Source organism: Caulobacter sp. SRI_008, assembly GCF_057586355.1.
Window position 1 is genome coordinate 1 of the sequence record NZ_JBYCZS010000034.1, and the last position, 54,916, is coordinate 54,916.

At 69.4% G+C, this 54,916-nt stretch carries 47 protein-coding genes and 1 pseudogene; 26 read left to right on the top strand and 22 right to left on the bottom strand.

Translation table 11 applies throughout. The annotated features are described in order from the left end of the window. Positions 1-83: 83 nt before the first annotated feature. The 3 genes and pseudogenes from AC2YHT_RS23230 to AC2YHT_RS23240 all read right to left on the bottom strand — a co-directional run. Positions 84-944, bottom strand: a pseudogene (locus AC2YHT_RS23230) (outer membrane protein); the annotation flags it as partial. Between the two features lie 340 nt (positions 945-1,284). Further along, positions 1,285-3,063, bottom strand: coding sequence for a cation:proton antiporter domain-containing protein (locus AC2YHT_RS23235; protein WP_487292211.1), 1,779 nt, complete (start codon positions 3,061-3,063; stop codon positions 1,285-1,287). A gap of 24 nt (positions 3,064-3,087) precedes the next feature. After that, complete coding sequence (locus AC2YHT_RS23240) at positions 3,088-3,363, bottom strand: helix-turn-helix domain-containing protein (protein WP_487292252.1); 276 nt, start codon at positions 3,361-3,363, stop codon at positions 3,088-3,090. Between the two features lie 71 nt (positions 3,364-3,434). Between AC2YHT_RS23240 and ybaL the strand changes: the two genes are divergently transcribed. Further along, positions 3,435-5,084, top strand: a complete 1,650-nt coding sequence (gene ybaL, locus AC2YHT_RS23245; RefSeq protein ID WP_487292212.1) for a YbaL family putative K(+) efflux transporter — start codon at positions 3,435-3,437, stop codon at positions 5,082-5,084. A 211-nt stretch (positions 5,085-5,295) separates the two neighbouring features. On the opposite strand, the gene AC2YHT_RS23250 is transcribed toward ybaL, so the two are convergent. After that, positions 5,296-6,078: a TerC family protein gene (locus AC2YHT_RS23250; RefSeq protein WP_487292213.1), complete on the bottom strand. Its 783-nt coding sequence runs from the start codon at positions 6,076-6,078 to the stop codon at positions 5,296-5,298. Between the two features lie 117 nt (positions 6,079-6,195). Here AC2YHT_RS23250 and AC2YHT_RS23255 point away from each other — a divergent pair, with 117 nt between their 5' ends. From AC2YHT_RS23255 to AC2YHT_RS23290, 8 genes are all read left to right on the top strand, one after another. Next, positions 6,196-7,296, top strand: a complete 1,101-nt coding sequence (locus AC2YHT_RS23255; protein WP_487292214.1) for an acyltransferase family protein — start codon at positions 6,196-6,198, stop codon at positions 7,294-7,296. Between the two features lie 67 nt (positions 7,297-7,363). Next, positions 7,364-8,050: a CHAP domain-containing protein gene (locus tag AC2YHT_RS23260; RefSeq protein WP_487292215.1), complete on the top strand. Its 687-nt coding sequence runs from the start codon at positions 7,364-7,366 to the stop codon at positions 8,048-8,050. Between the two features lie 84 nt (positions 8,051-8,134). Further along, positions 8,135-9,094 (top strand): magnesium transporter CorA family protein, encoded by a 960-nt coding sequence (locus AC2YHT_RS23265; RefSeq protein ID WP_110122176.1) that lies wholly within the window; start codon positions 8,135-8,137, stop codon positions 9,092-9,094. Between the two features lie 79 nt (positions 9,095-9,173). Next, complete coding sequence (locus AC2YHT_RS23270) at positions 9,174-10,421, top strand: pentapeptide repeat-containing protein (RefSeq protein WP_487292216.1); 1,248 nt, start codon at positions 9,174-9,176, stop codon at positions 10,419-10,421. Beyond that, positions 10,405-10,833, top strand: a complete 429-nt coding sequence (locus AC2YHT_RS23275; protein WP_487292217.1) for a hypothetical protein — start codon at positions 10,405-10,407, stop codon at positions 10,831-10,833. The genes AC2YHT_RS23270 and AC2YHT_RS23275 overlap by 17 nt, the downstream gene beginning before the upstream one ends. Positions 10,834-10,921: 88 nt before the next feature. After that, entirely contained in the window at positions 10,922-12,025 is a 1,104-nt protein-coding gene (locus tag AC2YHT_RS23280; RefSeq protein ID WP_487292218.1) for an SGNH/GDSL hydrolase family protein, read from the top strand. Positions 12,026-12,366: 341 nt separating this feature from the next. Next, complete coding sequence (locus AC2YHT_RS23285; protein WP_487292219.1) at positions 12,367-13,785, top strand: serine hydrolase; 1,419 nt, start codon at positions 12,367-12,369, stop codon at positions 13,783-13,785. Between the two features lie 44 nt (positions 13,786-13,829). Further along, complete coding sequence (locus AC2YHT_RS23290; RefSeq protein ID WP_487292220.1) at positions 13,830-14,408, top strand: hypothetical protein; 579 nt, start codon at positions 13,830-13,832, stop codon at positions 14,406-14,408. 205 nt (positions 14,409-14,613) lie between these two features. Here AC2YHT_RS23290 and AC2YHT_RS23295 read toward each other — a convergent pair whose 3' ends face one another. Further along, positions 14,614-15,471, bottom strand: a complete 858-nt coding sequence (locus AC2YHT_RS23295; RefSeq protein WP_487292221.1) for a crotonase/enoyl-CoA hydratase family protein — start codon at positions 15,469-15,471, stop codon at positions 14,614-14,616. 112 nt (positions 15,472-15,583) lie between these two features. Here AC2YHT_RS23295 and AC2YHT_RS23300 point away from each other — a divergent pair, with 112 nt between their 5' ends. Continuing rightward, entirely contained in the window at positions 15,584-16,372 is a 789-nt protein-coding gene (locus tag AC2YHT_RS23300) for an SH3 domain-containing protein (RefSeq protein WP_487292222.1), read from the top strand. A gap of 131 nt (positions 16,373-16,503) precedes the next feature. On the opposite strand, the gene AC2YHT_RS23305 is transcribed toward AC2YHT_RS23300, so the two are convergent. Beyond that, the gene (locus AC2YHT_RS23305; protein ID WP_487292223.1) at positions 16,504-17,109 is read right to left on the bottom strand and encodes a class I SAM-dependent methyltransferase; all 606 of its coding nucleotides are present in this window, start codon (positions 17,107-17,109) and stop codon (positions 16,504-16,506) included. Further along, on the bottom strand, positions 17,106-17,540 hold the full coding sequence (locus tag AC2YHT_RS23310) for a DUF488 domain-containing protein (RefSeq protein WP_487292224.1): 435 nt from the start codon (positions 17,538-17,540) through the stop codon (positions 17,106-17,108). Before AC2YHT_RS23310 ends, AC2YHT_RS23305 begins: the two co-directional genes overlap by 4 nt. A 75-nt stretch (positions 17,541-17,615) precedes the next feature. Here AC2YHT_RS23310 and AC2YHT_RS23315 point away from each other — a divergent pair, with 75 nt between their 5' ends. Continuing rightward, positions 17,616-18,521, top strand: a complete 906-nt coding sequence (locus tag AC2YHT_RS23315) for an alpha/beta fold hydrolase (RefSeq protein WP_487292225.1) — start codon at positions 17,616-17,618, stop codon at positions 18,519-18,521. Positions 18,522-18,714: 193 nt separating this feature from the next. On the opposite strand, the gene AC2YHT_RS23320 is transcribed toward AC2YHT_RS23315, so the two are convergent. After that, positions 18,715-20,829: a M13 family metallopeptidase gene (locus tag AC2YHT_RS23320; protein ID WP_487292226.1), complete on the bottom strand. Its 2,115-nt coding sequence runs from the start codon at positions 20,827-20,829 to the stop codon at positions 18,715-18,717. A gap of 111 nt (positions 20,830-20,940) precedes the next feature. Next, a complete protein-coding gene (locus tag AC2YHT_RS23325) occupies positions 20,941-21,423 on the bottom strand; it encodes a copper chaperone PCu(A)C (RefSeq protein ID WP_487292227.1) in 483 nt (160 codons plus the stop codon). Between the two features lie 313 nt (positions 21,424-21,736). On the opposite strand from AC2YHT_RS23325, the gene AC2YHT_RS23330 reads away from it, so the two are divergent. After that, positions 21,737-23,308: an MDR family MFS transporter gene (locus AC2YHT_RS23330; protein ID WP_487292228.1), complete on the top strand. Its 1,572-nt coding sequence runs from the start codon at positions 21,737-21,739 to the stop codon at positions 23,306-23,308. Between the two features lie 111 nt (positions 23,309-23,419). Here the strand turns inward: AC2YHT_RS23330 and AC2YHT_RS23335 are convergent, their stop codons facing one another. Then, on the bottom strand, positions 23,420-25,582 hold the full coding sequence (locus AC2YHT_RS23335) for a primosomal protein N' (RefSeq protein ID WP_487292229.1): 2,163 nt from the start codon (positions 25,580-25,582) through the stop codon (positions 23,420-23,422). Between the two features lie 136 nt (positions 25,583-25,718). On the opposite strand from AC2YHT_RS23335, the gene AC2YHT_RS23340 reads away from it, so the two are divergent. Both AC2YHT_RS23340 and AC2YHT_RS23345 read left to right on the top strand, forming a co-directional pair. Then, the gene (locus AC2YHT_RS23340; protein ID WP_110120749.1) at positions 25,719-26,399 is read left to right on the top strand and encodes a DUF484 family protein; all 681 of its coding nucleotides are present in this window, start codon (positions 25,719-25,721) and stop codon (positions 26,397-26,399) included. Positions 26,400-26,539: 140 nt separating this feature from the next. Then, positions 26,540-27,457, top strand: a complete 918-nt coding sequence (locus AC2YHT_RS23345) for a tyrosine recombinase XerC (protein WP_487292230.1) — start codon at positions 26,540-26,542, stop codon at positions 27,455-27,457. A 198-nt stretch (positions 27,458-27,655) separates the two neighbouring features. Here AC2YHT_RS23345 and AC2YHT_RS23350 read toward each other — a convergent pair whose 3' ends face one another. Next, complete coding sequence (locus AC2YHT_RS23350) at positions 27,656-29,611, bottom strand: sulfatase-like hydrolase/transferase (RefSeq protein WP_487292231.1); 1,956 nt, start codon at positions 29,609-29,611, stop codon at positions 27,656-27,658. 251 nt (positions 29,612-29,862) lie between these two features. On the opposite strand from AC2YHT_RS23350, the gene AC2YHT_RS23355 reads away from it, so the two are divergent. Further along, positions 29,863-31,872: a methyl-accepting chemotaxis protein gene (locus AC2YHT_RS23355; protein WP_487292232.1), complete on the top strand. Its 2,010-nt coding sequence runs from the start codon at positions 29,863-29,865 to the stop codon at positions 31,870-31,872. A gap of 177 nt (positions 31,873-32,049) precedes the next feature. Here AC2YHT_RS23355 and AC2YHT_RS23360 read toward each other — a convergent pair whose 3' ends face one another. Continuing rightward, the gene (locus AC2YHT_RS23360) at positions 32,050-32,352 is read right to left on the bottom strand and encodes a hypothetical protein (RefSeq protein ID WP_487292233.1); all 303 of its coding nucleotides are present in this window, start codon (positions 32,350-32,352) and stop codon (positions 32,050-32,052) included. Positions 32,353-32,593: 241 nt separating this feature from the next. Here AC2YHT_RS23360 and AC2YHT_RS23365 point away from each other — a divergent pair, with 241 nt between their 5' ends. Further along, positions 32,594-33,406 (top strand): hypothetical protein, encoded by an 813-nt coding sequence (locus AC2YHT_RS23365; RefSeq protein ID WP_487292234.1) that lies wholly within the window; start codon positions 32,594-32,596, stop codon positions 33,404-33,406. A 94-nt stretch (positions 33,407-33,500) separates the two neighbouring features. Here the strand turns inward: AC2YHT_RS23365 and lpdA are convergent, their stop codons facing one another. Then, complete coding sequence (gene lpdA / locus AC2YHT_RS23370) at positions 33,501-34,904, bottom strand: dihydrolipoyl dehydrogenase (protein WP_487292235.1); 1,404 nt, start codon at positions 34,902-34,904, stop codon at positions 33,501-33,503. Positions 34,905-35,315: 411 nt separating this feature from the next. On the opposite strand from lpdA, the gene AC2YHT_RS23375 reads away from it, so the two are divergent. Both AC2YHT_RS23375 and AC2YHT_RS23380 read left to right on the top strand, forming a co-directional pair. Continuing rightward, positions 35,316-36,755: a S10 family peptidase gene (locus tag AC2YHT_RS23375; protein WP_487292236.1), complete on the top strand. Its 1,440-nt coding sequence runs from the start codon at positions 35,316-35,318 to the stop codon at positions 36,753-36,755. 493 nt (positions 36,756-37,248) lie between these two features. Then, positions 37,249-37,413, top strand: a complete 165-nt coding sequence (locus AC2YHT_RS23380; protein ID WP_487292237.1) for a hypothetical protein — start codon at positions 37,249-37,251, stop codon at positions 37,411-37,413. Positions 37,414-37,459: 46 nt separating this feature from the next. Here the strand turns inward: AC2YHT_RS23380 and AC2YHT_RS23385 are convergent, their stop codons facing one another. The 3 genes from AC2YHT_RS23385 to ppk2 form a co-directional block, all read right to left on the bottom strand. Then, positions 37,460-37,609 carry a hypothetical protein gene (locus AC2YHT_RS23385; protein WP_487292238.1) on the bottom strand — a complete coding sequence of 50 codons (150 nt, stop codon included), beginning with the start codon at positions 37,607-37,609 and terminating at the stop codon, positions 37,460-37,462. Continuing rightward, on the bottom strand, positions 37,602-38,351 hold the full coding sequence (locus AC2YHT_RS23390) for a hypothetical protein (protein WP_487292239.1): 750 nt from the start codon (positions 38,349-38,351) through the stop codon (positions 37,602-37,604). Before AC2YHT_RS23390 ends, AC2YHT_RS23385 begins: the two co-directional genes overlap by 8 nt. Positions 38,352-38,584: 233 nt before the next feature. Further along, positions 38,585-39,361: a polyphosphate kinase 2 gene (ppk2, locus tag AC2YHT_RS23395; RefSeq protein ID WP_487292240.1), complete on the bottom strand. Its 777-nt coding sequence runs from the start codon at positions 39,359-39,361 to the stop codon at positions 38,585-38,587. A 46-nt stretch (positions 39,362-39,407) separates the two neighbouring features. On the opposite strand from ppk2, the gene AC2YHT_RS23400 reads away from it, so the two are divergent. The 3 genes from AC2YHT_RS23400 (at position 39,408) to AC2YHT_RS23410 (ending at position 41,910) form a co-directional block, all read left to right on the top strand. After that, a complete protein-coding gene (locus AC2YHT_RS23400) occupies positions 39,408-40,124 on the top strand; it encodes a 16S rRNA (uracil(1498)-N(3))-methyltransferase (RefSeq protein ID WP_487292241.1) in 717 nt (238 codons plus the stop codon). A 132-nt stretch (positions 40,125-40,256) separates the two neighbouring features. Then, positions 40,257-40,409, top strand: coding sequence for a hypothetical protein (locus AC2YHT_RS23405; protein ID WP_487292253.1), 153 nt, complete (start codon positions 40,257-40,259; stop codon positions 40,407-40,409). A gap of 139 nt (positions 40,410-40,548) precedes the next feature. Further along, positions 40,549-41,910, top strand: coding sequence for a glutamate--cysteine ligase (locus tag AC2YHT_RS23410; protein WP_487292242.1), 1,362 nt, complete (start codon positions 40,549-40,551; stop codon positions 41,908-41,910). A 136-nt stretch (positions 41,911-42,046) separates the two neighbouring features. On the opposite strand, the gene AC2YHT_RS23415 is transcribed toward AC2YHT_RS23410, so the two are convergent. Together AC2YHT_RS23415 and AC2YHT_RS23420 are read right to left on the bottom strand one after the other, a co-directional pair. Next, positions 42,047-42,679 (bottom strand): lysoplasmalogenase, encoded by a 633-nt coding sequence (locus tag AC2YHT_RS23415; protein WP_487292243.1) that lies wholly within the window; start codon positions 42,677-42,679, stop codon positions 42,047-42,049. After that, positions 42,672-43,094: a YkvA family protein gene (locus AC2YHT_RS23420; RefSeq protein WP_487292244.1), complete on the bottom strand. Its 423-nt coding sequence runs from the start codon at positions 43,092-43,094 to the stop codon at positions 42,672-42,674. The genes AC2YHT_RS23415 and AC2YHT_RS23420 overlap by 8 nt, the downstream gene beginning before the upstream one ends. A gap of 55 nt (positions 43,095-43,149) precedes the next feature. Here AC2YHT_RS23420 and AC2YHT_RS23425 point away from each other — a divergent pair, with 55 nt between their 5' ends. Next, positions 43,150-43,932 carry an SDR family NAD(P)-dependent oxidoreductase gene (locus tag AC2YHT_RS23425; protein ID WP_110120766.1) on the top strand — a complete coding sequence of 261 codons (783 nt, stop codon included), beginning with the start codon at positions 43,150-43,152 and terminating at the stop codon, positions 43,930-43,932. A gap of 178 nt (positions 43,933-44,110) precedes the next feature. Here AC2YHT_RS23425 and AC2YHT_RS23430 read toward each other — a convergent pair whose 3' ends face one another. Genes AC2YHT_RS23430 through AC2YHT_RS23440 form a run of 3 tightly spaced genes read right to left on the bottom strand, consistent with a single transcriptional unit; the run spans position 44,111 to position 47,972 of the window. Beyond that, the gene (locus AC2YHT_RS23430) at positions 44,111-44,464 is read right to left on the bottom strand and encodes a YdbL family probable chaperone protein (protein WP_487292245.1); all 354 of its coding nucleotides are present in this window, start codon (positions 44,462-44,464) and stop codon (positions 44,111-44,113) included. Positions 44,465-44,478: 14 nt separating this feature from the next. Further along, positions 44,479-44,658, bottom strand: coding sequence for a YnbE family lipoprotein (locus AC2YHT_RS23435; protein ID WP_058349385.1), 180 nt, complete (start codon positions 44,656-44,658; stop codon positions 44,479-44,481). Positions 44,659-44,693: 35 nt separating this feature from the next. Then, entirely contained in the window at positions 44,694-47,972 is a 3,279-nt protein-coding gene (locus AC2YHT_RS23440) for an intermembrane phospholipid transport protein YdbH family protein (RefSeq protein ID WP_487292246.1), read from the bottom strand. A gap of 241 nt (positions 47,973-48,213) precedes the next feature. Between AC2YHT_RS23440 and AC2YHT_RS23445 the strand changes: the two genes are divergently transcribed. Continuing rightward, the gene (locus tag AC2YHT_RS23445) at positions 48,214-48,681 is read left to right on the top strand and encodes a GatB/YqeY domain-containing protein (RefSeq protein ID WP_487292247.1); all 468 of its coding nucleotides are present in this window, start codon (positions 48,214-48,216) and stop codon (positions 48,679-48,681) included. Between the two features lie 78 nt (positions 48,682-48,759). Here the strand turns inward: AC2YHT_RS23445 and dapB are convergent, their stop codons facing one another. Further along, entirely contained in the window at positions 48,760-49,542 is a 783-nt protein-coding gene (gene dapB / locus AC2YHT_RS23450) for a 4-hydroxy-tetrahydrodipicolinate reductase (RefSeq protein WP_487292248.1), read from the bottom strand. A 271-nt stretch (positions 49,543-49,813) separates the two neighbouring features. Between dapB and AC2YHT_RS23455 the strand changes: the two genes are divergently transcribed. The 3 genes from AC2YHT_RS23455 to AC2YHT_RS23465 all read left to right on the top strand — a co-directional run bounded on the left by AC2YHT_RS23455 (position 49,814) and on the right by AC2YHT_RS23465 (position 54,896). After that, positions 49,814-52,099 carry an NADP-dependent malic enzyme gene (locus AC2YHT_RS23455; protein WP_487292249.1) on the top strand — a complete coding sequence of 762 codons (2,286 nt, stop codon included), beginning with the start codon at positions 49,814-49,816 and terminating at the stop codon, positions 52,097-52,099. Positions 52,100-52,584: 485 nt separating this feature from the next. Continuing rightward, entirely contained in the window at positions 52,585-54,021 is a 1,437-nt protein-coding gene (locus AC2YHT_RS23460) for a sensor histidine kinase (RefSeq protein WP_487292250.1), read from the top strand. A 110-nt stretch (positions 54,022-54,131) separates the two neighbouring features. Next, on the top strand, positions 54,132-54,896 hold the full coding sequence (locus AC2YHT_RS23465) for a 3-oxoacyl-ACP reductase (RefSeq protein ID WP_487292251.1): 765 nt from the start codon (positions 54,132-54,134) through the stop codon (positions 54,894-54,896). The last annotated feature ends 20 nt before the right edge of the window (positions 54,897-54,916 follow it).

A 54,916-nucleotide genomic window follows, 5' to 3' on the forward strand; every position in this document is an offset into this window, starting at 1 on the left:
ATCCTTGGGGGTCTCGGTGGGCGTGACCTCGCCCAGCGCGCAGCCCTTCTTCAGCGGAAGGATCACCCGGCCGTCCTCGATGCGGGCCGGCGGCGCGGCGTCGGGGGCGGGGGCGGGGGCGGAGGCGGCGGGGGAGGCGGCGGCGGCGGGGGCGGCGGCGGCGGCGGCGGAGCCGCGAACGAGTACCGCAGGCCGACCGTCAGCGACTGGTCGCTGTACTGACCTTCGAACGTGCCCGGCTGCAGAGCGGCCGAACCCTTCGACTGCCAGCTGTGGTCGTCGGTGGCGAAGTAGCGGTAGGTGACGTCGAGCTTCAGCTTGTCGGTCGCCTTCCAGGCCAGACCGGCGATGCCCTGCCAGGCGATCGCGATGTCGTCGTCGTCGACGGTCAGGTTCTGGACCGCCGGGTTGGCGGTCGTGATGGCGCCCGAAACGCCGCTGAACTGGCCAACGGTCTGGACGTCCAGACGGTTGACGCCGAGGCCGGCGCCCAGGAACGGGTTGATCTTGGCGTCCGGCGCGAAGTCGTACAGGACGTTGAACATCAGCGACCAGGACTCGATCGAGCCTTCCGGACCGCCGCAGCGCGGAGCCGCGGTCGTGCGGGTCACGCCGGGGGTGCAGAGACCGATCGGCTGCTGACGGACGGGGTTGCCGCGGACGCTCTTCAGATCGCCCGGACGATAGCCGCCTTCGAGTTCAGCGCGCCAGTTCGGGGTGAACTGGTAGCCCAGACGCACGAAACCGGTCCAATCGGAGTCGGTGTTCCAGGTCCAGTGATAGTGAGCGCCGTCCGGAGCGTTGCCGTCCGACTCGCTGGTGACTTCGTTCGGCCAGTGGTAGCCGAGGTCGACCGCGCCGTACCAGCCGGTCTCTTGGGCCGAAGCGCCCGACGCGGCGAACACCGCGGCCAGGGCGGCTCCCGCCAGGAGTTTGAGTTTCATATCAAGAGCCCTCTATTGCCCTGCTCGGCCCAACGGCCGAGCATCGTTATACCAAGGCGCACGTTCCGCGAAAGTGTCGGCTCGGCAACACCGTCCAAAGTTTCACCGAGGCGGAAAGCCCCCCGCGACACCTCACGGTCGCCCTGTGAAACCCGCTCGCCGAATCTGGCGACCGGGGTTTCCCGAAGGCGTCCGCTCCCCTCTCGGTTCGCACGCAAAGCGCGTCCGCGCAAGGCCTTCCGTAGCGTCGGGCAGGTTCTAACGGCGGAAAAATGGCCGTAACGGCCAAGTTTTCCACATGGTGTCCGGCTACCTGCGACCCCGATGAGCGCCCCCGGGCTCATCCGGCGTCGCGCAGCCGCTTGCGCTTTCCGCCCAGGGCCTCCGGCCGGTTGAGCACCTTGCGGTATTCGTCGCGGCGCTCGTGGATCGAGGCGATGACCAGCCCCATGGGCACGCCGATATCGACCAGCACCGCCTCGGAAAGCTGCAGCGAGGCCTCGATGGTCTCCGGAACGGCGTCCGTGGCCCCCAGTTCATAGAGCCGCGCGGCGTGGCGGGCGTCGCGGGCGCGGGCGACGATGGTCAGGTCGGGACGATGGCCCCGGGCGGCGGCCACCACCGCCTCGGCGGCCTCGGGCGCGTCCATGGTGACGACCACCGCGCGGGCGTGGTCGAGGCCGCAGCGCTCGAGCAGCTCGATCCGGGCGGCGTCGCCGAAATAGACGCGGTGGCCGGCGCGGCGGCCCTGCTGCACCAGACCAGGGTCGCGATCGATGGCGATCCACGGCAGGTCGTGGCGGTCGAGCATGTCGCCGACCAGCCGCCCCACGCGTCCGAAACCGACCACCAGCACCCGCCCCTTGGGCTCCTCGGTCGACAGGTCCACGCCCTCCGGCGTCTCGGTGGTCTCGGCCGGGGTCTTGCGCCCCAACCGCGCGCCGATGCCGGTCAGGGCCGGGATCAGGAACATGGTCAGGGTGGCGGCCACCAGCACGGCCTGGCCGACCGAGGGGCTGACCACCTCGGCGTCCATGGCGTTGGCCAAAAGCACGAAGGCGAATTCGCCGCCGGCCGCCAGGGCGAGAGCGCTCTCGGCCGAGGCCCGGTTGGACAGGCCGAACAGCTTGCCCAGCCCGAACACCATGGCCGCCTTCACCACCACCAGGCCGACGGCCGTGCCCAGCACCAGGACCGGCGAGGCGACCAGCAGCGACAGGTCCAGGCGAATGCCCAGCGACACGAAGAACAGCGACAGCAACAGGCCCTTGAAGGGCTCGATCTTGACCTCGACCTCGTGGCGATACTCGGTTTCGGCCAGCAGCACGCCGGCGACGAAGGCGCCGAGAGCCATCGACAGGCCCGACAGCGCGCTGACCAGGCCAGCCCCGATGATCACCAGCAGGCAGGCGGCCATGAACATCTCTTCGCTCTTGGCCTTGGCGACCGAGCGCATCATCGGCCGCAGGGCCAAGCGGCCGACCAGCACGATGCCCCCCAGGCCGAGGGCCGCTGGCAGCAGGGCCAGCAGGCCGCGGGCGTCGAACTCGCCATGTCCGCGACCCAGGATCGCCAGGGTGATCAGGATCGGGGCCACCGCCAGGTCCTGGAACAGCAGCACCGAGAAGGTCGCGCGACCTCCCTCCGCGTGCAGCCGCTTGCGCTCGGCCAGCACCGGCACGGCGATGGCGGTCGACGACAGGGTCAGGGCCGAGCCGATGGCCAGGGCCGCCACCGGCGACTGGCCCAGCAGCATGGCCACCGCCCCCAGGGCCAGCGAGCAGCCGACCACCTGGGCCGCGCCCAGGCCGAAGACGTATTTGCGTAAGAGCCGCAGGCGCTCCCACGACAGCTCCAGCCCGATCATGAACAGCAGGAAGACGACGCCGAACTCGGCCAGCTGGCCGATCTCGTCGGGATTGTCGACGGTGACGTAGTCGAGCCAGGGAGCGATGCCGATCAGCCGGCCCAGGCCGAACGGCCCCAGGATCACGCCGGCCAGCAGGAAGCCGAGGATGGGATTGATCTTCAGGCGCTTGAACAGCGGCGCGACGATCCCGGCCGTGGCCAGGAACAGGACCAGATCCTTGTAGTCCGCCGGTGAAACCTCGTGGTTCAAGCGCCCTGCCCTCCTTGGTCGATCCTAATCAGTCGCCGCCTTCAGCCGCACGCCGGGTCCCCACGCGCTCGCTTCGGGCTCGCCGCCCTCGACCGCCGCGATCAGTACGGCGCCGCCCTCTTCGAGCGCATCGATGAGAAGCCGCTCGGTGCTATGGTGCAAGGCGTGGCGCTCGGTCTCGAAGTCCTTGACCGTGCTGCGCGACACCCCCGCCTTGTCCGCGAGCTCGCCTTGCGACCAGTTGAGCAGGCCGCGGGCGCCCCGGCATTGGGCCGGAAGGAGAATTTTTGCGTGAGGCATCTGGAAACTCGCGGGCTTGTCACCCATATTGGTTGAGTACGCCCGAAAAAGATGACCGTCAAGGAGGCTTCATGCACCACACCTCGCTGATCGCAACCATCGTCGCGGGGCTTGGCCTGGCCTTCGTCTTCGGCGCGCTCGCCAACCGGTTGAAGCTTCCCGTGCTGGTCGGATACCTGCTGGCCGGGGTGCTCGTAGGGCCCTTCACGCCGGGCTATGTCGCCGACCAGGAACTGGCCCCGCAGCTGGCCGAGATCGGCGTCATCCTGCTGATGTTCGGGGTCGGCCTGCACTTCTCGGTCAAGGACCTGATGGCGGTGCGCAAGATCGCCATCCCCGGCGCCGTCGTGCAGATCGCCGCCGCCACCGTCATGGGCGTGGGCTTGGCCGTGGCGCTGGGCTGGGGCTGGGGCGCGGGCGTGGTCTTCGGCCTGGCTTTGTCGGTCGCCTCGACCGTGGTGCTGCTGCGGGCCCTGCAGGAGCGCCGGCTGATCGAGACTGACCGGGGACGCATCGCCGTCGGCTGGCTGATCGTCGAGGACCTGGCCATGGTGCTGGCCCTGGTGCTGCTGCCGGCCCTGTCGGGCCTGATGGGCGGCACCCCGCCGGCCAACGCCTCGGGCGGCCTGCTGATGACCTTCGCCATCACCATCGGCAAGGTCGTCGCCTTCGTCGCCTTCATGCTGATCGTCGGCCGCCGGGTCATTCCCTGGATCCTGCACCGCATCGCCCACACCGGCTCGCGCGAGCTCTTCCGCCTGGCGGTGCTGGCCATCTGCCTGGGCGTGGCGTTCGGCTCGGCGGCGCTGTTCGGCGTCTCCTTCGCGCTCGGCGCCTTCTTCGCCGGCATGATCATGGCCGAGAGCGAGCTGTCGCATCAGGCCGCCAACGAGACCCTGCCCCTGCGCGACGCCTTCGCCGTGCTGTTCTTCGTCTCGATCGGCATGCTGTTCGACCCGATGGTGCTGCTGCGCGAGCCGCTGGCGGTGCTGGCCACCGTGCTGATCATCGTGGTGGGCAAGTCGCTGGTGGCCTACGCCCTGGTGCTGGCCTTCAAGCGTCCGCAGAGCGTGGCCCTGACCATCTCCGCCAGCCTGGCCCAGATCGGCGAGTTCTCGTTCATCCTGGCCGGCCTGGGCGTTTCGCTGAAGCTGCTGCCGGCGGAAGGCCGCGACCTGATCCTGGCCGGCGCCATCCTGTCGATCCTGATCAACCCGCTGCTGTTCGCCTGGCTGGACAAGGCCATGGTCAAGGTCAGCGTCAAGGAGGCGGTCGAGCCGGTGGCCGCCGCGGCCCAGCCGCACGCGGTGCTGGTCGGCTACGGCCGGGTCGGCAAGGCGGTCGCCGAAGGCCTGAAGAACCGCACGCCGCTGGTCGTCATCGAGGACGAGGTCGACAGGGCGACCGAGCTGCGCGAGGCCGGCTATGAAGTCGTCCAGGGCAACGCCGTGCGCCCGGAAGTGCTGCAGCAGGCGGGCCTGGACAAGGCCACCCACGTCTTCGTCGCCGTGCCCAGCCCCTTCGAGGCCGCGCGGATCATCGAGCAGGCCCGCGCCGCCAACCCCGACGCCCGCATCGTCGCCCGCGCCTACACCGACGCCGACGTCGACCTGCTCACCCAGATGGGCGCCACCGACGCCCTGATCGGCGAGCAGGAGATCGCGCGGGGGATGCTGCAGCGGGCGCCGCGCAGGGCTCCGCCGCCGGCGACAGCGCACTGAAGTCGGTGAGAGCCAGATATAAAGAAACGCCGCGACAGCCCAGGGCCGTCGCGGCGTTTTCATTTCTCCTCCCCCGCCTGCGGGGGAGGGGGACCGCGAAGCGGTGGAGGGGGCGGCGGCGCGCGCGGCGCTTTGTCACTCGCCCCCTCCGTCACGCTGCGTATCCGCAGCGCGCCACCTCCCCCGCTAAAGCGAGGGAGGAGCAGGTCCGCTACTTCTTCTTCGCAGCCGACCTGCGCGAGAGCATGTTCAGACCCTCGACGCCGGCCGAGAAGGCCATGGCGGTGTAGATGTAGCCCTTGGGAACGTGCACCCCGAAGCCCTCGGCGATCAGCACGGTGCCGATCATCAGCAGGAAGCCCAGGGCCAGCATCACCACGGTCGGGTTGTTGTTGATGAAGTTGCCCAGCGGGTCGGCGGCCAGCAGCATCACGGTCACGGCCGCGATCACCGCGATGACCATGATCGCCAGGTGCTCGGTCATGCCGACGGCGGTCAGGATCGAGTCGATCGAGAACACCAGGTCCAGCAGGATGATCTGGAAGATCGCCGCGCCGACGTTGGAGATCGCAGCCCCGGTCTTGTCGAGCACGTCGTGGCTTTCCTCCTTGGGATCGACCGTGTGGTGGATCTCCTTGGTGGCCTTCCAGATCAGGAACAGGCCGCCGGCGATCAGGATCAGGTCGCGCCAGGAGAAGGCGGTCTCGAAGGCCGGCTCGCCGTGGCTGCCCACCGGGCCGACGATGCCGAGGTCGAAGACCGGGGCGGTCAGGCCGACGATGAAGGCGATGGTCGACAGCAGGACGAGGCGCATGATCAGCGCCAGCGAGATGCCGATGCGGCGCACGCGCTGGCGATGCTCGGGCGGCAGCTTGTTCGACAGGATGGAAATGAAGACCAGGTTGTCGATCCCGAGGACGACTTCCATGACCACCAGGGTGACGAGGGCCGCCCATGCGGCCGGGTCTGCGGCGAGGTGAAGGAGTTCGTTCATGGGTCCTGGCTAGGCTGTGGACAAGTTGATCACGCCCCAACCCGCCGCGAGCCCCGCCGCGGCCGCCAAAACGGCGGTCGGCGAAATGCGGCGAAACTGGGACTTGGAAATGCAGATATGACCGACGCCGCCCATATCAAGCCCCTGACCGCGCTTCGTTTCTTCGCCGCCTTCTGGGTGGTGATGTATCACTACTGGCCAAACCTCGCCGTCAGCGGCGCGGTTCCGGGCGTGGTGGCCAAGGGCTACCTGGGCGTCGAGGCCTTTTTCGTGCTGTCCGGCTTCATCCTCTGCCACGTCTATCTGACGGCTTTCGGCGAGGGCCGGTTCGGCTATGGCGGCTTCCTGTGGAACCGGCTGGCGCGGGTCTATCCGCTGCACCTCTTCACCATGGCCGGCGTCGGGCTGATGGCCATCGCCGCCGGGATCGCCGGCATCGCCGTCGACAAGAACATGATGGCCTGGGACGCCCTGCCGGCCAATCTGCTGATGGTCCAGGCCTGGGGCTTCGCGCCGGTGTCGGGGTGGAACCACCCCTCGTGGTCGATCTCGGCCGAGTGGTTCGCCTATCTCAGCTTCCCCGCCTTCGCCTTCGTGGCCTGGAAGCTGCGCGAGCGGCCGCTGGTGCTGCTGGGCGCGGCCCTGGCGGTGATCGCGGCGCTCTATCCGGCCTTCGAAAAGCTGGCCGGATTCCCGCTGACCGAGGCGACGATCCGCTGGGGCGCCCTGCGCATCGTGCCCTGCTTCTTCTATGGCTGCGCGCTCTACACCCTGTGGAAGAGCCAGACCCTGAGCCTGCGCGGAGCGGGAATCGGCGCCGGCGTGGCGGGGGTGCTTCTGCTCGCTACAGTGCAGCTCCAGGCGCCAGATGCGTTGATCGTGGCCATTTTGGGCGGTTTTATTCTATCGCTGGCGCGCCGGGCCAAGGCCGGTTCGACCTTCGCCACCCAAAGCATCTTCGTGTATCTGGGCGAGATCAGCTACTCGACCTACATGATCTGCATTCCGTGGAAGATCCTGGCGGTCAACGGCGCGGCCAAGCTCTTGAATATCGAGGGCGACAAACTGCCGCTTCTGGTCTGGGCGTTAATCGTCGCAGCCTTGATTCCGCTGTCCGCGGCCTCGTACCACCTGGTGGAAAAGCCGGCCCGGGACTTGATGAAGTCTTTGGCCAAGCGCCGCAGTGGCGCCGCCACAACCGTCACTGTGGCTCAATAAACACTCTTTTCATATTTTTCCCCCAGGGTTATCGACTTACCCAGTGACGCGGGGGAGTACCCACAGCATGACGAAACGGAAGAGAGCCCTCTGGGGTTCCCTGGCCGCTGCGGCCATGGTCAGCCTCGCGCCGATCTCGAGCGCCGTGGCCGACGGGTACTGGCAGTGCGTCCCCTTCGCCCGCCTTATGTCGGGCATCCAGATCTTCGGCGACGCCCGCACCTGGTGGGGCCAGGCGGTCGGCAAGTACGACACCGGCTTCACGCCGAAGGCCGGCGCCGTCCTCTGCTTCAAGCCCACCGCCCGCATGAACCTCGGCCACGTGGCCTTCGTTTCGCAGGTTCTGACCGACCGGGTGATCCAGGTCACCCACGCCAACTGGTCCGTCATGAACGGCGCCCGCGGCCAGGTCGAACAGGACGTCACCGTCGTCGACGTGTCGGCTGCCGGCGACTGGAGCCAGGTCAAGGTCTGGTACGACCCGATCCGCGATCTGGGCACCACGGTCTATCCGACCCACGGCTTCATCTACCAGAACCAGCAGGCGGTCACGATCGCCGCCGCCACCAGCAAGCTGGCGCTCGCCCAGAACGCCGCCGTGTCGCTGGCCAAGCAGGCCGCCAACCAGGTCGCCTCGTCGGTCCGCGCCAACCCGCTGGACATGATCAACCAGGCCGCCGACTCGACCGACCGTATCGCCGCCCTGATCGCCGCCGCCCAAGGCGACGACAAGCCCGCTCAGCAACAGCGCTGATCCCCGGTCCATCGCGTCGCGCTGGTGCGTTGACGCGACCCTTCGCCTGGGCCACACCCGCAGGGTGAAGGTCCGGGTCGATCCATGCTGAGAGTTCTCCGACAAGGCGCCCCGGGCTTCGAGCCGGGCGGCCATACGCCCGACTGGCGCCTGCCGTCCGACGCCGTCTGGATCGAGCTCGTGGACCCCACCCGCGCCGAGGAAGTGGCCGTCGAGCAGTCGATCGGCCTGCTGCTGCCCACCCGCGAGGAGATGGCCGAGATCGAGGCCTCCTCGCGCCTCTACCAGGAGGACGGCGGCACCTTCATGACCGCCACCATCCTGGTCAACGCCGAGGGCGAGCTGCCCACGGCAGCCCCGGTGACCTTCGTGCTGACCGGCGATAAGCTGGTGACCATCCGCTACGTCGAGCCGCGCGCCTTCTCGGTGTTCACCGCCCAGGCCGAGCGCCAGCCCAGCCTGTGCCCCGGCGGCCCGCAGACCTTCCTTGGCCTGCTCGACGCCGTCATCGACCGCACCGCCGACATCCTCGAGCGCACCGCCAGCGAGGTCGAGACCCAGTCGCGGATGATCTTCGGCCGCCCGCGCGGCGCGGCCTTCGAGAAGATCCTCGAGCGCCTGGGCCGGGCCCAGATCGTCAACGCCAAGGCCCGCGACAGCCTGGTCAGCCTGGCCCGCCTGCTCAGCTTCGCCAGCCTGGCCGAGCAGTTCGAGGGCGACCGCGAACTGCGCGATCACCTGAAATCGCTGCAGCGCGACGTGACCTCGATCACCGACCATTCCAGCTACCTGTCGGGCAACATCACCTTCCTGCTCGACGCGGCGCTCGGCTTCATCAACATCGAGCAGAACCAGATCTTCAAGATCTTCTCGGTGTTCTCGGCCGTCTTCCTGCCGCCCACCCTGATCGCGGGGATCTACGGCATGAACTTCGAGCACATGCCCGAACTGCGCTGGCTGGAGGGCTATCCGATAGCGCTGGGCCTGATGCTAGCGGCGGCGCTGATTCCCTTGATGTGGTTCCGCCGAAAAGGCTGGCTGTGATTTGTTGCACAGCTGAAAAACAAACCGTTCCTTAAATGGAGCGGCGTCATAAGTTGCGGGAACCCTTGATAAAAAGCCTATGTCGCCCCTTCCCGCCACAGCGCCGCAAAGCCTGATCCGCAGGCCCCAGGCCGCCGCCGTCAAGGCCGCGGTCGAGGCGCATGGCCGCTATCTGAAGGGCCTGCCCGGCGGCCGCCGCGCGTCCCTGGCCTATATCGACCTCTCGCATTTCGAGCTCGACGGCGTCGACCTGTCCGAGGCCGACCTGACCGGCGCGCTGCTGGCCGGGGCCTCGCTGCGCGGGGCGATCCTCGACCGCGCGGTGCTCTATGGCGCCGACCTGCGCGACGCCGACATGCGCGGCGCCCGCCTGGTGCGGGTGGACATGCGCGGGGCCTATCTGCGCGGCGCCAACCTGTCGGGAGCCGACCTGTCGGGCTGCGACCTGCGCGAGGGCCTCACCGCCGTGCAGGACGGGGCCGATGGCTTCCGCCTGCTGCGCCACGCCGAAGACCGCGCCGGGCTCGACTACGCCATGCTGAAGGGCGCCAGCCTGGCCGGCGCCCAGATGTCCGACGCCTTCGCCCGCGCCGCCGACCTCACCGACGCCGACCTTTCAGGAGCCACCCTGTCGGGCGCGCGGCTGAACAACGCCACCATGAACCGGGTCGACCTGACCGGGGCCGAGATCTTCGGCGCCGACATGTCGGGCGCCCTGCTCAAGCGGGCGGTGATGACCGGGGTCGACGTCTCCGGCGCCAATCTCGAGGACGCCGACATGGCCGGGGTGCTGCGCGCCCCGCCGCCGCTGATCTATGTCGATGACCAGCCCCTGCACGACCTGCTCGACGAGCACGAGCGCTTCTGCACCAGCGGCGGCGCCCAGGGCCGGGCGATCTCGATCCCGCAGGTCGACTTCCGCCCGCTGCGACGCCTCAAGGGCCGCAAGCTGAGCGGCCTGACGGCGCCCGGCGCGATCTTCTTCGGCATGGACCTGGAGGGCGTCGAGCTGCAGGGCGCCAACCTGGTCGGGGCCGACCTGCGCGGGACCAAGCTGAAGGGCGCCGACCTGCGCGGCGCGCGCCTGGCCGACGCCGACCTCGCCCGCGCCGACCTGACGGGCGCCAAGCTCGGCCCGCTGGTGATCAGCGAGGGCCGCGCCCTGCGCACAGACCTGACCCGCGCGACCTTGCGCGGCGCCAACCTCACCGGCGCCGGCGCCGTCCGCGCCCGCCTGATCGACGCCGACCTGGCCCGCGCCAACCTCGCCGGCTGCGACCTGCGCGGCGCCGAGCTGCCGGAAGGCTTCGTTGCGCCGAAGGGGTAGAGAAGCGCCGGTCTCCACCCGCTGGCGTGAAGCCTACTCGGCCCTTTCCGACAGGGTCGTCGCCGAGGGCCGTGTCGATCCGAGCTTCGTCGAAGACCCCTTTTCCGCGGAAGAGCTGCGCGAGGCCGCCCTCGACACCGCCGGCTATGTTCACGCCATCGGACGTGGCGGGTACGCTCCCCAGACCGAGGAATATTATCTGGTCCTGCAGCTGTGCCAGAGCATCGCCATCATCTGCGGCCTGGATCCATCGGCCCTCACCGAGAAAGAGCGCGCGGCCTTGCTGGAATGCCTTGTCGAGATGCTGACGCCCCGCCGCAAATGGGTGGCCGAAGACCTCAAGACCGCCAACTATGCGGCGGTCGCGCACATCTGGCCGTTCGACGCCCTTCGTGCTCGTCTGACCGCCTAGGCCCTCGCGCGCGACAATACCTTTTCCGTCTTTTCTTATTCACCCCGCCCGCTACACCCGACGTCCGCACAGGCAACGGGGATGCGCCATGAGACTTCGGGGACTTCTGACGGCCGTCGCGCTGACCGCTCTTTGCGCTTCGCCAGCGGCCGCCCAGCTGCGCCTGGCCGCGAGCCCCGAAACCACCGTCCTCACGCCCCTGCCCGCCCTGGCCGGCGGCCGGGTCGCGGCGGGTCCCGACGGCTGGACCTACCAGTGGCCGAGCGCCCATTTCGAGGCCGCCTTCGAGGGTCCGGCCGTGCTGATCAAGGTCGGCGCCGGCGACCAGATCCTGCACCTGTCCATCGACGGCGTTCCGGCCGGACGGCTGGTCAAGCCCGCCCCCGGTCTCTACCGCCTCGACGGCCTGCCTCCCGGCCGCCACCTGGTGCGCGCCGCCGTGGTCGGCGAGATGCAGGCCGGCCCGGCCCGCTTCGGCGGCTTCTTCCTGGAAGGCGCGTCAAGGCCCCTGCCGCTGACCGCGCCCCGCCGCCAGATCGAGTTCATCGGCGACTCCCACAGCGTCGGCTACGGCGACGCCTCCGACAAGCGCGCCTGCACGAGCGACGAGGTGTGGAGCACCACCGACAACAGCCTCGCCTTCGGCCCGCTGACCGCCGCGCGCTTCGGGGCCGACCATCAGGTCAACGCCATCTCGGGCCGCGGGATCGTGCGCAACTACGGCGGCATGCCCGGCGACACCCTGCCGCTGGCCTGGCCCAAGGTGCTGCTGGGCGCTGCCCCGACCTACGCCAACGCCGACTGGGCGCCGCAGGTGGTGGTGATCAATCTCGGCACCAACGACTTCTCCACGCCCCTGAAGCCAGGCGAGCCGTGGAAGGACCGCCAGGCCCTGCGCGACGACTATGTGGCGACCTACGTCCGCTTCGCCCAGACGATCCGCGCCCGCCAGCCCCAGGCCTTCCTGATCCTGCTGGCCCCGCCCAGCGCCGACAACGAGATCGCCGCCCAGGTGGACCGGGTGGCCGAAAACCTCAAGGCCGGCGGCGAGACCCGCCTGGCCGTCATCCCTGTCGGCGAGATGGAACTGACCGCCTGCGACTGGCACCCTTCGGCCCGAGATCAACAGGGGATCTCGGCCCGCGTGTCGGGCTTCCTCGACCAGCGGCCGGAGATCTGGCAGGGGCGGTAGGGGAAACCCTCTCTCTTTGAGAGAGGGAGGGGCCCACGCCAAAGGCGTGGGAGGGTGAGAGGTTACAAACTTATCCGGACGAGGCGCGGCCAGGGTCTGGCTGTGGCGTCGAGGATGGATGACGCCCACATCCAGGGCGAAAGACTGACAGACATTGAAGCGGGGATCGGGGTTTGCCTGCCAGCGGTGAAACCTCTCACCCTCCCACCGCTGCGCGGCGGGCCCCTCCCTCTCTCAAAGAGAGAGGGTTTTGGCGCAGCGCTCCCCCATGACCAAAACTTAACTGGGCTCCCCCGCCCCCGCCTGATCCTCTGCGCCCCGCAACGCGAGGGGATTTCGACATGCGCTGGACGCCGCTGATCTGCGCCGCCGCCCTGCTGGCGCCGGCCATCGCCGTGGCCGCTCCCACGGTCGATCCAACCGCCCGCGCAGATGCCGTCATCCGCCGGGCCATGGTCGAGCGGCATATCCCCGGGCTGCAGGTCGTGGTGGTCAAGGACGGCAAGATCGTGCTCTCCCGCGCCTACGGCGTCGCCGACCTGGCGACCAAGGCGCCGGTCACCGCGGAGACGACCTTCCCCATCAACTCGATCACCAAGGCCTTCACCGGCGTGGCGGCGATGCGCGAGGTGCAGGCCGGGCGGCTGGACCTGGACAAGCCGATCGGCGCCTATGTGCCGGACCTCCCCGAGACCTGGCGCGGGATCGCCGTGCGCCGGCTGCTCAGCCACACCTCGGGCCTGCCCGACTTCGTGCCCCGCCAGAAGGACGGCGCGGTTTCCGAGGCCGACGCCTGGAAGGAGGCCCTGGCCGCGCCGGTGCTGTTTCCGCCCGGCGAGCGCTTCCACTACTGCCAGACCAACTACGCCCTGGTGCAGATGGCGATCGACCGCCTGCACGGCCGGCCGGTCTCCGAGCCGCTGGGCGGCGAGCAGTTCGCCCTCGCCGGCATGACCCGCTCGCGCTACGGCGACAGCCTGGATCCCAGCCCCGGGCGCACCGTCTCCTACGGCTACAAGCGCGAGACGCCCGACCAGCCGGCCGTGCGGCGCGAGGTGTTCTCGCCCCTGGCCCGCGCCGCCGCCGGCCTCGACAGCACCGGCGACGACATGGGCCGCTGGATGATGGCCCTGATGGACGGCCGCCTGCTGGGCCAGACGGCCAAGGCGACGATGTGGACGCCGGTTTCCTACACCGACGGCAAGCCGGGCCAGTGGGGCCTGGGCTGGCTGGTGCTCAAGCGCCCGGACCGCCTGGTCGTGGGCATGACCGGCGGCAGCCGCAACGCCGTCTATCTCTATCCGAACGACAAGGTCGGGGTGGCGATCCTCAGCAACCTGGCCGGCTCGACGCCGGAAGACCTGATCGACGAGATCGCCCAGGGCTTCGTCCCCGGCATGACCCTGACCGGCGTCGCGGCCCTGCGCGCCGAACTGGCCGCCGCCCCGCCGGAGCAGGCCGACGCCGTCGTCGCCCGCCTGCGCCGCGACCCGGCCTTCAAGCCCGACGAGCACGAGCTGAACGACTGGGGCTACCGCCTGCTGGCCTTCGGCAAGGCGCCGACCGCCCTGGTCGTCCTGAAACTGACCGCCGAGCTCTACCCCGACAGCGGCAACGCCCAGGACAGCCTGGCCGACGCCTACGAGGCCAACGGCGACAAGGCCGCCGCGATCGTCCACTACCGCCGCTCGCTGGCGCTGGATCCCGGCAACACCAACGCAACTAAGCGCCTCAAGGCGCTGGAGGCGGCCGGAAGCTGAACCGGGCTTGACCGGTAGGGACGGCGACGACACAACCTGAGATCATGAAGACTCGCACGCTCGTCGCCCTCCTCGCCGCGACCACCGCCCTCGTCGGCGGCGCGACCCTGGCCGTTTCGGCCGCCCGGGCGCCGGTCGCTCCGCCGGACCTGCACAGCGAACTGGCGGCCTTCCGCGACGTCTGCATCGCGCCCGCCTCGCACGGCGAGATCCTGCGCAAGGCCCGCGCCACCGGCTGGACGGCGCTGGAGGGCCAGGCCGTTCCGGCCCTGCTGCTCGGCCAGGGCGCCGCCCGCCTGCAGGAGGTCCGCCAAGGCGCGATCGCCGGCCGGCCCGCGCTGATCTACGTCGCCGACCTCGGCGGCACCTCGGAGTGCCGCGTCTATTTCCAGCCCGCCGATCCGGCCGCCACGGTCGAGCGGCTGAAGGGCGAGGTCGTGCTCGGCGCTCCCCTGGGCGCGCCCGATTTCGACGACACGCTGAACTATCCGGAAGGCTGGAAGGCGATCGGCTGGCACCGCAGCGTTGGCGACGGCTGGCGCGCCGTGCACTACAGCTTCGACCCCGACGGCCAGGGCCCCAACGCCGGCTGGCAGGCGATCGAGATCACCCGCAAGATCTAGAAAAGCTTCCCGCCCTGGGTCCTGGCGCGAACGCCCCCTCTCCCCTTGCGGGAGAGGGTGGCCCGGCGGAGCCGGGTCGGGTGAGGGGTCTCTCAAATCCATCCGCGGCAACGGCGGAGCGGCAGGGTGCGACGCGCCGTTTCTGAGAGACCCCCCATCCGTCATCCTTCGGATGACACCTTCTCCCGCAAGGGGAGAAGGACCCCTAAATCCCCGCCTTGATCGGCGCGAGGTCGGGATAGACCGGCTCGCGCTTGCCGGCTTTCGCCGCGAAGGCCTCGGCCATGTGCGGGCCGGCCAGCATGCCCGACTGCCAAACGGCCAGGTAATCCAGGGTGTCCGCCACCGAGTGGTCGCGGGCGTAGTTGATGATCACCTTGCTGCCGGTCACCGCCAGCGGGGTCTTCGACGCGATCTCGCGGGCGGTCTCCAGGGCGTGGGCGACCACCGCCTCGTGGCTGTCGAACACGGCGTTGACGAGGCCCAGCTCCAGGGCCTTCTGAGCCGGCAGCTTGCGGCCGGTATAGGCCAGTTCCTTGACCCAGCCCTCGGGGATCAGCTTGCACAGGCGCGGGAAGGTGCCGACGTCGGCGGTCATGCCGATGTTGATCTCCTGGATCACGAAATACGCATCCGACGTCGCGTAGCGGATGTCGCAGGCGGTGGCGAAGTCGACCGCCCCGCCGATGCAGCCGCCCTGGATGGCCATGATCACCGGCATCCGCGCCCGCTCCAGGCACGAGAAGGTCTCCTGCAGCCCCTTCACCTTGTGGCGGAAGGCCTCGGCCGCGACGTGGCGATCGACGGGCTCGCCGCCGGTGATGCCCTCGTCGGCGAACACCGACAGGTCCATGCCGGCGCTGAAGTGCTTGCCGGTCGAGGAGATGACGATCGCCCGCACCCCGCCTCGCCGGTCCAGGTCGTTCACGATTTCGGGCAGCTCGCGCCAGAACGAACGCGTCATGGAGTTGAAGCTTTCCGCCCTTATCAGCTTCAGGTGGGCGACGCCGGCCTCGATCTCTACTGTGAAGCAGCTATAATCGACCGGTGTTCCATTACCCATCGTCGCCTCCCTTATCGTTGTTCACCTGAACGATAGCACGGGCGACGGCGGCGACGTCAAATCCCGCGGGCCGATCCCCCGAACGCCCGTCCCTCGCAAGGAGCAGACAAAAATGCGCAAGCCCTTCGCCGCCGCCCTCTCGATCGGCGCCGTCCTGGCCTCCGGCCTGGCCGCCCCGCTTCCCGCCCTGGCCCAGAGCAAGCCGCTGGGCGGCCTGTTCTCGTGCGAGGGCACCGGCGGCAAGCAGGAAGGCGGCGCCCTGATCGGGGCCGGCGTCGGCGCCCTGGTCGGCAGCAAGATCTCCAAGAACGAGAAGACCCTAGGCGCCCTGGTCGGAGCGGCCGCTGGCGCGGCGGCGGGCTCCTATATCGGCTGCCGCATGCAGTCGACCGACACCGCCCGCGCCCAGGCCGCCACCAAGAAGGCCCTGGAGACCGGCCAGGCCCAGGTGTGGAGCAACCCGCGCACGGGCGCCTCGGGCCGCATCGACGTGGTCTCGTCCAGCTACGGCCCGCCGGTCGCCGGGGACTCCTTGCGCTTCGAGCGCAACATCCAGCAGCTGCCCAGCTACGACGCCGTCGGCGCCGACTACACCGCCCGCTCGACCGCCAACCTGCGCAGCGGCCCGTCGACCAGCGGGACCGTCGTCGGCAAGCTGTCGACCGGCGAGCGGGTCGAGATCCTGGGCGCCGTCCCCGGCTCCAACTGGCTGCTGGTGGGCCGCAACGGCTACGGGACCGGCTATGTCTCCGCCTCGCTGCTGACCGCCAGCAACTACGGCCCGCCCCCCTCGTGCCGCACCATCGCCGCCTCGGTGTCGACCAGCGGCCAGCGCCCGACCACCGAGCGCTACAGCGCCTGCCGCGACGGCCGCGGCGAGTGGCAGCTGACGCAGGTCTGATGAACCAGCTCCTCCCCCGCAAAGCGGGGGAGGGGGACCACGAAGTGGTGGAGGGGGCGGCGGCGCGCACGGCGCTCAGTCACTCGCCCCCTCCGTCACGGCGCTGATAGCGCCGCGCCACCTCCCCCGTTTCACGAGGGAGGAGCAGGCGCCTCCAAACACACCCACGTCCAGGTCACCCCGGCCGCCTGGTTGCCTGCCTGCACCGAAGCCGCCTCGGCGCGGTGGACCAGCCGCAGGCCCGAAGCCTCCGCCAGCGTGATCGTCTTCGCCACGTCGATCGGCCACACCGGCCGAGACGGCGCGCCTGGGCCGTGGCGCAGCGACATGACCAGCACCCCGCGCGGCGCCAGCAGGGCCGCCAACCTGCGCATGGCGAGCCCCCGCGCGGCCTCGTCCAGGTGCTGCCAGACGCCGCTCAGCAACAGGCGGTCGAACGGCCCCGACAGTCGCGCAAGTTCCGGCAAGCGGTCGTCGATCCACGCCAGGTCGGGCCGCAGCGCCCTTCCCGCCTCGCGCAACGCAGCGGCCGGCTCGACCGCGACCACCGCATGGCCCATCCCCGCCAGCCAGGCCGCGTCGCGTCCGGTCCCCGCCCCGATGTCGGCGATCCGCGCGGGCGTCGTCGGGATGAAGCCGGCCACCGGGGCGTAGAGCCCCGCCGGGTCTATGGTCTCGAACCGCTCGACAAGCGCCGCCCCGTCGGCCTCGTAGCCGGCCAGCACCACGTCGATCACAGGTCCACGACTTCGCACTTCAGGCTGGCGCGGATGCGGTCGGCGACCAGGCGGCGATGGCAGCAGGCCGGGTCGTCCTCGTAGCACAGCAGGGCGATGCGCTTTTCGCCGGCCAGCTGCGTCGCCTGGGCCAGGGCCACCTGGGCCTTGGGCTCCTCCAGGTGGGCCAAAAAGATCTCGTGCATCTCGCCCACCCGACCGGCGCGGGCGGCGTCGCGGCCGGCCTTGGGCGTGCCCAGCGGCTGCAGGTGCAGGTAGCCGATGCCCTCGGCCAACAGGCTGTTTCCCAACAGAGTCTTGGAGAAGCCGGCCTTGCGCGACGAGGCCACGGCCCGCACGTCGACCACCAGCTCGACCTGGGCGGCTTTCAGGCGCCCGATCATCCCGGCCTGCGTATCGGTCTCGTAGCCTATCGTGGCGAGCGGATTCATCGCGGCTCCATTGGACGGCGGGGCTGCCCGCCCCTACCTTAAGGCGCAAGTCGACGAAGAAGGAACCTCGGGCCTATGGACGCCGCCGTCTTCCGCGAACCCAAGCGGCGCCTGATCGCCATCGACAGCCCGGCCGGCGGCGGCGAGATGGCAGCGCTGGACTTCGGTCCGCCCAGCCGCGCCGTCGACGTCGTCTTCGTCCACGCCAACGGCTTCAACGCCCAGACCTACCGCACCCTGCTGGCCCCGCTGTCGGCCGGCCTGCGGGTGCTGGCGGTCGACCAGCGCGGCCATGGCGACAGCCGGCTGAAGGCCGATCCGGAAGGGCGCCGCTCGTGGCTGGACCTGCGCGACGACCTGCTGGCCCTGCTCCAGGCGCTGGACCAGGCGCCGGTGGTGCTGGCCGGCCACTCGATGGGCGCCACCGTCAGCCTGCTGGCCGCCGCCCAGGCCCCGGGCAAGGTCTCCAGCCTCGTCCTGCTCGATCCCGTCGTCATGCCGCGCATGCTGGCCCTCTACGCCAAGGCGCCGTGGACCTCGGGGCGGCTGTGGAAGCGCCTGCCGATCGCCCAGGCCGCCACCCGTCGGCGCGAGGTGTTCGACAGCCGCGAGGCCGCCTTCAACGCCTATCGCGGTCGCGGCGCCTTCAAGTCCTGGCCCGAGGCGATGCTGGCCGACTATGTCGGCGGCGGCTTCAAGGACCGGCCCGACGGCAAGGTCGAGCTGGCCTGCACCCCCGCCTGGGAGGCCTCCAACTACGCCGCCCAGGGCCACGATCCCTGGCGCGCGGTCGGCGAGTTCCGCGGTCCGGTGAGGATCCTGAAAGCCGAGCACGGCTCGACCTGCCGCACCGGCGACGGCGCGGCCTTCGCCCGCCGCGGCAAGGCCGTGCGCATCGAGACCGTGGTCGGGACCAGCCACTTCCTGCCGATGGAACGCCCTGACTTGGTGCGCGAAGCGATCTTCGAAGCGGCGACTTAAGCGCCCAAAGAAAAACCCCGAGCGGTGAGGCCCGGGGCTCTACTCCTCCCCCGCGTGCGGGGGAGGGGGACCGCGAAGCGGTGGAGGGGGCGAGACTGGGCTCAGTGCCGGCCGTCGCCCCCTCCGTCACGCTGCGTATCCGCAGCGCGCCACCTCCCCCGCTAAAGCGAGGGAGGAGCACGTCGCACGGACATCACCAGATCTTCACGCGCTCTTCCGGCGCGATGTAGAGCTTGTCGCCCGGCTGGATGTCGTAGGCCTTGTACCAGCCCGGCTGGTTCCGGATCGTGCCGTTGACGCGGTAAAAAGCCGGCGAGTGCGGGTCGCTGGCGATCTGCTGCTTGAGCGCGTCGTCGCGGCTCTTCTGGCGCCACACCTGGGCCCAGCCGAGATAGACCCGCTGGTCGCCGGTGAAGCCGTCCAGCACCGGGGCCGGCTGCCCCTTCAGCGAGGCGTGGTAGGCGTCCAGGCCGAAGGACAGGCCGCCCATGTCGCCGATGTTCTCGCCCATGGTCAGGTCGCCGTTGACGTGCACGCCCGGGAAGGGCTCGAACGCCGAGTACTGCTTGCCCAGCTTGGTCTTCTGGACCTCGAACTTGGCGGCGTCCTCCGCCGTCCACCAGTCGCGCAGCACGCCGTCGCCGTCGGACTTGCGGCCCTGGTCGTCGAAGCCATGGCCGATCTCGTGGCCGATCACCCCGCCGATGCCGCCGTAGTTGACGGCCGGGTCGGCGTCCGGATGGAAGAACGGCGCCTGCAGGATGGCGGCCGGGAACACGATCTCGTTGTTGACCGAGTTGTAGTAGGCGTTGACCGTCTGCGGGGTCATGCCCCACTCGGTCTTGTCGACCGGCTGGTTCAGGCGCTCGACGTCATGGCGCCATTCGAAGGCGTTGGCGCGCAGGCTGTTGCCGTAGGCGTCGCCCTCGCGGATCTCCAGCTTGGAGTAGTCGCGCCACTTGTCGGGATAGCCGATCTTGACGGTGAACTTGGCCAGCTTGTCCAGCGCCCGTTCCTTGGTCTCCGGACCCATCCAGTCGAGGTTCTCGATCCGGGCCTTCAGGGCCGTGCGCAGGTTGCCGACCAGGTCGACCATCTTGGCCTTGGAGTCCGGCGGGAAGTATTCGGCCACATAGACCTTGCCGACGCTCTCGCCGAGCATGTCGTTGACCTGGGCGACGCCGCGCTTCCAGCGGGGCTTCTGCTCGGGCTGGCCGGCCAGGGTCTTGTTGCGGAACGCGAAGCTGGCGTCGACGAAGCGCTTGGACAGCAGCGGGGCGGCGCCGTCGACGACCTTGAACGTCTGCCAGGCCTTCAGGGTCTCCAGCGGGGTTTCGGCGTAGATCTTGGCGAACTTCGGGAAGGCCGTGTCGGTGGTCACCACCACGCGATTGATCTTCGGCAGTTCGGTGCCGACCAGGAAGCGGTTCCAGTCGTAACCCGGGGTCAGGGCCTGCAGCTCGGCCCAGGTCTTGGGATTGTAGGTCTTGTCGCGGTTGCGGCGTTCGACGCGCGTCCAGCTGGCCTCGGCCAGCCGCGTCTCGAAGGCGACCACGGCCTTGGCGCTCTCGGTCGCGTTCTCCCAGCCGACGGAGGTCAGCATCTTGGCGACATAGAGCTCGTAGGCGGCCTTCTTGTCGGCGAACTTGGCGTCGAGATAGTAGTCGCGGTCGGGCAGCGACAGGCCGCCCGGGCCGGCGTAGACGGCGTAGCGGGTCGGGTTCTTGGCGTCGGTCGAGACATAGAGGCCCAGGATCGACGAGAAGCCCGTGGTCGCGCTCTTGCCCATCAGGGCGGTGAAGTCGGCCTTGGTCTTGACCTCCCGGACCTGCTTCAGCTCGCCGGCGATCGGCGCGACGTCCAGGGCGTTGATCCGGGCCTCGTCCATGAAGGCCTTGTAGGCGGCGCCGACCTTGACGCTGTCGGCGTCGGTGGTCTTGCCGGCGGCGGCGCCCTCGATGATGGCGCGGGTGCGGGCTTCAGACAGCTCGGCCAGCTTGTCGAAATTGCCGTAGCGGGTGCGGTCGGACGGGATGGTCGTGACCTCGTCCCACTTGCCGTTGGCGTACTTGTAGAAGTCGTCGCCCGGCTTCACCGAGGTGTCCATGCCCGAGAGGTCGAAGCCCCACTGGCCGTAGCGCGGCGACCCCAGCGAGACCTCGGCGCCGCCGGCGTCGGAGCCCTGGGGCAGCAGCGACTGTACGGTGCAGGCGTCGTCGACGCAGGCGTGCTCCTCATGGGCCTGGGCGGCGTAGGCGGACATCGAAAGGGCGACCGCCGCGGCGGCGCCGAACCAAGCTTTTTTCATCGAAAGGCAGATCCGTTGGAAAACCCGCGGCAATCTGCGCCGGACGCTGAAATTTCCTGCCTTAAAATTCTGTCATGTTTGCCGGAAACCGGGCCGGCGCCCTTTGCCTGGTCAGTGACGGTGCGGCGGGGCGGGCGGGGCCGCAACCATCGGTCGCGGCGCGTTGCGCTGGATCGCCAGGCGCGTCTCGACGCGTCGGCCGTCGTCGAAGATCAGGGTCAGCGGCAGGCGACCGCCCGGGGTCAGTTCCGCCCGCAGCCCCATCAGCATGAAGTGCCGGCCGCCGGGACCGAAGACGAGCTTGCCGCCGGCCGGGATCACCACGCCCTCGCCCATGCCCTGCATCGAGGCGACGCCGCCCTGCATCCGGGTCTGGTGGATCATCACCTCGCGGGCCGACGGGCTCTCGGCGCGGACCAGCGTCACCGGCCGCTCGCCGGTGTTGATCAGAACGAGGTAGCCGGCCCCGTTCATCCCCGCCGGCGCCGGCCGCGCCCAGGCCTCGCGCACCGACACCGGCGCGCCGCGCGGCGCGGCCGTCGCGACGATGGGCGCCAGGGCCAGGAGAGCGAGAAACGGAACGAGGCGGCGCATGGGCGGGGTCTCCATGGAGGGCGCAAGACGCTTACGCCGCCCCGGCGCGCGGGGCGAGCAACTCCCAGTTGCCTTCTCCCCTTGCGGGAGAAGGTGGCGGCCGAAGGTCGACGGATGAGGGGTCGAAAGGCCTATCCGCAACCTTCTGAGAGACCCCTCACCCGACCTCGCTCCGCGAGGCCACCCTCTCCCGCAAGGGGAGAGGGATGAGAACGTCCGCTCTGCGAACGAGATCGCCGTTCCCTCTCCGCCTTCCGGCGCGAACCATGCTAGGCGGGGCGACCCCCTCGGGACATCGCCCACGGACCATCGCATGACCGGCCAATTCACCGACGCCGAACGCCGCACCACCCTGGCCGGCCTGATGATCGTCTTCCTGCTCAGCGCGCTGGACCAGACCATCGTCTCCACCGCCATGCCGCGGATCATCTCCGAGCTGCACGGCCTGACGCTCTATAGCTGGGTGACCACAGCCTACCTGCTGAGCTCGACGGTGATGGTGCCGATCTGGGGCAAGCTGGGCGACATCTACGGCCGCAAGCCGGTGCTGGTGGCCGGCATCTCGATCTTCATGATCGGCTCGTGGCTGTCGGGTCTGTCGGGCGAGTTCGGCCCGATCGCCGGCATGAACGGCATGGTGCAGCTGATCGTCTTCCGCGCCCTGCAGGGGATCGGCGGCGGGGCGCTGTTCACCACCGCCTTCGCCATCATCGCCGACCTCTATCCGCCGCGCGAGCGGGGCAAGTTCGCCGGCATCTTCGGCTCGGTGTTCGGCCTTTCCAGCGTGCTGGGCCCGCTGATCGGCGGCTATTTCACCGACCACGGCACGATCCAGCTGGGCGCCCACGTGATCGCCGGCTGGCGCTGGGTGTTCTACGTCAACCTGCCGCTGTGCCTGCTGTCGCTGTTCATGATCCTGGTGAAGATGCCGGCCCTGCCGCACCAGCGCTCGGGCAACATCGACTTCCTGGGCGCGGCCCTGCTGATCGCCGCCTTCGTGCCGCTGCTGCTGGCGCTCAGCCTCGGCGGCCACGACATCGCCTGGGCCTCGGTCCAGAGCGTGGGCCTGTTCGTCGGCGCGGCCGTGGCGCTCGCCCTGTTCGTCTATGTCGAGAGCCGGGTGTCGAACCCGATCGTTCCGCTGCATCTCTTCAAGAACAAGACCTTCGTCACCGCCAACCTGGCGGCCTTCCTGATCTCCATGGCCTTCATGGGGGTGGCGGTGTTCCTGCCGCTCTACATGCAGCTGGGCCTGGGCGTGGACGCCACGACCTCGGGCCTGGCCATGCTGCCGCTGATGGGCGGGCTGATCGTCGGCTCGTCGGTGTCTGGCCAGCTGGTCAGCCGCACGGGCAAGTACAAGCCGTTCATGCTGGCCGGGGCGGTGCTGCTGCTGGTCGGGGTGACCCCGATGACCCACCTGGCCGGGATCAGCCACCTCTACTGGCTGTGCCTGCTGCTGCTGGTGGTCGGCGTGGGCCTAGGACCCAACCAGAGCCTCTTCAACCTGGCCACCCAGAACGCGGTGTCGCCGCGCGACATCGGCGTGGCCACCAGCTCCAACCAGTTCTTCCGTCAGATCGGCTCGACGGTCGGCGTGGCCGTGGCCGGCGCCCTGCTGACCACCCGCCTGGCCAGCTACGGCGGCGGCAAGCTGGATCTGGGCGCCCTGCAGGGCCTGGCCCTGGAGAGCGGCGTGGTCGGCGGCCATCGCGACCCGGCCCTGGGCCAGGCCCTGGCCTACGCCGTCAGCGGCGTGATGCAGGCGGCGCTGCTGGTGATCGTGCTGGGCGTGATCGTGATCTTCTTCGTCCCCGCCCTGCCGCTGAGGTCGCGCATGCCGACGCAGGAACCGGTGCTGGAGAAGGAAGAGGTCGCGGGCTGACCCCCTCCGGCCCTCCGGGCCACCTCCCCCAGAGGGGGAGGATCTAGCAAGACAGATGCTCCCCCTCTGGGGGAGCTGTCGCGGAGCGACTGAGGGGGTTTTCCCGGATCCCTACAGAAAGCTGTACGGGTCGATGTCGATCGTCACCCGCACCGAGTTCGGGATCCTGGCCCGCGCCCGCCACGCCGCCATGAAGGCCGGCAGGTCGACATTGCGCCCCGCCCGCACCAGGAACCGCTTGCGCCGCCGACCGCGCACCAGACCCAGCGGCGCGTCGGCGGGGCCGTAGACCTCCACCCCCTCGGCGTTGGGCGTCGCCGCGGCCAGGGCCTGGACGTAGGCCTCCAGCGCCTCGGCGTCGGGACCGGAGGCGATCACCGCGGCCAGGCGTCCGAACGGCGGCAGGCCGGCCTCCTCGCGCATGGCCATCTCGGCCTCGACGAAGGCGTCGCGGTCCTGGGCTTTCAGGGCTTGCAGCACCGCGTGCTCCGGCGCGTAGGTCTGGAGATAGGCGCGGCCCGGCTTCTCGTGACGGCCGGCCCGGCCCGTCGCTTGCGCGAGAAGCTGGAACGTCCGCTCGCCGGCCCGCAGGTCGCCGCCGCGTAGGGAGAGGTCGGCGTCGATCACCCCCACCAGGGTGAGGTTGGGAAAGTTGTGGCCCTTGGCGGCGGCCTGGGTGGCGACGAGGATGTCGATCTCGCCGGCGACCATCGAGTCCACCAGCGCCCGCGCCCCGGCCGGGTCGAACACCGTGTCCGACGAGAACACGGCGATGCGGGCGTCGGGGAACAGATAGCGCGCCTCTTCTTCCACCCGCTCCACGCCCGGACCGATCGACACCAGGCTGTCCTTGGCCCCGCAGTGCGGGCAGGCCTCGGGCTTCTTCATCGAGAAGCCGGTCAGGTGGCAGACCAGGCGGCCGGTATAGCGGTGCTCGACCAGCCAGCTGTCGCTGTCGGGCGACTTCAGCTTCTCGCCGCAGGCCCGGCACAAAACGAGCGGCGCATAGCCCCGGCGATTGAGGAAGAGCAGGCTCTGCTCGCCCTTCTGCAAGGTCAACGACACGGCCTTGACCAGGGTCGGCGACAGCCAGCGGCCGGGCTCGGGCGGATTGGCCCGCATGTCGATCAGGTGCACGTCGGGCAGCTGCGCCGTCCCGTGCCGCGCGCCCAGGCGCAGCCAGCGATAGCGGCCGCTCTGGGCGTTCCACAGGCTCTCCAGCGACGGCGTCGCGCTGGCCAGCACCACCAGGGCCTTCTCGATCTTGGCGCGGGCCACGGCCAGGTCGCGCGCCTGATAGATGAAGCCCTCCTCCTGCTTGAACGAGCCGTCGTGCTCCTCGTCGACGACGATCAGCTTGAGGTTCGTAAACGGCAGGAACAGCGCCGAGCGGGCGCCGACCACGATGCGGGCGCGGCCGTCGGCCACGGCCTCCCAGGCCCGGCGGCGACGCGGCGGCGAGACGCCCGAGTGCCACTCGATCGGCGCGGCGCCGAACCGCTGCTCGAAGCGGGCCATGACGGCCTGGGTCAGGGCGATCTCGGGCAGCAGCACCAGCACCTGGGCAGCCGGATCGGCGGCCAGGGCGGCGGCGGCGACCTCCAGATAGACCTCGGTCTTGCCCGAGCCGGTGACGCCGTCCAGCAGCGCCGCCTGGAAGCCGCCGGCCGCCAGCATGTCGGCCATGACGTCGGCCGCGGCCTTTTGACTCGGGTTCAGGGTCTGGGGCGGCAGGGAGAGGTCGGGCTGGGGCACCGAGTCGTCGGCGGCGACCAGCACCGCCTCCAGCGCGCCCTCGTCGACCAGGCCCTTGACCACCCCGGCCGAGACCCCCGCCTGGCGGGCCAGTTCGGCGGCGCTCATCGGGCCATGCTCGGCCGCGGCCAGCACCTTCAGGCGCGCGGGCGTCATGCGGCCGGGCTGGACGCCGGTCAGGGCCACGGCCTTTTCCGGCTTGGCGGCCGGATGGCGCAGGCCGCGCAGGGCCATGGCCAGCGGCCAGCCGGGCACGTCCACCGAATAGCGCGCGGCCCATTCCACGAAGGTGATGACATTGGCCGGCAGGGGCGGATCGTCCACCCGGTGCAGCAGGGGTTTCAGCGGCCGGTTGCCGCCCGCGCCTTCACGCAGCGCCGTCACCACCCCGCGCACGGTGCGCGGACCCAGGGGCACGGCCACGTGGTCGCCGACGGCCAGCGCCAGGCCTTCCGGCTCGGCGTAGTCGAAGGCCTCGGGCAGCGGCATGGGCAGCAGGACGGAGGCGATGCGCGGCATGGGACCCGCCTTCTGCTCCAGAAACGGCGCCGCGTCGAGATGGGGGTTCGGCTCAGCTCATCAAGCCGTCGTTAACCGAAACAGGGCTTCATCGGGTTCGCCTGACGCGTGCGGGCGAACGCAGGGATAGGTGTTCATGAGCGAGTTCAGTCAGGCGCTGGCCCAGCCGCAGATCGATCCGGACCTGGTCCGCGACTTCCTGCGCGACCAGCCGGAGATGCTGCGCGACGACGCCGACCTGCTCAGCGACCTGGGGCTCAAGCTCGATGGCGGCAATGTCGTCGAGTTCGGTCACGTCGCCATCGCCAAGGCCGCCGCCGCCCGCGAGCGCGAGGCCCATGCGCGAAAGTTCGTCGAGGCCACCGCGGAGGCCAACATGTCGGCCCAGGCCCAGGTGCACGCCGCCGTCATCGACCTGCTCGACGCCCGCAACCATTCCGACCTCGCTCGCCGGGTCGACGAGATGGCCGCCCTGCGCTTCAGCCTTGCCGCCGGCACCCTGGCCCTGGAAGGCCCGGCCCGGGTGCCCGCCGGCTGGCACGCCCTGGTCGACGGCCAGGTCGACATGATCATGGGCGACCACGGCGTCGCCCGCATGGGCTTCTTCGCGCCGGCCCTGGGCCTGTTCGGCGAAAAGTTCGAGACCATCCGCAGCATGGCCATCGTCCGCATGGCCCTGTGGGAGCCCTCGCGCCAGGCCGTCCTGGCCTTCGGCTCGACCGACCCCGAAGCCTTCACCCCCGACATGGGCTCCGACCTCGTGGCCTTCCTCGCCCGCGTCGTCGAGCGCACGGCCGAGCGTTGGCCGGTGCCGTAATGAGATCCTCCCCCCCTGGGGGAGGAGGCCCAGAGGGCCGGAGGGGGGGCGTTCTCAGCTTCCGAGACGCTGAGAGACCCTGCCCCTACTCCCCCCCTCCGTCGGCTTCGCCGACACCTCCCCCAGAGGGGGAGGATCCAATGAGCTCCGCCCGCGAAGCCCTGGCCGCCTGGCTCACCCATCTCGCCGACGAGCGCCGCGCCTCGCCGCGCACGGTGCGGGCCTATGGCGACAACGTGCTGGCCTATCTGAACTTCATCGAGCGCCACAACGGCGGCGGCCTGTCGCTCAAGGACCTCGGCGCCGTCTCGGCCGCCGACCTGCGGGCCTATCTGGCCTTCCGGCGCTCGGGCGATCATCCGCTGTCGCCGCGCTCGGTCAGCCAGTCGCTGTCCTCGATCCGCGCCTTCCACCGCTTCCTAGACGCGCGCCTCTCCACGCCCAACGCCGCCATCGGCCTGGTGCGCGGCCCGCGCATCAAGGTCGGCGCCCCGCGTCCGGTCTCCGAAGACCAGGCCCGAGGCCTGCTGACCGAGATCGCCCTCGACCCTGACCGCGACGAATGGGAAGCCGCCCGCGACGAGGCGGTGCTCACCCTGCTCTGGGGCTGCGGCCTGCGGATCTCCGAGGGCCTGTCCCTGACCCGCACCGACGCGCCCCTGGCCGAAACCCTGCGCATCACCGGCAAGGGCGGCAAGACCCGGATCGTGCCGGTGCTCGAGGCCGTGCGCACGGCGGTCGACGCCTATGTCGCCGCCCTGCCCTTCGTGCTCGGACCGGACGAGCCGCTGTTCAGGGCCAAGCGTGGCGGGCCGCTGTCGCCGCGCCACGTGCAGGCGGCCATGCAGCTGCTGCGCGGGCGCCTCGGCCTCTCCGACCGCGCGACGCCCCACGCCCTGCGCCACAGCTTCGCCACCCACCTGCTGGGCGCCGGCGCCGACCTGCGCTCCATCCAGGACCTGCTGGGCCACGCCTCGCTGTCGACGACCCAGCGCTACACCCAGGTCGACGCCGAGGGTTTGCTGGCGGCCTACGGCAAGGCGCATCCGAGGGCTTGAGAGCCACCACGCACCCACAATTCGTCATCCCGGCCGAAGCGTAGCGTAGAGCCGGGACCCAGGAGCCGCCGCGATGCGTCGGCCAACGCTGGGGCGGCTAACCCGACCACAGCGCCCAGTCCCCTGGGTCCCGGATAAGCCCTTCGGGCTTTCCGGGATGACGAGGGTTGGGGTTTTGCTGAGGCGGGAGAAGGGGCGTCAGGAAAGATCCCTTTCCTCCAGCGCCGCCAGCAGCGCCGCCAGCCGGTCCACCTCGGGCTGCAGGGCCGGGTCCAGGCGGGCGCGGGGCGGGTCGGCTTCGACATAGACGAGGTTCACCGCCTCGTTGGGATCGTCGAGCAGGTCGTACATCTCCCACTCCTGCCCCGCGCGGCCCGACGGGTCGAAATAGCGGCTGAGCTTGAAGCGCTGGGTGCGCACCGAGCGCACGTGGTTGGGCTGGCGCACCGAGCCGGGGGCGATGTCCACCGGCGGGCGCTTGGGATTGCCCGTCCGCAGCTTCTCCACCGCCACGTCGAACACCGCGAACTCCTTTTCGCACTTGGTGTTGTGCGGATTGTTCAGCGGCGGCGAGGGGGCGGTGATCTCGTCGTCGGTGATGAACAGCACCCCCTGGCGCTCGCAGCCGTCCGGCTCGATCACCCTGTCGGTCTCACCCCGGATCAGCGGCGCCAGGTTGACGCCCGGCAGCGGCGGAACGGGCTGGGTCTTGGCCAGCACCCCGGCGATGGCGTCGCGCTCGGCCTCATGCACCCCGGCCAGGCCCAGTATGGTCGGCAGGATATCGACGTGGCTGGTCAGGGCGTCCTTGGCCAGCGGGACGCCGTCCGGGGTCTCGATGCTGGCCAGGGCCGGCGGGAAGCGCACGACCACCGGCACGTGCAGGGCCTCCTGATAGGCCGTGTGCCACTTCTCGATCATCATGCCGTGGGCCCCGGCGTATTCGCCGTGGTCCGACAGGAAGACGACGATGGTGTTGTCGGCCTGGCCGCTCTCCTCCAGCGCCTTCAGCACCGCGGCGATGTGGACGTCGACCACGCTGTGCAGCCAGCCGTAGAGCTGGACGAAGGCCTTCACCCCGCCGCGCGGATCGTCGGTCAGCTGGAACGGGATCGGGCCTTGCAGGGCGATGTCGGCCGCCGCCTCCAGGGCCTGCTGCTCACTCTGGATCGGCAAGGCGCGGGCGACGTTGAAGCCGGTCTTGGCGTTCAGCGCCAGGCCCATCTTCCAGGCGTAGTCGGCCTGGCACGAGGGCTTGCTCGACAGGTCCTCGTTCCAGGTCGGCGGCACGTGCCCGCACTCCTGCGGGAAGCCGCCGGGATTGAGCGGGATGGTCGCCGTGCCGGCGGTCGGGGCCGGCGTCCTCTGGCCCTGCAGGGGCACGGTCAGCGGGTTGAAGATCCCCTGCACGCCGCTGCCGTCGGGCGTGGGCAGGGCCTGGCCGATCACCGCCGGATAGGTGGCGATGTCGTGTGGGTTGGTGAAGGAGGCCACGGCGAACCACGGCTTCAGGTCGGCCGGGTCAGGACCGGAAGCGTAGGGGTCGATCGACTGGGCCGTGGCCACCGCCCGGTCGTAGTTCACCGCCTGGGCCTGGCGGCGGATGAAGGCGCAGGCGGAGTCGGTGAAGCCGGCGTCGCGATAGAGGCCCAGATTGTTGATCGCCGCCCCGTGCGGCTCGGGCCAGCTCTTTTCCCAGTCGTCGAAGCCGAAGGCCTCCAGCGAGTGGTCCGGCGGATCGCTGACGTGCCACTTGCCGAAATAGTGGGTGGTGTAGCCGGCCTGGCGCATCCAGGCGCCCAGGGTGGGGATCCCGTCGGCCGCCAGCCACGGGAAGTTGGGCGAATCGCCGCTCTTGAACAGGCCGTCGGTCTGGGTGACGCCCGTCCGCGTGCCGTACTGGCCGGTATAGATCACCGTCCGGCTGGGCGTGCAGGCGCTGGCCGCCACCGTGTGGTTGGCCAGCAGCACGGCGTTGTCGCGCAGCGCCAGCAGGCCCGGAAAGTGGTCGGCGTAGCTGTTGCGCGGCTCCAGGGGCTGGAAGCCCAGCACCGCCTTCAGGTCCTCGTCCAGCCCGTGCAGCGGTCCGTAGGAGAAGCGTGGAAAGCGGTACTGGTCGCAGGTGATCAGCAGGATGTTGGGCCGCTTGGCCATGGTCGCCTCCCCAGGTCCGGGCGCGTTCGCCCTGGATCGGAAGCTGACGCTAAAATTGCAACGAAACTGTGCTCGCCTTCACACTTGGTCGGCCGCCCGACCGACGATCTGCGACAAGCGGTCGCGGGAGATAGGGAAAATCCCCGGCTTAACCACGCTTTTACCGCGGACCCCGCTTGGTGAAGTCCAAAGATGAAACACCTCCGGCCGCGCTGCGGCGTTCGGGGGAACGCTGAAAGCGGGACCGCCTGATGAAACTCGACGATCTGAAGATCGCCACCAAGGTGATGCTGCCGGCCATCGTGCTGGCGCTCGTCGCCGTCGCCTGCGTGGGCGTGGGCGTGTGGCAGCAGAAGAAGCTGGAAACCGCCGTCGTGCGGATCGTCGAACAGCGCGCCCCGGCCGAACTCGAAATGGCCCGCTTCAACCGTCGCGTCTCCGGCATCGGCTACGCCGCCTACCGCACGGTCGCCAACAGCGGCTCGTCGGAAGCGGCCGCCGCCGCCTCCAAGGAGATCGACGACAACTTCAAGAGCGGCAACGAGCGCCTCGACAAGGTCGCCAAGGCCGACCCCGAGACCGCCAAGGAAGTCGCCGGCTTCCGCGCCCGCTTCAAGAAGGTCTACGACAGCGGCCGCCAGGGCGCGGACCTGGGCCTGCAGGACGCCAACGAAGCCGCGATCATGGTCATGGCCGTGATCGATCCGGACATCACCGCCCTGACCAAGGACGTCTCGGCCTGGACCGACAAGCATTCGGCCGACACCCAGGCCACCGTCGAGAAGGCCCGCAAGGACGGCTCGACCGGCGTCGTTATCACAATGCTGTTCGGCCTGATCTCGGCCGCCGCCGCCCTGGTGTTCGCCGTCTGGATCGGCCGAAGCAAAATCGCCCGCCCGCTGATCAACCTGTCCAAGACCATGGAAGTCCTGGCCCAGGGCAGCATCGACGTGAACGTGGTCGGCGCCGAGCGCCGCGACGAAGTCGGCGCCATGGCCCGCTCGGTCCAGGTGTTCAAGGACAACGCCCTGGCCCTGCGCACCGCCGAGGCCGCCCAGCAGCGCGCCGCCGCCGAGACCGAGTCCGAGCGTCGCAGGAACGAGCAGGTCCGCGAAGCCGCCGCCAAGGAGCAGGCCTTCGTCATGGAAGCCATCGCCACCGGCCTGAACCGCCTGGCCGAGGGCGACCTGACCTACCGCGTCGACGCCGAATTCCCGGCCGACTACAAGCGCCTGCAATCGGACTTCAACGGCGCCATCGCCCAGATGGAAGACGCCATGCGCACCATCGTCCATGCCGCCAACGGCATCGGCGCCGGCAGCGACGAGATCGCCTCGGCCGCCGACGACCTGTCGCGCCGCAGCGAGCAGCAGGCCGCCAGCCTGGAAGAAACCGCCGCCGCCCTCGACGAGATCACCGCCACCGTCCGCCGCTCGTCGGCCGGCGCCCAGGAAGCCGCCCGCGTGGTCGGCTCGACCCGCGCCGACGCCGAACGCTCCAGCGTCGTGGTCAAGGGCGCCGTCGACGCCATGCAGCAGATCGAGAAGTCGTCGAGCGAGATCAGCCAGATCATCGGCGTCATCGACGAGATCGCCTTCCAGACCAACCTTCTGGCCCTGAACGCCGGCGTCGAAGCCGCTCGCGCCGGCGACGCCGGCAAGGGCTTCGCGGTCGTGGCCCAGGAAGTGCGGGCTCTCGCCCAGCGCTCGGCCGAAGCCGCCAAGGAGATCAAGACCCTGATCTCGACCTCGTCGCAGCAGGTCAATCAAGGCGTGTCGATGGTCGGCCAGACCGGCGAGGCCCTGCAGGCCATCGTCTCCAAGGTCGGCGAGATCGACGCCCTGGTCGGCGAGATCGCGGCCTCGGGCCAGGAGCAGGCCACCGGCCTCAACCAGGTCAACGCCGCCGTCAACCAGATGGACCAGACCGTCCAGCAGAACGCCGCCATGGTCGAGCAGTCGACCGCGGCCAGCCACTCGCTCAAAGGTGAGGCCAACGGCCTGATGCAGATGATCTCGCGCTTCCGCGTCGCCGGCGCCGAGGCCACCCGCGTCTCGGCCAGCGGCGGTTCGGCCCGCCGCGCGCCGCCTCCGATCTCGCGTCCCGCCCCGGCCGCCCGCCCCGCCCCCAAGGCCCCCGTGTCGCTGGCCGGCGCCGACAGCCGCCCGGGCGTCAACCCGGTCCGCTCGGCCCAGGCCAAGCTCGCCGCCTTCGCCTCGTCGGCCCCGGCCGCCAGCAGCGACGACTGGGAAGAGTTCTGATCCCGATTTAGTGCGCGTACCGCCCCGCGTATCGGGGGCGTATCCTCCTCATGACTACCAGCCCCGCCGGTCCGTCCGGCGGGGTTTTTGTTTGGCCAGTCGCTCGTGCACAAACGCTCGTCATCCCGGCCGAAGCGCAGCGTAGAGCCGGGATGACGAGCTTTTCTGGTGGGAGAACTACTTCCGCCGGTTCACCACCATCGGCGCGTCCACCAGGCAGCCGTCGACGCTGCGCATCACCGCGTAGCGCAGGCCCGAGCGGGGTTCCTTGGCCAGGGGGTGGGCGGAATCTTCATCCTTGGGGGTCTCGGCGGGCGTGACCTCGCCCAGCGCGCAGCCCTTCTTCAGCGGACGGATCACCCGGCCGTCCTCGATGCGGGCCGGCGGCGCGGCGTCGGGGGCGGGGGCGGGGGCGGGGGCGGTCGGAACCGCCGGAACGGCCTGGACGACGGCGGCGAGCAGCACGGCGGACACCAGCATGGTGGGGCTCCGACCTGACGAAACCCGCCAACTCTACGCCTGATTGCCCGGATGCGTCTTCAACTTATTGGCTCAGGCAGCGGCGCGCCGCGACGCGTTCGGCCCGGATTCGACCAGGCGTCTCAATCTGAGCCGGACCCGGCCGATCCTGTTGCGCGGCCAAAACGGTCGCGCAATTTAAGATTGACTGCCCGGCCGCCACACGCCGAGCGCACCGCGCCATCCACTGGGGGAACCGCAAATGTCTACCGGAACGACAACCGACAACCTTTTCGCCGATATCGCCACCGTCCCCTACGTCCTGAACGACACCTGGAACGGCAACACCGCGATCGGGGTCTGGCAGTCCACGATCTCCGTCACCGGCAAGGCGGTGTCGGTCCAGCCGACGGGTCAGACCGACATCTACGACTACTTTTTGATCGAGCTGGTCGGCCAGAGCTCGCTGACCGTCAACAAGGGCAACCGCCCGCCCGTCGGCTACGGTCTCACGATCGACTTCAACACGCCCAACGAGCCGCCGCCGCCCGTGGAACTCATCCTCAGTTCGCCTGACACGACGGTGACGACGACGACCTACAGCGACTCGCTCAGCTACAGCTTCAACGGAAGCATCGGCTTCTCGCCGTCGGGGCCCAGCGTCTCGATCGGCAGCAGCCAGACGATTTCCAACACGACCACCAGCTCGATCGCGAGCCTGGAGGTCCTCAACCTTTCGGGCGTGAGCGGCAGCGTCGCCGGCTCCTGGCAATACATCATCGCGGCGAAGTCGCTGGAGGCGGAGGGCGCGACACCCCTGCTGGGCCAGGTGCTGGTGCGCCGCCCCCATTCGGCGGCTCCGTTCCTGATCAACGTCGAGGTCGCCGTCTACTTCAGCAACAAGCATTTGCCCACGGGCCTGAACTGGAACGGCGTCAGCCAATTCATCGAGAGCTTCAGCGGCGGCCATCTCCCGCCGCTGGCCAAGGGCAACGCCCGCATCGCCATGCAACACACCCGCACGCTCGAGGCCCCGCCGCTGCCGCTTTCGGTCACCGCCGAGGCCGTCGGCTGAAAAAGAAAAGCCCCGCCGTCACCGGCGGGGCTTTCCGATCTTCGAACGGAGCGGGCCTGCCGGGCCCGCCCTTTTCTTTAGGCCTGCCCAGTTCTTAGGCCTGCATCGTCCAGCCTTCGACGCCCATGGCCGCCTGGCGCAGGGCTTCCGAGCGGGTCGGGTGCGGGTGGCAGGTGCGGGCGACGTCTTCCGACGAACCGCCGAACTCCATGGCCACGCAGATCTCGGCGATCATGTCGCCGACGTTGGGACCCACGGCGTGGGCGCCCAGGATGCGGTCGGTCTTGGCGTCGGCCAGCACCTTCACGAAGCCGTCGGTCTCGTGGTTGATCTTGGCGCGGCTGTTGGCCAGGAACGGGAACTTGCCGACCTTGTAGGCGACGCCCGCGGCCTTCAGCTCGTCTTCCGTCTTACCGACGGTGGCGACTTCCGGCTTGGTGTAGATGACGCCCGGGATGATGTCGTAGTTCACGTGGCCGGCCTTGCCCGCGATCAGCTCGATGCAGGCCACGGCCTCGTCCTCGGCCTTGTGGGCCAGCATCGGACCCGAGGTGACGTCGCCGATCACCCAGATGCCGTCGACGCCGGTCTTGTAGTGGTCGTTGGCGATGATCCCGCGCTTGTCCGGGGTGATGCCCACGGTTTCCAGGCCCAACCCTTGCGTGAACGGGCGACGGCCGATGGCCACCAGCACGTAGTCGGCCTGCAGGGTCTCGGCGGGGCCGCCGGCGACCGGCTCGAGGGTCAGTTCAGCCTGCTTGCCCTTGTCGGCCGCGCCCGTGACCTTGGCGCCTAGCTTGAACTTGAAGCCCTGCTTGGTGAGGATCTTCTGGAAGGCGGTCGCCACTTCGGTGTCGGTGCCCGGGACGATGCGGTCCAGGTACTCGACGACGGTGACTTCGGCGCCGAGGCGACGCCACACCGAACCCAGTTCCAGGCCGATGACGCCGGCGCCGACCACGATCAGGCTCTTCGGCACGGCCGGCAGCGACAGGGCGCCCGTCGAGTCGACGATGCGGCCGGCGTTGTCGATGGTCACGCCCGGCAGCGGGGTGGGCTCAGAGCCGGTGGCGATGACGATGTTCTTGGTCTCGAGGACGCGTTCTGAACCGTCTTCGGTCTTCACGACGACCTTGCCGGGTCCGTCGATGCGGCCCCAGCCCTTCACGTACTCGACCTTGTTCTTCTTCATGATGAACTCGACGCCCTTGGTAAGGGCTTCGACGCTCTCGGCCTTCTGGGCCATCATCTGGTCGAGGTTCAGCTTCGGCTTCACTTCGATGCCGAGCTTGGCGAACTCGCCGCCGGCGGCGGCTTCATAGTATTCCGAGGCGTGCAGCAGAGCCTTGGAGGGCATGCAGCCGACGTTCAGGCACGTGCCGCCCAGCTTGCCGCGACCTTCGACGATCGCGGTCTTCAGGCCCAGCTGACCAGCGCGGGTCGCCGCGTTGTAGCCGCCGGGACCGCCCCCGATGATGACGACGTCGTATTGGGCCATGGGATCTTCGCCTTGGAGCAACGCGCCGGACCGGCGCCGGACAAAATATAGGGTCGGCAAGACGCGTTGGCAGGCCTTGCCGAGGCGGGGCTACTCCTAGTGCGGCGGGGGACAAAACGGAACCCGTTTTTCGTGCTTAGTCGTGATCGGATAAGGGAAATCCGGCTCGCCCGCCCAAGCCATGCTCGCGTTTGAGGCGAACCCAGGCAGGGTCTTCGCCGGGCACGATCTTGCCGCGAGCCCACTTTTAAGCGGCGTCCTTGCCGACAGCTTGGCCTTGCTCTAGCCATTTCGTCCTCACCCGAGCGCGCCTGAAGAAACCCGGCCCGCTCCAGGCTCCGGAACACAGAGGCGACATTGCTCAGCACTTGGAAGTCGCGGACCGCCGGCGCGGCCCTCGCGATCGGAATGATGGCCGGTGGATCGGTCATGGCCGACGAGGCCAAGCCGGCCGACAAGCCACCGGCCGTCGAACTGCCCGCCTTTCCGGCCGACAAGTCGGTCAAGCAGACCACCGTCCTGGCGGGCAAGACCATCGCCTACACCGCCACCGTCGGCTCGCTGCCGGTGCGTGACGAGAAGGGCAAGAAAATCGCCGAGGTGGTGTTCACCGCCTACACCCTGGACGGCCCGCGCGACCCCAATCGCCCGGTGACCTTCGCCTTCAACGGCGGCCCCGGCGCGGCCTCGGTCTATCTGAACTTCGCCCTGGGCCCCAAGCGCGTGCAGTTCGGCGCCGAGGGCGACAGCCCGTCGGCCCCCACCCGCCTGCAGGACAACCCGGCCAGCTGGCTGGACTTCACCGATCTGGTGTTCATCGACGCCGTCGGCACCGGCTTCTCGCGCAGCCTGACCACGCCGGAAGAGACCAAGAAGCGCTTCTACGGCGTCAAGCAGGACATCGACTACCTGTCGCGCGTGGTCTTCGACTGGCTGGTCAAGAACGAGCGCCTGCCCTCGCCAAAGTACATCGTCGGCGAAAGTTACGGCGGCTTCCGCGGCCCGCGCCTGACCTACACCCTGCAGACCGACTACGGCGTCGGGATCAACGGCCTGGTGCTCGTGTCGCCGCTGCTGTCGAGCGCCGGCCGCACCGCCCAGGAGATCTCGCCCCTGCCGGCCATGTGGACCCTGCCCTCGATCGCCGCCGCCAAGCTGGAGCGCGACGGCAAGCTGACCCCGGCCGCCATCAAGGACGTCGAGGACTACACCCGCGGCGAATACATGGTCGACCTGATGAAGGGCTCGGACCCGGCCGCCCTGGACCGCCTGACCACCAAGGTCTCGGCCATGACCGGCCTTGATCCCACCTATGTCCGCCGCGCCGGCGGGCGCCTGGAGACCCAGTCGTTCCTGCGCGAGGTGTTCCGCCAGACCGGGCGCCTGGGCAGCCGCTATGACAGCAACGTCACCTCGCTGGATCCCTTCCCGTTCGCCCCCGAGCAGGAGACCAACGACCCGATCCTCGACTCGATCATCGCCCCGACCACCAGCGCCATCGTCGACTTCACCACCCGCACCGTCGGCTGGAAGGTCGAGAGCCGCTACGAGGCGCTGTCGGGCGACGTCAACCAGGCCTGGGACCGCGGCCGCGGCCCCGACACCGAGTCCGTCACCGACCTGCGCAAGTCGGTCTCGGTGGATCCGAAGCTGAAGGTGCTGATCGTCCACGGCTACAACGACCTGTCGTGCCCGTTCTTCGCCTCGCGCCTGGTGGTCGACGCCATGCCGGCCGCCGCCAACGGTCGCGTGACCCTGTCCAACTATCCCGGCGGCCACATGTTCTACAGCCGTCCCGACAGCGGGGCTGCCTTCCGCGCCGACGTCAGGAAGCTGTACGGCGCCAACTGAGGCGTTTCTTCTCCGCAAGACGATCTGGCGGCCGCTCCGAAAGGGGCGGCCGTCTTCGTTTTTCCGCCGCCGAGAAATACCTCGACCGTCCCCTTGCGACGATCGGACGCGGATACCCAACTGTGGGGTCGCTGGCCCCTCCCCAAAGGCGAGAGGCTGGCGCGGCGTCGAAACATTGTCGCCCCGCTGACGAGAAGAGACCCCGAAAAAGCCTACCCATCAACATAGACAACGCTGTCGACGCCACTCCGACAGGACTTGCTTGATCCAGATCAAGCAGGCGGAACGAACATCGACGTAAATAGTTACCTTAACTTCGAGTTAAGAAACAAACCTCCGCTTTAGGCGTATATTTATCAAGCGGAGCTTAGCTTAACCCCGTCGAGATCTTCCGATCCCGATGGCGACGACGGACTGTCCTGACGGATTTACAGGCCGCCGTTCTCAACAGGCTCGCGACGCGACCCCGTCGCGCCTTGAACGGAGATTGCCCATGGCGACGACGCCGCAGAATTCTCGCAAGACGGCCATCCCGGCCGGCTTCATCGACGCCTTCGCCGACGCCGCCGACGACCTGCGCATCACGCCCATCGTGCTGCAGCCCAAGGGCCGCGCAGGCGCCGCACCCGCGCCGAAGAAGACCGCGCACCAGAAATAGGGCCGCGCGCGGCCCTCGTCCGCTCGCCCCGCGCCTACTTGCCAGCCTATTTGAAGGCCAGCACGGGTTCGGCGGCTTCGACCGGAGCGACCTCCACGGCCTTGCCCGCCTTGGCCTTTTTCGGCTTCAGGACGATCGGCGTCAGCTTGAACAGGTCGGCGTCGGCGCTGAAGGCGTCGACCATGCCTTCAGGCATGACGGGGCGGGCCGCGGCCCTCGGTGTGTTGCTCATCGTCATCCAACAGGACCCGTATCAGATATTGGCGAAGCCTGGGATCACTGGGTTTCCAGTAGGCGTCCCAGGTATAGGAAACGAGCATGGCTTTGCCGATCCACGCGCCTTGCTGGTCTCCCAAGGCGGCCACGGTCAGCATCAGATCATCGTCCTTCGCGGACTTGATGGCCTCCACGACGGCGTCTCGATAGTCGGCGTCGATCTCGCCCTTCGTGATGCAGACGTCCAGGCGCTTGACCAGTTCGCGGCGATGCAGGCCCGCATCGACCGCTCGCGCGCCCGCCGCCGCCCAGGTGTAGCCGCCGTTCTCCATGCCGGCCGTCGTCGTGACGCCGACGACGTTCAGGTCTTCGTAGACGTGGGCCAGGGCGCGCATCAGCCGCCAGGCGTGGCCGCCCTCGCGATATTTCTCTTGGATCCAGAACACGCCCTGATGGGCGCACAGGCCTTCGGGCGTGCGCTCGAACGTCTGGTAGAACTGAACCTCGCCGGGGACGTCAACCGACAGGCTGACCGCGCCAGCCGCCTCGCCGCGCCACTTGGCGACGAACTCGATCTTGTCGGGAACCCCTGAGCAGATCATGGCCGTGAGCTGACGCAGCTCCTCCTCGGTGGCCGCGATGCCGATCGCGGCGATGGTCGGGAAGTCCGCCTCCACGACGAAGGCGCAGGTAGAAGGCTCACGCGGCCAGGGCCATGCCATGGTTAACGCACGCGTACTGAAACAGGAAGCGCCAACGTTATCGGGCGGTTACGCCTCTTCCGAGGGCTGTGATCCGCCCAGCGATTGTTCGCCTTCGCCTCGGCGGCCGCCCTGTTTTTCGTCACTTCAGCCCGCCCCCGCGCACTTTTGCTCAACCCTAAGATAAGCCGATCGGATTTTGCAAGTGCGAATTCGGCGGCGCGTCACCATCCGCAGTCGGAGGAAAAGCCGCCCTACCGCGCCAGCCGCCCGTCGCTCAGGGCCGCCGGTTCGAAGCGGAAAATCACTTCCGGATCAGGCTCGGGCACGCCCTTGAGGATCTTCTTGCCAGCCGCCCCGGCGGGCGCTGCGGTGTGCAGCAGCCAGCGGATGACGTTCAGCCGGGCGGCCTTCTTGTGGTCGGCCTTCACGCACACCCAGGGGGCGGTCTCGGTGTGGGTGCGCACCAGCATGTCGTCGCGGGCGGCGGTGTAGTCGTCCCACTTGTCCTGGGCGACGGCGTCCAGCGAGCTGGTCTTGAAGGCCTTCAGCGGATCGTCGCGGCGAGCCTTCAGCCGTTCGGCTTGCGTGTCCTTATCGATATCCAACCAGAACTTCGAGAACCGCATGCCGCTCTCGACCAGCATGGTCTCGAAGGCCGGCACGTCGCGCAGGAACTGGGCCTGCTGCTCGGGCGTCGAGAAGCTCATCACCTTCTCGACCCCGGCGCGGTTGTACCAGGAGCGGTTGAAGATCACCGCCTCGCCGCAGGCCGGCAGCCATTCCACATAGCGCTGGAAGTACCACTCGCTGCGCTGGCGCTCGGTCGGCGCGGGCAGGGCCACCACGGTGGTCTGCCTGCGATGCAGGTGCTCGGTGATGCGGGCGATCGTGCCGTCCTTGCCGGCGGCGTCGCGCCCCTCGAAGATCGCCAGCAGCTTCCAGCCCTTATCGATGGCGTGCTTCTGGAGGGCGATCAGCGCGATCTGCAGGTCGCGCAGCTCTTCGTCGTAGTCGCGGGACTTGGTCATAGGCTGAGCCTACCCCCTGAATGAGAACCTGCGCTAGAAGGAGCGCATGATCCGCCTCTTCGTGCCCCAGCCGCTGTCCAAGGACGCCGGAATCGCTCCGACCCATGAGCAGTCGCGCTATCTCGTCTCGGTCATGCGCCTGTCGGTCGGCGACGAGATCCTGGTGTTCAACGGGACCGACGGCGAGTGGCGCGCCAGCCTGGTCGAGGCCGGCAAGCGCGGCTGCCTGCTGAAGGCCGAGGAACAGACCCGGGAGCAGGTCGTCACGCCCGACCTTGATCTGATCGTCGCCATGGTCAAGCGCGGCCGGGTCGAGACCATCGTCGAAAAGGCCGCAGAGCTGGGCGCCCGCCGCGTGCGGCTGACCATCACCCGCCGCACCAATGTCGACTACATGAAGCTGGCGCGCCTGGACGCCATCGCCATGGAGGCCGCCGAGCAGACCGGCCGCCTCGACGTGCCGGCGATCCTCGATCCCGAGAAGCTCGACAAGATCCTCGACGGCTGGGACGAGAGCCGCCGCCTCGTCTTCTGCGACGAGGGCGGCGATGCGAAACCGGCCATCGAGGCCCTGGCCGGCACGGGCGATCCCGCCGCCATCCTGATCGGCCCCGAAGGCGGCTTCGCCCCCGAGGAACGCGAGCGCCTGCGCTCGCTGCCGTTCGTCGTTCCGGTGTCGCTGGGCCCGCGCATCCTGCGGGCGGATACGGCCGCGATCAGCGCCATGACGCTGTGGCAGGCGGCGGCGGGGGATTGGCGCTAAGATCCTCCCCCTCTGGGGGAGGCGGCCCGGAGGGCCGGAGGGGGGCCGTTTTCAGCCGCCGCTGATCTCGGCCGGCTTCCCAGTCCCTCCCCTCTCCGTCGGCTTCGCCGACACCTCTCCCACAGGGAGAGGATCACCAAACCCGCTCCTCCCCCGCCTGCGGGGGAGGGGGACCGCGAAGCGGTGGAGGGGGCGAGACTGGGCTCGGCGCTCTGTCACTCTCCCCCTCCGTCACGCTGCGTATCCGCAGCGCGCCACCTCCCCCGCTACGCGGTGGAGGAGTAGACCGAACGGTAACGCTAATTGTAGCGGACCCTCTTGAGGTCGGCTAAGACGGCTCCCAACTGCGCTCCACGCGTTTCGTGGCGGTCGGGGGGAACGGGCCCCTCCCCTCCTGTAGCGTTCGATTTTAGGGGAGACGGCGATGGCCGACACCGCCAGCCTGGATCAGCGCCCGCTGACCCTCGAAGACCTGACCGCCTATTTCGCCAAGGGCAATAAGCCGAAATCCGCCTTCCGCGTCGGCGCCGAGCACGAGAAGTTCGGCTTCTATCTCGGCGGCCACACGCCCGTGCCCTACGAGGGCAATAAGGGCGTGCACGCCCTGCTGGTCGGCCTGCAGCGCTTCGGCTGGACGCCGGTGATGGAAGGCGATGTGATCATCGGCCTCGAGCGCAACGGCGCCAATGTCAGCCTGGAGCCGGGCGGCCAGTTCGAGCTTTCCGGCGCGCCGCTGCTGACCATGCACGACATCTGCGAGGAGACCGGCGGCCACCTCGACGAGGTCAAGACCGTGGCCGACGAGCTGGGCCTGGGCTTCCTGGGGGTCGGCTTCTCGCCGCAGTGGAAGCGCGAAGAAGTGCCGATCATGCCCAAGGGCCGGTACGTGATCATGCGCAACTACATGCCCAAGGTCGGGGGCCTGGGCCTCGACATGATGCTGCGCACCTGCACCGTGCAGGCCAATCTCGACTTCGAAAGCGAAGCCGACATGGTCGCCAAGTTCCGCATGAGCCTGGCCCTGCAGCCGATCGCCACGGCCCTCTTCGCCAATTCTCCGTTCACGGAGGGCAAGCCAAACGGCTTCCTCTCGGCGCGGGCGAATGTCTGGACCGACACCGATCCCAACCGCACGGGCCTGCTGGACTTCGTGTTCCAGGACGGCTTCGGCTTCGAGCGCTACGCCAAGTACCTGCTCGACGTGCCGATGTATTTCGCCAAGCGCGGCGACCGCTATATCGACCTGGCCGGCCGCAGCTTCCGCGACTTCATCGACGGCAAGATTGACGAGGTCGGCGGCGAGCGGGCCACGATCAAGGACTGGGCCGACCACGCCACCACCGCCTTCCCGGAAGTGCGCCTGAAGACCTATCTGGAAATGCGCGGCGCCGACGCTGGGCCCTGGAGCCGTCTCTGCGCCCTGCCCGCCCTGTGGACCGGGGTGTTCTACGATGACGCGGCCCTCGCGGCCGCCTGGGACCTGGCCAAGGACTGGACGGTCGAAGACCGCGAAGGCCTGCGCCGCGACGTGCCGACCCTGGGCCTGAAGGCCAAGGTCGCCGGCCGCACCGTGCAGGACGTCGCCAAGGACTTCGTCGCCATCGCCAAGCAGGGCCTGAAGGCCCGCGCCCAGCTGAACGGCGGCTTCCTGGACGAGACGATCTATCTGGGCGAACTGGAAGAGATCGCCGACAGCGGGATCACCCCGGCCGAACGCCTGCTGGAGAAGTTCCACGGCGAATGGCAGGGCGACATCGGCCGGCTGTTCACCGACGGGGCTTACTGAAAGCCGGGGGAAGACCCCCTCCGGCCCTCCGGGCCACCTCCCCCAAAGGGGGAGGATCTAGGAGCGCCGAGCCTTCAAGATGCTCCCCCTCTGGGGGAGCTGTCGCGGAGCGACTGAGGGGGCCGGCGCCAGCCGGTCAGCGTAGCATCCCCCAGGCGATGGCCGCCTGGCCGCCGATGTAGAGGAACCACACGGCCCAGGCCGTCAGCCTCGCCGAGCCGAACAGCTTGGCCCCCTTGAAGAGGTCGAAGGCCAGGATCGCGTCCGAGGCCATGAAGGCCACCGCCCCCGCCGTCGCCGGCCAGCGCGTGGTCGGCAGAGCCGCGGCCGAGACCACCATGGCCAGGATCGCCGCCACATAGGCCAGCACCGCCGGCCGCAGCGGTCCCAGCGACCCCCAAAGCCGCCGCAGCATCACCGCCCCGACCAGGGCTGCGACCGGCGCGATGACGAAGAAGGCCTGGCTGGGCGTCGTGCGCTCGCGCCAGAACACGATCACATAGACGACGTGCCCAGCCAGGAACGCCGCCAGGCCGTAAGGCAGCCAGCGCTTGGGATCGCCGGCCAGGAACACGTCGCCCAGGGCGCACAGGGTCAGGGCCACGGCCAGCAGCACCGTGCCGCCCTCCAGATAGGCCAGCACCGCCAGGGCGCTGGTCGCGGCCGCCTTGACCACGGTGCGCACGAACGACGGCGGCCGCTGCACCAGCACGAAGCCATAGGCCAGGGCGCAGACCCCGCAGATCGCCCACAGCAGCGTGTCAGTCATCCGACGACAGCTTGGAAAGGAAGGCCTGGGCGGCGTCCTTGTGGCGGGGCTTGAGGCTCTTGCCGACGATGGCCAGCACGGCGGCGATCACGGCGGCGTCGTCGGTGAAGCCGATGGCCGGCAGCAGGTCGGGAATGGCGTCGGTCGGCAGCACGAAATAGGCCAGGGCCGCGAACATCATGCCCTTGGCCGCGGCCGGCGTTTCCGGGTCCCGGGCGCACCACCACACCGACAGGGCGTCGGCGGCGAACGGCACCTTGGCGGCCACGCGGCGCATCTTCGGCCAGAAGCCGCGCGCCACCCGCTGCTCGTTGACCCGCACCGTGGCCGGCACGAGCGCCTTCCTGGGATCCAGCACGTCGTCGGGCGTGACGCCGCCGTTGACGTCGGGGGATGGTTTGGCGTCGGCGCTCATGGGGTTAAACCGCTCCTCAACACAACGATTAAACGCAACCCCAGGGGAAACGTCCATGAAACTCGACAACACCGTCGCCGCCGTCGTCACCGGGGGCGCCTCGGGCCTCGGCGAAGCCACCGCCCGCGCCCTGGCCGCCCAAGGCGTCAAGGTCGCCATCTTCGACATGAACGAGGCCCGCGGCGAAGAGGTCGCCAAGGAGATCGGCGGCGTCTACTGCAAGGTCAACGTCACCAGCGACGCCGACGTCGACGCCGGTTTCGAAAAGGCCCGCGCCGCCCACGGCCAGGAGCGGATCCTGGTCAACTGCGCCGGCGTCGGCAACGCCGCCAAGACCGCCAGCCGCGACAAGGCCACCGGCGAGACCAAGCACTTCCCGCTCGATATCTTCGACCGGGTGATCCAGATCAACCTGGTCGGCACGTTCCGCTGCATCGCCAAGTCAGCCAAGGGCATGCTGGACCTGGAGCCGCTGGAAGACGGCGAGCGCGGCGCCATCGTCAACACCGCCAGCGTCGCCGGCGAGGACGGCCAGATCGGCCAGGCCGCCTATTCGGCCAGCAAGGGCGGCGTCATCGGCATGACCCTGCCAATCGCCCGCGACCTGATGAACGACGGCATCCGCGTCAACACCATCCTGCCGGGCATCTTCAACACCCCGCTGATGAACGCCGCCCCCGACAACGTCAAAGCCGCCCTGGCCGCCAGCGTGCCCTTCCCCAAGCGCCTGGGGAATCCCGCCGAATACGCCCAGCTGGCCCTGACCATGATCACCTGCGGCTACTTCAACGGCGAAGACGTCCGCCTCGACGGCGGCATCCGCATGGCCCCGCGCTAGCACCATCCCTCTCCCCTTGCGGGAGAGGGTGGCCTCACGGAGTGGGGTCGGGTGAGGGGTCTCTCAAACGTCAAACGCCGCGACGGCCGATCAGCTGTCGCGGCGTTTTTCGTGGGTGCAACCCCTCATCCGTCGGCTTCGCCGACACCTTCTCCCGCAAGGGGAGAAGGAGAAGGGATTACTTCTTCACCCAGCCGCCGCCGAGCGGCTTCCAGAATTGCCCCGGCGCCAGGCGGGCGTAGAGCTGCTTGGCGGTGGCCTGGCCGGCGGCGTCGGCGGTGACGCCGGTCTTGGCGGCGGTGTCCTTGTAGACGGCCGCGCGGCCGGTGTTGATCTCGGCCACGGCGGCGCGCAGGTCGGCGTCGCCGCCCGACACGATGCCGAGGAAGCCGTCGGCCTGCTCGCCGATCGTGCCGGCGGCCTTGCCGGCGTCCACGGCGGCCTTGGCGGCGGCCGACTGGGCCAGAACGGGCGCGGCGACCGCGCCCATGGCGGCCGCGATGGCCAGGACCGTCATCGTCTTGCGGATCATGGCGGTTCCTCCTCTTAGAACAGGTTCGGGTTCTGCTGGATCAGCGTCTGGACTTCCTTGTCCAGCCGCACCCGCACATCGGCGTCCAGCTTGGCGTAGATGTTGATCGGATCGACCTTGACGCGGACGGTCGGGGTGCAGGCCGCAAGGCCTCCCGCCGCCAGCAGGGTCGCGATCAGGACGCGCTTGTGCATGGCTTAGTCTCCAGTTCGGGGTTCACGTTGCGCGGTCACGGCTGAACCGGCGCTGAACGGCGTGTTTCTTCGGTTTCCTCGGCGAAACGACGGCCCCAGGCGGCCAGAAGCTCGTCGAAATTGAGCGAGGTGTCGAGCGTCAGGTCCACCGGCGTCTTGGCCGGCAGGGGAATCCGCCGCTGGAAGGCCTTGCCGCGGATCAGCTCAAGGATCCCGACCTTGGCCTTCTCGGCGACCTTCGGATCGTGCTCGCCCTTGATGTGGAACAGCAGCGAGAGGCGGCCGTTCGGCGTCGAATTGACCCCGGCCTCCATCGTGTCGAACGCCAGGTTCTCCATGGCCTGGTAGGCGAAGTCCTGGATGGCGTTGACCGGCTGCTGGGCGACGACGGCGTTGTTGGGATTGCCCGGGCTGTCGTTCTCGGCCTGGCTGGCGGTCTGGTTGGCCTCGACGCCGGTCAGGGCCTCGCGGGCGATCGAGATGCGGCCGGGCTTGATGGCGTTCAGCTTGCCGTCCAGCAGCTTGAAGCCCTTGTCGCTGAACTGGAACGGCAGGCGGCCCGAGACCACCGCGTCCAGCTTGACCTTGTCGGCCAGGGTCGAGCCGGCGGTCAGTTCGCCCAGATCCAGGCCGTCGATGACGATGACGCCGGTGATCGCCTTGCCGTCCAGCGGCACGTCGATCGGCTCGATCGAGATCTTGCCCTTGGCCGCCGTCAGCGACGCCTCCGACACCTTCAGCGAGGTGGCGCCCAGGGTGAAGACCGCGCCCACCGCCTCCAGCGGCACGATGGAGTCGATGCGGGTGATCGCCAGCTTCTGATCCGGCGCGCTGGTCAGCGGCGCCAGGCTGTCGAATTTCACGTCGCCGTTCAGGGTGGCCACGAAGCCCAGCGGGCTGGCGCGGAAGTCCAGCCCCTGGGTCGAGACCTCGCCGCTGCTGGTCACGCCCTTGTCGGTCCAGTCGAAGCGGCCCTTGAAGCTGGCCTTGCCCTCGGCCTCGCTGGCGAAGGCGGCCATCGGGCTGACCGCCACCGGCTGCAGGCCCTGCTGCTTGCTGAAGACGATGTTCGAGGCGTCGATGATCGCCGAGCCGCGACCGCTCTCGACGCCGTGACGAATGTCGATGCGGCCCAGGGCGAAGCCGCTGGCCGTGCCGAAATCGACGCCGCCGCTCCACACGCCCGAGGCCAGGGCCAGCCGTCCCGTCGCCTTCACCGGCTCGAACCGCTTGGCCGAGGCCGCGTCGACCAGCCGGCCTTGGGTCAGCCGCACCTCGGCGCGGTCGAAGCCCTGGCCGCCGCCGACGAAGGTCCCGGCCACGTCTTCGGCTTTCGCCTCTGCGGCGGTGATCGTTCCGCGTCCGTTGGCGAACCGCGCCTGGGCCTCCCAGCGACCGTTCGCCACGCGCACCAGCGGCGCTGCGACCGGGCAGACGTCCAGGGCGATGTCCTGGATCGGACGCTCGCCGGCCTCGCCCGCCTCGATGGCGGCGACGGTCACCGGCGTGCAACCGGCCAGGCGCACGTCCAGCACCCCGCCAGCGAAGCGGGCCTGGCCCTTGGCGTCGAGCTTGATCCCCTCGGCCGGCGGCACGTCGAGCGTGCCAGCCAAGGTCACGGGCGAGGCGAAACCGCTCGCGTCGGCGCGCCAGTCGCTGGCCGTCAGGGTCAGTTCGGGCAGGCCGCCGCCCGCCAGCGCCAGGGTCGCCGAACCGCGCGAGACGCCGCCGGCGCTTTCCACAAGTCGGCCGCCGCCTGCGGTCAGGGTCGCCTTGGCGCCGCTGGCCGAGGCCAGGGTCACCGGCTTGCCGGCGAAGGCCGAAACCTTGCCGCCGCCGATCTCCAGCCGCAGGTCGGGCGCGTCGAGTTCGAAATCGTCCAGGGCCTTGCGTGCGGCGCCGGCGTAGGCGGGATTGGGCAGGCCGGCGGTCAGGCGCTCGGCGTCGGGCGCCGACACCGCGCCGTCCGCCCCCGCCCGGCCGGCCAGGCTCAGGTTCAGCCCCTCGCCGGCCCGGAACCGGCCCTTGGCGTCGAGCACCAGCGCCGAAAGACCCAGGCCGTCGCGCGCCGCGCGGCCGACGCCGGCCGCCACGGTCACCGCGCCCGTCAAGCCGATCGCCCCGCCCTTCGGCGCCGAGAACGCCAGGTTCGTCGACTTCACGTCCACCGACGCCCGGCTCAGCGCCGCGCCGCCGGCCAGGGCCTGGTCGGCCGTGCCGCGCAGCCGCGCCGGACCGATGGCCCGCAGGCCGGCCTGGTCGAAGTCCACCCGCATGGCGTCGCTGTCGATCTCGGCGGCGAAGCTGCGGGCCTCGACGCCGGGGGCGACCAGCCGTCCGGCCCGGGCCTGGCCCGACACCCGCGCGGCCGCGCCGCCCTTCTTGAAGTCGCCGGCCACCAGGCCCGCCAGGGTCAGGCGGGTCTCGACATCGGCCAGGCTGGTCTCGCCGGCCCTCAGGCCCTGGGCCTTGATCGACAGCTTGACGTCGGCCGGACCGGTCGCCGCCAGGCGCTTGAGGTCGGGATAGGCGACGTCGGCCTCGAGGCGGGCGTCGGCCTCTTCCAGGTCGATCTGTTCGGCGTCCAGTCCCTCGACGTCGGCGCGGGCGTCGAGCGTGAGGCGGTCGCCGCGCTTGCGAGCGCGCAGGGCCGCCCCGCGCAGCTCGACCTGCAGATTGTCGGTGGCGTAGCGCATGGCGGCCACCGCCGCGTCCAGCCGCAGCAGCTGGCCGTCGTCGAGGCTGGCGTCGCCGGTCAGGCGGGCCACGCCGCCGGGGGTGTCCAGCGTCACCCGGGCGTCCTCGACCAGCACGGCCGGCCCGCCCTGCTTTTCCTCTCCGGGCGACTTCAGCGCCTCGTCGATCAGCGGCTGGAGCTTGCCGAAGGTCAGCCTCGTCCCGTCGTAGCGGGCGCGCAGGCGCGGGCTGGTGATGCGCACGGCGCGGGTGTCGATGGCGAACGGCCCGCCCGACCACGGCGCGGTCAGGTCGTAGGCCACCTCGATGCGCTTGGCCGAGAAATAGGGATCGTTGGCGGGGCCGAGGCGAATGGAGCCGGCGAAGCCGCTGGCGTCCAGGCTCTCGACCGAGATCAGGCCCTCGATGCCGCGCTCGGCCAGCCACGCTTCTGCAAGCGCTCGGCTGATCTCGCGCCGGCCGGAATAGGCCGAGAAGCCAAGGGCGATGAACGCCATCATCGCGAACGACACGGCCTCCAGCCCGGCGTCGGCCAGGGCGGCCTTGTCGAGGCGGAGACCCCGCTTGGGTTTCGCGGTCTTCGGTGCGGAATCGGGGTCGGCGTGGGGCTCGGCCATCGGCCGCACCATGCCGCAAGCCGTGGCGTTTGTGAGGCCCCCGTTGCGGAAAAGTCGAGAAAGCGCCGGTATTGAAACAGGGAGAGGGACGCGCGGCCTTCGCTCGGCCATCCCCATCTTCCCGTCATTCCCGCCCTGGAGCCGCTATCGACACTCGCCCATTAGCGAACGCATCGAGAGGCCGCTATGAGTGGCTACGGCACTACCGAATAGAGTGACTTGAAAGGACGACGACATGGCTTTGCTCGACGCGCTCAAGGCTGACCAACTCGCGGCGCGCAAGGTGAGCGACCGTCTGAAGGCCGACCTGCTCACCACGCTGATCGGCGAAGCCACGCAGATCACGACCGAGGAATTCAAGCGCGGCGTGACGGAAGTCACCGACGAAAAGGTCGTCGCCACCGTCGCCAAGTTCCTGAAGAACACGAAACTGACGCTGGAAAATCTCGCGGCCGAACGGGCGCGCCTGATCGAAGCCGCCGGCGATGTGTCGAGGGTGGACGAGCGGATCAAGGCGGCCGAAACCGAACTGGCGATCCTGTCCTCTTACGGCCCCAAGCAGATGACGGAAGCGGAACTGCGCGCGGCCATCAACGACTTCCGCACCCAAAACCCCGACGCCAACGTCGGCGCGATCATGGCCCACCTGAAGACCAACTTCGGCGGCCAGTATGACGGCAAGGCGGCCAGCGCCCTGGCCAGGGGTTAGTTGGCCAGGGCTTAGACTGAAGGGCGCCCTTGCGGCTGACGCCGCAAGGGCGGGAACGACGGGAGACTAAGCCGGCGGCTAGATCGCCTTGAACCCCAGCACCTGCTGCATGTCGTAGATGCCCGGCGGCTTGCCCTGCACCCACACCGCCGCGGCCACCGCGCCGCGCGCGAACAGGCCCCGGTCGATGGCTGAGTGGGCGATGGTCAGGCTTTCGCTCTCGCCGGCGAAGATCACGCTGTGCTCGCCGATGATGCCGCCGCCGCGCACGACAGAGAAGCCGATGTTGCCTTCCGTGCGCGCGCCGGTGACGCCGTCGCGGGCGCGGTCCTCCACTTCGGAAAGAACGACGCCGCGGCCTTCCGCGGCGGCCTGGCCCAGCATCAGGGCGGTGCCCGACGGGGCGTCGATCTTGCGCTTGTGGTGGGCCTCGAAGACCTCGATGTCCCAGTCGGCGGCCGGCAGGGCGGCGGCGGCCTGGCGCACCAGGCCCATCAGCATGTTGACGCCCAGCGAGTAGTTGCCCGAGCGCACGATGGCGACGGTCTGGGCCGCCTTTTCCAGCCGCGCGTCCTGTTCGGCCGTGAAGCCGGTCGAGCCGATCACCAGGGCGATCCCGCCGCCGGCGGCCGCGACCGTCTCGGCCAGGGCGACAGAGGCCTCGGGGATGGTGAAGTCGATGATCGCCTGGGCCTGGGCCAAGGCGCTCTCCAGCGCCACTAGGCCCTCGCCCTCGACGCCCGGACGGTCGAAGCGGGCCACGGCCACGGCGTCGGACCGGCCCTCCAGCGTGGCGGCCACGGCCTTGCCCATGCGGCCCAGGGCTCCGGCGACGGCGATCCTGACGGGGGGGGCGGACATGGGCGTTCTCTCCACGAAACGAGCCCGCGCCTCGTCGCCCAGCCCCTCCGCCCGGTCAACGGATTTATCCGGTGGTCCGTTCGCCGCCTTACGCGGGGGCAGTGTCCCACATGCCGCAAACCCAATCCCAACAAGCGTTTGTAGCGATACCATCGATGATTGCGCGGTTGTCGCGCCGGGACGCCGTCGCTAGGCTGGTCCGTGCATAAGGGCGCGTCGCATCGTTCGGCGGGTCCATTTCAACTGGCTACGCAGGACAGGAAACGCCGCCATGAGCGACGCGGAACGCAAGACCTTCACCGACGCGGAGGCCCTGGCCTTCCACCGCTATCCTCAGCCGGGAAAGCTGGCGGTGACCCCCACCAAGCCGATGGCGACCCAGCGCGACCTCAGCCTGGCCTATTCGCCCGGCGTGGCCGTGCCCGTGCACGCGATCGCCGCCGATCCCGACATGGCCTACGAGTACACCTCCAAGGGCAACCTGGTGGCGGTGATCTCCAACGGCACGGCGATCCTGGGCCTCGGCGACCTGGGGGCCCTGGCCTCCAAGCCGGTGATGGAGGGCAAGAGCGTGCTCTTCAAGCGCTTCGCCGACGTCGACTCCATCGACATCGAGGTCTCCACCAAGGACGCCGACGAGATCATCACCGTCGTCAAGAACATCGGCGTCACCTTCGGCGGCATCAATCTGGAAGACATCAAGAGCCCCGAGTGCTTCCGCATCGAGACCGAGCTGCAGGAGCTGCTCGACATCCCGGTGTTCCACGACGACCAGCACGGCACCGCCATCATCTGCGCCGCCGGCCTGATCAACGCCTGCCACATCACCGGCAAGAACCTGGCCGACATCAAGGTGGTGCTGAACGGCCCGGGCGCGGCCGGCATCGCCTCGATGGACCTGATCAAGGCCATGGGCGTGCGCCCCGAGAACGTCATCGCCTGCGACAGCAAGGGCGTGCTCTATCGCGGCCGCACCGAGGGCATGAATCAGTGGAAGAGCGCCCACGCGGTCGACACCGACAAGCGCACCCTGGAGGAAGCCGTGGCCGGCGCCGACGTGCTGCTCGGCCTTTCGGCCAAGGGGGCCTTCACGCCGGAGATGATCGCCAGCATGGCGCCCAATCCGGTGATCTTCGCCATGGCCAACCCGGATCCCGAGATCACGCCCGAGGAAGTCCACCGCGTGCGCAAGGACGCGATCATGGGCACCGGCCGCAGCGACTATCCCAACCAGGTCAACAACGTCCTGGGCTTCCCCTACATCTTCCGCGGGGCGCTCGACGTGCGGGCCCGCCGCGTGAACCATGAGATGAAGATCGCCTGCGCCCAGGCGCTGGCGATGCTGGCCCGCGAAGACGTGCCCGACGAGGTGGCCGCCGCCTATCACGGCCGCCAGCTGAAGTTCGGCCCCGACTACATCATCCCCTCGGCCTTCGACCCGCGCCTGATCTGGTACGTGCCGCCGTTCGTGGCCCAGGCGGCCATGGACACCGGCGTGGCCCGCAAGCCGATCGCCGACATGGACGGCTATCGCCAGAGCCTGGCCCAGCGCCTCGACCCCACCGCCGGCTTCCTGCAGAAGATCGCCGGCTCGGTCATGGCCCGGCCCAAGCGCATCGTCTTCGCCGAAGGTGAGGAGCCGTCCGTCATCCGCGCCGCCTACGCCTTCCAGGCCGGCGGCTACGGCAAGGCCATCCTCTGCGGCCGCGAGAACCTGGTGCACGAGAACATGCGCCTGGTGGGCCTGGATCCCGAGACCTCGGGCCTGGAGATCCACAACGCCCGCCTCTCCGACCGCAATCCGGACTATGTCGACGCCCTCTACGCCCGCCTCCAGCGCCAGGGCTTCCTCAAGCGCGACGTCCAGCGCCTGATCAACCAGGACCGCAACAGCTTCGCCGCCTCGATGGTCAGCATGGGCGAGGCCGACGGCATGGTCACCGGCGTCACCCGCAGCTTCGACCAGGCCCTGGACGAGGTGCTGCGCGTCGTCGACCCCGCTCCCGGCGGCCGGATCATGGGCATGTCGGTCGTGCTGGCCAAGGGCCGCACCATCTTCGTGGCCGACACCAACGTCACCGAACTGCCCGACGCCGACGAGCTGGTCGAGATCGCCTGCGAGGCGGCCCGCGCCGTCTCCAATCTCGGCTTCAAGCCGCGCGTGGCCTTCATGAGCTACTCGACCTTCGGCAACCCGATGGGCGAGCGCTCCGACAAGGTGCGCGAGGCCGTCGCCGCCCTCGACGAGATGGGCGTCGACTTCGAGTACGAGGGCGAAATGCCCCCCGAACTCGCCCTCGACCCCGAAAAGCGCCTCGCCTACCCGTTCATGCGCCTGACCGACAGCGCCAACATCCTGATCATGCCGGCCATCCACGCCGCCTCGATCTCGACCAAGCTCGTCCAGTCGCTGGGCGGCGCGACGGTGATCGGGCCGGTGCTGCTGGGCTTGAGCAAGTCGGTGCAGATCTGCCCGCTCGGCGCTTCGGTGTCGAAGATCCTGAACATGGCGATGATGGCGGCGTACGATCAGCCGGTGGAGGCTAGCGCCGAGTAGAAGGCGCCTCCCCTCTCCTCCCCCGTCAAACGGGGGAGGGGGACCACGAAGTGGTGGAGGGGGCGAGACTGGGCGCTGTGCTCGATCCACTCCTCCGTAAAATCCCCGCGAAAGCGGGGACCCAGGCTTTTCTGAAACGCGAGGCGCTCGACGATAAAACACCTGGGTCCCCGCTTTCGCGGGGATTTTACGGGTAGGGGGTCTGCGGACGGGATTGGCGCGTGAGATCGCCCGCCCGTTCCCTCTCCCCTTGCGGGAGAGGGTGGCCCTGCGGAGCAGGGTCTGGTGAGGGGTCTCTCAGAACTCTAAGCTGCGTGCGGCGGTAAGGCTGGGGTGAGGTTTCCAACATTTGAGAGACCCCTCATCCAACGCCTATCGTCGCCACCTTCTCCCTCAAGGGGAGAAGGTGCCCCCTTTCCCCCCACGCGCGAACGGGGCCATGATGCGCGCTCTCGCCGTCCGTAGCCGGAGCCGCCGCCCGCCCGATGATCGCGCAGGACTCGCCCAGCCTGACCACGGCGCTGAAGCATGCGCCGCTGGGCATCGCCATCTTCGACCGGTCGATGCGCTACCTGGCCCATTCGGCCCAGTACCTGACCGACCAGGGCCTGCCGGCCGACCTGCCGCTGCTGGGCCGGGTGCACTACGAGGTGTTTCCCGAGATCCCCCGCTACTGGCGCGACCTGCACGCGCGGGTGATCGCCGAAGGGGTCGAGCTGCGCGAGGACGCCGGCGACCGCTATGTCGACCGCAACGGCCGGGTCGAATGGATCCGCTGGTCGATGGCCCCCTGGCGCACCGAGGACGGGGCGATCGGCGGGCTGGTGCTCTACACCGAGGTGGCTACCGCCGCCGTCGAGGCGCGCCTGCGGCTGGAGGCGGCCGAGGCCCGCTACAAGGCCCTGTTCGAGCAGGCGGCCATGGGCGTGGCGCGGATCGCGCCGGGCGGGACCTTCCTGGAGGTCAACGACCGCTTCTGCGCCATTACCCGCCACGACCGTGACCACCTGCTGGCCGGCGACGCCGCCGAGCTGATCGAGCCGGAGGACCTGCCCGACGCCCAGCGCCACGTCCGCTCGCTGCTGGCCGGCCGCACCGACACCTATCACGCCGAGCGCCGCCTGCGGGCCGGCGACGGGTCGAGCCTGTGGATCCGCCTCAACGTCTCGCGCGTGCAGCCGCCCGGCCAGCGGCCCTATCTGGTGGCCATCATCGCAGACATCACCACCCGCAAGCGGATCGAGGTCGAGCAGGAGCGCCACCAGGGCCAGTTGCGCCTGCTGATCAACGAGCTGAACCACCGTGTGAAGAACACCCTGGCCACCGTCCAGTCGATGGCCGCCCAGACCCTGCGCAACGAGCCCGATCCGATCACCGCCTTCGAGAAGTTCGAGTCGCGGCTGCTGGGCCTGTCGCTGGCCCACGACGTGCTGACCCGCGAGAGCTGGCACGGGGCCGAGCTGCGCGAGGTGGCGCAAAGAGCATTGGCCCCGTTCACCGCCGCCGCCGGTCGGGTGAGCGTCGAGGGGCCGGCCTGCTTCCTGCCGCCGGGCGGGGCGCTGACCATGTCGCTGATCTTCCACGAACTGGCCACCAACGCCCTGAAGTACGGGGCGCTTTCCACGTCTGAAGGAGCCACGTCCGAAGGCGCGGTGGCGGTCGCCTGGAGCTTCGACGCCGAGGCCCGCGCCCTGTGCCTGACCTGGACCGAGACCGGCGGCCCGCCGGTGACCGCCCCGCCCGCCCGGCGCGGTTTCGGCTCGCGGCTGATCGAGCGCAGCCTGCGCGGCGAGCTGCGCGGCCAGGCGCGGATGGACTGGCGGCCGCAGGGCCTGGTCTGCCGACTGGAAGCCCAGGTCCCCCTGCCCAACCCGCCCTCGCCGGAGCTAGGGGTCGTGGCGAGTTTAGACGAGAGACGGTAGGCGCCCGGGGTCCAACAAAACCTCATCCTGAGCTTGTCGAAGGACGAGGTTTTCGCCGCCGTCCAAACAGCGCTAACAACCCGCTGGGCCGAGTTTTGGAGTCTCTATCTATGCAGCTGTCCGACCAGATCGTCCTCGTCACCGGCGGCGGCCGGGGCCTGGGGGCCGAGATCGCCCGCGCCTTCGCCCGCCACGGCGCCCGCGTCGTGATCAACTACCGCGCCAGCAAGGACGCCGCCGAGGCCCTGGCGGCCGAACTGGGCGGTGCCGAGCGCGCCATCGCCGTCCAGGCCGACGTCGCCGACCGCCCCGCCGTCGAGGCGATGTTCGCCGTCGCCAAGCAGGCCTTCGGCAGCCACGTCACCACCGTGATCAACAACGCCCTGGACTACAGCTTCAACGGCGACGCCCGCGCGCATCTCGCCAGCATCGCCTGGGAAGACTTCGAGAAGCAGAACACGACGGTGCTGAAGGGCGCGCTGAACGTCATCCAGGTCGCCGCGCCCGACATGGCCGACGCCGGTTTCGGCCGCGTGATCAACGTCGGCACCAACCTCTTCCAAAACCCGGTCGTGCCCTATCACGACTATACGGCGGTCAAGGCCGCCCTGCTGTCGCTGACCCGCACGGCCTGCGGCGACCTGGGCCCCGCCGGCATCACCGTCAACATGGTCTCCGGCGGCCTGCTGCGCGTCACCGGCGCCAGCGCCGCCACGCCCGAGCCGGTCTTCGACCTGATCGCCGGCATGACCCCGCTGCGCTCGGTCACCACCCCGGCCGAATTCGCCGACGCGGTGCTCTTCTTCGCCAGCCCCTGGGCGCGGGCGGTGACGGGGCAGAACCTGGTCGTGGACGGGGGTCTGGTGCGGGATTGACGTCGGAATCCCTCTCCCCC

Coding starts and splice junctions, on each gene's coding strand:
- AC2YHT_RS23240 (WP_487292252.1), bottom strand. CDS start 3,363: ATGCCTCACGCAAAAATTCTCCTTCCGGCCCAATGCCGGGGCGCCCGC.
- ybaL (WP_487292212.1), top strand. CDS start 3,435: ATGCACCACACCTCGCTGATCGCAACCATCGTCGCGGGGCTTGGCCTG.
- AC2YHT_RS23250 (WP_487292213.1), bottom strand. CDS start 6,078: ATGAACGAACTCCTTCACCTCGCCGCAGACCCGGCCGCATGGGCGGCC.
- AC2YHT_RS23255 (WP_487292214.1), top strand. CDS start 6,196: ATGACCGACGCCGCCCATATCAAGCCCCTGACCGCGCTTCGTTTCTTC.
- AC2YHT_RS23260 (WP_487292215.1), top strand. CDS start 7,364: ATGACGAAACGGAAGAGAGCCCTCTGGGGTTCCCTGGCCGCTGCGGCC.
- AC2YHT_RS23265 (WP_110122176.1), top strand. CDS start 8,135: ATGCTGAGAGTTCTCCGACAAGGCGCCCCGGGCTTCGAGCCGGGCGGC.
- AC2YHT_RS23270 (WP_487292216.1), top strand. CDS start 9,174: ATGTCGCCCCTTCCCGCCACAGCGCCGCAAAGCCTGATCCGCAGGCCC.
- AC2YHT_RS23280 (WP_487292218.1), top strand. CDS start 10,922: ATGAGACTTCGGGGACTTCTGACGGCCGTCGCGCTGACCGCTCTTTGC.
- AC2YHT_RS23285 (WP_487292219.1), top strand. CDS start 12,367: ATGCGCTGGACGCCGCTGATCTGCGCCGCCGCCCTGCTGGCGCCGGCC.
- AC2YHT_RS23290 (WP_487292220.1), top strand. CDS start 13,830: ATGAAGACTCGCACGCTCGTCGCCCTCCTCGCCGCGACCACCGCCCTC.
- AC2YHT_RS23295 (WP_487292221.1), bottom strand. CDS start 15,471: ATGGGTAATGGAACACCGGTCGATTATAGCTGCTTCACAGTAGAGATC.
- AC2YHT_RS23300 (WP_487292222.1), top strand. CDS start 15,584: ATGCGCAAGCCCTTCGCCGCCGCCCTCTCGATCGGCGCCGTCCTGGCC.
- AC2YHT_RS23310 (WP_487292224.1), bottom strand. CDS start 17,540: ATGAATCCGCTCGCCACGATAGGCTACGAGACCGATACGCAGGCCGGG.
- AC2YHT_RS23315 (WP_487292225.1), top strand. CDS start 17,616: ATGGACGCCGCCGTCTTCCGCGAACCCAAGCGGCGCCTGATCGCCATC.
- AC2YHT_RS23320 (WP_487292226.1), bottom strand. CDS start 20,829: ATGAAAAAAGCTTGGTTCGGCGCCGCCGCGGCGGTCGCCCTTTCGATG.
- AC2YHT_RS23325 (WP_487292227.1), bottom strand. CDS start 21,423: ATGCGCCGCCTCGTTCCGTTTCTCGCTCTCCTGGCCCTGGCGCCCATC.
- AC2YHT_RS23330 (WP_487292228.1), top strand. CDS start 21,737: ATGACCGGCCAATTCACCGACGCCGAACGCCGCACCACCCTGGCCGGC.
- AC2YHT_RS23335 (WP_487292229.1), bottom strand. CDS start 25,582: ATGCCGCGCATCGCCTCCGTCCTGCTGCCCATGCCGCTGCCCGAGGCC.
- AC2YHT_RS23340 (WP_110120749.1), top strand. CDS start 25,719: ATGAGCGAGTTCAGTCAGGCGCTGGCCCAGCCGCAGATCGATCCGGAC.
- AC2YHT_RS23345 (WP_487292230.1), top strand. CDS start 26,540: ATGAGCTCCGCCCGCGAAGCCCTGGCCGCCTGGCTCACCCATCTCGCC.
- AC2YHT_RS23350 (WP_487292231.1), bottom strand. CDS start 29,611: ATGGCCAAGCGGCCCAACATCCTGCTGATCACCTGCGACCAGTACCGC.
- AC2YHT_RS23355 (WP_487292232.1), top strand. CDS start 29,863: ATGAAACTCGACGATCTGAAGATCGCCACCAAGGTGATGCTGCCGGCC.
- AC2YHT_RS23360 (WP_487292233.1), bottom strand. CDS start 32,352: ATGCTGGTGTCCGCCGTGCTGCTCGCCGCCGTCGTCCAGGCCGTTCCG.
- AC2YHT_RS23365 (WP_487292234.1), top strand. CDS start 32,594: ATGTCTACCGGAACGACAACCGACAACCTTTTCGCCGATATCGCCACC.
- lpdA (WP_487292235.1), bottom strand. CDS start 34,904: ATGGCCCAATACGACGTCGTCATCATCGGGGGCGGTCCCGGCGGCTAC.
- AC2YHT_RS23375 (WP_487292236.1), top strand. CDS start 35,316: ATGGCCGGTGGATCGGTCATGGCCGACGAGGCCAAGCCGGCCGACAAG.
- AC2YHT_RS23380 (WP_487292237.1), top strand. CDS start 37,249: ATGGCGACGACGCCGCAGAATTCTCGCAAGACGGCCATCCCGGCCGGC.
- AC2YHT_RS23385 (WP_487292238.1), bottom strand. CDS start 37,609: ATGCCTGAAGGCATGGTCGACGCCTTCAGCGCCGACGCCGACCTGTTC.
- AC2YHT_RS23390 (WP_487292239.1), bottom strand. CDS start 38,351: ATGGCATGGCCCTGGCCGCGTGAGCCTTCTACCTGCGCCTTCGTCGTG.
- ppk2 (WP_487292240.1), bottom strand. CDS start 39,361: ATGACCAAGTCCCGCGACTACGACGAAGAGCTGCGCGACCTGCAGATC.
- AC2YHT_RS23400 (WP_487292241.1), top strand. CDS start 39,408: ATGATCCGCCTCTTCGTGCCCCAGCCGCTGTCCAAGGACGCCGGAATC.
- AC2YHT_RS23410 (WP_487292242.1), top strand. CDS start 40,549: ATGGCCGACACCGCCAGCCTGGATCAGCGCCCGCTGACCCTCGAAGAC.
- AC2YHT_RS23415 (WP_487292243.1), bottom strand. CDS start 42,679: ATGACTGACACGCTGCTGTGGGCGATCTGCGGGGTCTGCGCCCTGGCC.
- AC2YHT_RS23420 (WP_487292244.1), bottom strand. CDS start 43,094: ATGAGCGCCGACGCCAAACCATCCCCCGACGTCAACGGCGGCGTCACG.
- AC2YHT_RS23425 (WP_110120766.1), top strand. CDS start 43,150: ATGAAACTCGACAACACCGTCGCCGCCGTCGTCACCGGGGGCGCCTCG.
- AC2YHT_RS23430 (WP_487292245.1), bottom strand. CDS start 44,464: ATGATCCGCAAGACGATGACGGTCCTGGCCATCGCGGCCGCCATGGGC.
- AC2YHT_RS23435 (WP_058349385.1), bottom strand. CDS start 44,658: ATGCACAAGCGCGTCCTGATCGCGACCCTGCTGGCGGCGGGAGGCCTT.
- AC2YHT_RS23440 (WP_487292246.1), bottom strand. CDS start 47,972: ATGGCCGAGCCCCACGCCGACCCCGATTCCGCACCGAAGACCGCGAAA.
- dapB (WP_487292248.1), bottom strand. CDS start 49,542: ATGTCCGCCCCCCCCGTCAGGATCGCCGTCGCCGGAGCCCTGGGCCGC.
- AC2YHT_RS23455 (WP_487292249.1), top strand. CDS start 49,814: ATGAGCGACGCGGAACGCAAGACCTTCACCGACGCGGAGGCCCTGGCC.
- AC2YHT_RS23460 (WP_487292250.1), top strand. CDS start 52,585: ATGATCGCGCAGGACTCGCCCAGCCTGACCACGGCGCTGAAGCATGCG.
- AC2YHT_RS23465 (WP_487292251.1), top strand. CDS start 54,132: ATGCAGCTGTCCGACCAGATCGTCCTCGTCACCGGCGGCGGCCGGGGC.